General features: G+C 56.4%; 51 protein-coding genes, 1 tRNA gene, 2 rRNA genes and 1 pseudogene (1 of these 55 running past the window's edge). 31 read left to right on the plus strand and 24 right to left on the minus strand.

Annotated features, from left to right (window positions below):
- The first annotated feature begins 5 nt into the window (after nucleotides 1-5).
- The 3 genes from rrf (GT756_RS11670) to rrf (GT756_RS11680) all read left to right on the plus strand — a co-directional run bounded on the left by rrf (GT756_RS11670) (nucleotide 6) and on the right by rrf (GT756_RS11680) (nucleotide 365).
- Nucleotides 6-121 (plus strand): 5S ribosomal RNA (gene rrf, locus GT756_RS11670).
- 14 nt (nucleotides 122-135) lie between these two features.
- Nucleotides 136-211, plus strand: a tRNA-Thr gene (locus tag GT756_RS11675).
- A 38-nt stretch (nucleotides 212-249) separates the two neighbouring features.
- Nucleotides 250-365: ribosomal RNA gene (rrf, locus tag GT756_RS11680) — 5S ribosomal RNA — on the plus strand.
- Nucleotides 366-592: 227 nt separating this feature from the next.
- Here rrf (GT756_RS11680) and GT756_RS11685 read toward each other — a convergent pair.
- From GT756_RS11685 to GT756_RS11695, 3 genes are all read right to left on the minus strand, one after another.
- Entirely contained in the window at nucleotides 593-814 is a 222-nt protein-coding gene (locus GT756_RS11685) for a membrane protein (RefSeq protein ID WP_004206262.1), read from the minus strand.
- A 293-nt stretch (nucleotides 815-1107) separates the two neighbouring features.
- The gene (locus GT756_RS11690) at nucleotides 1108-4218 is read right to left on the minus strand and encodes an efflux RND transporter permease subunit (protein WP_004206260.1); all 3111 of its coding nucleotides are present in this window, start codon (nucleotides 4216-4218) and stop codon (nucleotides 1108-1110) included.
- 12 nt (nucleotides 4219-4230) lie between these two features.
- Nucleotides 4231-5370, minus strand: a complete 1140-nt coding sequence (locus tag GT756_RS11695) for an efflux RND transporter periplasmic adaptor subunit (RefSeq protein WP_049093701.1) — start codon at nucleotides 5368-5370, stop codon at nucleotides 4231-4233.
- A gap of 375 nt (nucleotides 5371-5745) precedes the next feature.
- On the opposite strand from GT756_RS11695, the gene envR reads away from it, so the two are divergent.
- Entirely contained in the window at nucleotides 5746-6399 is a 654-nt protein-coding gene (gene envR, locus GT756_RS11700; protein WP_004206257.1) for an acrEF/envCD operon transcriptional regulator, read from the plus strand.
- Nucleotides 6400-6483: 84 nt separating this feature from the next.
- Here envR and fis read toward each other — a convergent pair whose 3' ends face one another.
- The 10 genes and pseudogenes from fis to msrP all read right to left on the minus strand — a co-directional run bounded on the left by fis (nucleotide 6484) and on the right by msrP (nucleotide 14950).
- Entirely contained in the window at nucleotides 6484-6780 is a 297-nt protein-coding gene (gene fis, locus GT756_RS11705) for a DNA-binding transcriptional regulator Fis (RefSeq protein WP_000462905.1), read from the minus strand.
- A pseudogene (dusB, locus tag GT756_RS11710) lies at nucleotides 6762-7770 on the minus strand (tRNA dihydrouridine synthase DusB). The gene fis and the pseudogene dusB overlap by 19 nt, the downstream one beginning before the upstream one ends.
- Nucleotides 7771-8127: 357 nt before the next feature.
- Nucleotides 8128-9009 carry a 50S ribosomal protein L11 methyltransferase gene (gene prmA, locus GT756_RS11715; RefSeq protein WP_064178170.1) on the minus strand — a complete coding sequence of 294 codons (882 nt, stop codon included), beginning with the start codon at nucleotides 9007-9009 and terminating at the stop codon, nucleotides 8128-8130.
- A gap of 11 nt (nucleotides 9010-9020) precedes the next feature.
- Nucleotides 9021-10472: a sodium/pantothenate symporter gene (gene panF, locus GT756_RS11720; RefSeq protein WP_017899938.1), complete on the minus strand. Its 1452-nt coding sequence runs from the start codon at nucleotides 10470-10472 to the stop codon at nucleotides 9021-9023.
- Nucleotides 10462-10704 carry a DUF997 family protein gene (locus GT756_RS11725; RefSeq protein WP_004206253.1) on the minus strand — a complete coding sequence of 81 codons (243 nt, stop codon included), beginning with the start codon at nucleotides 10702-10704 and terminating at the stop codon, nucleotides 10462-10464. Before GT756_RS11725 ends, panF begins: the two co-directional genes overlap by 11 nt.
- A gap of 110 nt (nucleotides 10705-10814) precedes the next feature.
- Nucleotides 10815-12164 (minus strand): acetyl-CoA carboxylase biotin carboxylase subunit, encoded by a 1350-nt coding sequence (gene accC / locus GT756_RS11730; RefSeq protein WP_004174096.1) that lies wholly within the window; start codon nucleotides 12162-12164, stop codon nucleotides 10815-10817.
- A gap of 10 nt (nucleotides 12165-12174) precedes the next feature.
- A complete protein-coding gene (accB, locus tag GT756_RS11735) occupies nucleotides 12175-12642 on the minus strand; it encodes an acetyl-CoA carboxylase biotin carboxyl carrier protein (protein ID WP_004206250.1) in 468 nt (155 codons plus the stop codon).
- 22 nt (nucleotides 12643-12664) lie between these two features.
- Entirely contained in the window at nucleotides 12665-13117 is a 453-nt protein-coding gene (gene aroQ, locus GT756_RS11740; RefSeq protein ID WP_160124814.1) for a type II 3-dehydroquinate dehydratase, read from the minus strand.
- 232 nt (nucleotides 13118-13349) lie between these two features.
- Nucleotides 13350-13949 (minus strand): protein-methionine-sulfoxide reductase heme-binding subunit MsrQ, encoded by a 600-nt coding sequence (msrQ, locus tag GT756_RS11745; protein ID WP_004206245.1) that lies wholly within the window; start codon nucleotides 13947-13949, stop codon nucleotides 13350-13352.
- Nucleotides 13949-14950 (minus strand): protein-methionine-sulfoxide reductase catalytic subunit MsrP, encoded by a 1002-nt coding sequence (msrP, locus tag GT756_RS11750; protein ID WP_017899937.1) that lies wholly within the window; start codon nucleotides 14948-14950, stop codon nucleotides 13949-13951. The genes msrQ and msrP overlap by 1 nt, the downstream gene beginning before the upstream one ends.
- 231 nt (nucleotides 14951-15181) lie before the next feature.
- Here msrP and GT756_RS11755 point away from each other — a divergent pair, with 231 nt between their 5' ends.
- The 9 genes from GT756_RS11755 to tldD all read left to right on the plus strand — a co-directional run bounded on the left by GT756_RS11755 (nucleotide 15182) and on the right by tldD (nucleotide 27723).
- Entirely contained in the window at nucleotides 15182-15373 is a 192-nt protein-coding gene (locus tag GT756_RS11755) for a hypothetical protein (RefSeq protein WP_032429221.1), read from the plus strand.
- Between the two features lie 79 nt (nucleotides 15374-15452).
- Nucleotides 15453-17393 carry an RNase E specificity factor CsrD gene (gene csrD / locus GT756_RS11760; RefSeq protein WP_004206243.1) on the plus strand — a complete coding sequence of 647 codons (1941 nt, stop codon included), beginning with the start codon at nucleotides 15453-15455 and terminating at the stop codon, nucleotides 17391-17393.
- Nucleotides 17394-17698: 305 nt separating this feature from the next.
- Nucleotides 17699-18742, plus strand: a complete 1044-nt coding sequence (gene mreB, locus GT756_RS11765) for a rod shape-determining protein MreB (RefSeq protein ID WP_002918653.1) — start codon at nucleotides 17699-17701, stop codon at nucleotides 18740-18742.
- Between the two features lie 70 nt (nucleotides 18743-18812).
- On the plus strand, nucleotides 18813-19805 hold the full coding sequence (mreC, locus tag GT756_RS11770) for a rod shape-determining protein MreC (RefSeq protein ID WP_004206242.1): 993 nt from the start codon (nucleotides 18813-18815) through the stop codon (nucleotides 19803-19805).
- Complete coding sequence (gene mreD, locus GT756_RS11775) at nucleotides 19805-20293, plus strand: rod shape-determining protein MreD (RefSeq protein ID WP_002918648.1); 489 nt, start codon at nucleotides 19805-19807, stop codon at nucleotides 20291-20293. Before mreC ends, mreD begins: the two co-directional genes overlap by 1 nt.
- Before the next feature lie 7 nt (nucleotides 20294-20300).
- Nucleotides 20301-20882, plus strand: coding sequence for a nucleoside triphosphate pyrophosphatase (locus tag GT756_RS11780; RefSeq protein ID WP_004206240.1), 582 nt, complete (start codon nucleotides 20301-20303; stop codon nucleotides 20880-20882).
- 2 nt (nucleotides 20883-20884) lie between these two features.
- Complete coding sequence (gene rng, locus GT756_RS11785; RefSeq protein WP_004206239.1) at nucleotides 20885-22354, plus strand: ribonuclease G; 1470 nt, start codon at nucleotides 20885-20887, stop codon at nucleotides 22352-22354.
- Nucleotides 22355-22391: 37 nt separating this feature from the next.
- Nucleotides 22392-26189 carry an AsmA2 domain-containing protein YhdP gene (gene yhdP, locus GT756_RS11790; protein ID WP_064150914.1) on the plus strand — a complete coding sequence of 1266 codons (3798 nt, stop codon included), beginning with the start codon at nucleotides 22392-22394 and terminating at the stop codon, nucleotides 26187-26189.
- Between the two features lie 88 nt (nucleotides 26190-26277).
- Entirely contained in the window at nucleotides 26278-27723 is a 1446-nt protein-coding gene (gene tldD / locus GT756_RS11795) for a metalloprotease TldD (protein ID WP_160124815.1), read from the plus strand.
- Between the two features lie 35 nt (nucleotides 27724-27758).
- On the opposite strand, the gene aaeR is transcribed toward tldD, so the two are convergent.
- Complete coding sequence (gene aaeR, locus GT756_RS11800) at nucleotides 27759-28688, minus strand: HTH-type transcriptional activator AaeR (RefSeq protein ID WP_004206235.1); 930 nt, start codon at nucleotides 28686-28688, stop codon at nucleotides 27759-27761.
- 131 nt (nucleotides 28689-28819) lie between these two features.
- Between aaeR and aaeX the strand changes: the two genes are divergently transcribed.
- The 4 genes from aaeX to GT756_RS11820 all read left to right on the plus strand — a co-directional run bounded on the left by aaeX (nucleotide 28820) and on the right by GT756_RS11820 (nucleotide 32291).
- Nucleotides 28820-29023, plus strand: a complete 204-nt coding sequence (aaeX, locus tag GT756_RS11805) for a p-hydroxybenzoic acid efflux pump operon protein AaeX (protein WP_002918640.1) — start codon at nucleotides 28820-28822, stop codon at nucleotides 29021-29023.
- 7 nt (nucleotides 29024-29030) lie between these two features.
- Entirely contained in the window at nucleotides 29031-29963 is a 933-nt protein-coding gene (gene aaeA / locus GT756_RS11810; protein WP_004206234.1) for a p-hydroxybenzoic acid efflux pump subunit AaeA, read from the plus strand.
- 5 nt (nucleotides 29964-29968) lie between these two features.
- Entirely contained in the window at nucleotides 29969-31936 is a 1968-nt protein-coding gene (aaeB, locus tag GT756_RS11815; RefSeq protein WP_160124816.1) for a p-hydroxybenzoic acid efflux pump subunit AaeB, read from the plus strand.
- Between the two features lie 79 nt (nucleotides 31937-32015).
- Complete coding sequence (locus GT756_RS11820; RefSeq protein WP_002918629.1) at nucleotides 32016-32291, plus strand: barstar family protein; 276 nt, start codon at nucleotides 32016-32018, stop codon at nucleotides 32289-32291.
- Nucleotides 32292-32341: 50 nt separating this feature from the next.
- Here GT756_RS11820 and yhcN-B read toward each other — a convergent pair whose 3' ends face one another.
- From yhcN-B to argR, 3 genes are all read right to left on the minus strand, one after another.
- Nucleotides 32342-32608 (minus strand): DUF1471 family stress response protein YhcN-B, encoded by a 267-nt coding sequence (yhcN-B, locus tag GT756_RS11825; protein ID WP_002918627.1) that lies wholly within the window; start codon nucleotides 32606-32608, stop codon nucleotides 32342-32344.
- Nucleotides 32609-32705: 97 nt separating this feature from the next.
- Entirely contained in the window at nucleotides 32706-32969 is a 264-nt protein-coding gene (gene yhcN / locus GT756_RS11830; protein ID WP_160124817.1) for a peroxide/acid stress response protein YhcN, read from the minus strand.
- A 374-nt stretch (nucleotides 32970-33343) separates the two neighbouring features.
- Nucleotides 33344-33814 carry a transcriptional regulator ArgR gene (gene argR / locus GT756_RS11835; RefSeq protein ID WP_002918625.1) on the minus strand — a complete coding sequence of 157 codons (471 nt, stop codon included), beginning with the start codon at nucleotides 33812-33814 and terminating at the stop codon, nucleotides 33344-33346.
- 414 nt (nucleotides 33815-34228) lie between these two features.
- Here argR and mdh point away from each other — a divergent pair, with 414 nt between their 5' ends.
- Entirely contained in the window at nucleotides 34229-35167 is a 939-nt protein-coding gene (mdh, locus tag GT756_RS11840; RefSeq protein ID WP_049003425.1) for a malate dehydrogenase, read from the plus strand.
- Nucleotides 35168-35301: 134 nt separating this feature from the next.
- Here the strand turns inward: mdh and degS are convergent, their stop codons facing one another.
- From degS to zapG, 3 genes are all read right to left on the minus strand, one after another.
- On the minus strand, nucleotides 35302-36360 hold the full coding sequence (degS, locus tag GT756_RS11845; protein ID WP_002918568.1) for an outer membrane-stress sensor serine endopeptidase DegS: 1059 nt from the start codon (nucleotides 36358-36360) through the stop codon (nucleotides 35302-35304).
- Between the two features lie 87 nt (nucleotides 36361-36447).
- Nucleotides 36448-37815 carry a serine endoprotease DegQ gene (degQ, locus tag GT756_RS11850; RefSeq protein ID WP_017899931.1) on the minus strand — a complete coding sequence of 456 codons (1368 nt, stop codon included), beginning with the start codon at nucleotides 37813-37815 and terminating at the stop codon, nucleotides 36448-36450.
- A gap of 174 nt (nucleotides 37816-37989) precedes the next feature.
- Nucleotides 37990-38388, minus strand: coding sequence for a Z-ring associated protein ZapG (gene zapG / locus GT756_RS11855; RefSeq protein WP_004206227.1), 399 nt, complete (start codon nucleotides 38386-38388; stop codon nucleotides 37990-37992).
- A 190-nt stretch (nucleotides 38389-38578) separates the two neighbouring features.
- Here zapG and zapE point away from each other — a divergent pair, with 190 nt between their 5' ends.
- From zapE to nanQ, 12 genes are all read left to right on the plus strand, one after another.
- Nucleotides 38579-39706, plus strand: a complete 1128-nt coding sequence (zapE, locus tag GT756_RS11860; protein ID WP_004206226.1) for a cell division protein ZapE — start codon at nucleotides 38579-38581, stop codon at nucleotides 39704-39706.
- A 265-nt stretch (nucleotides 39707-39971) separates the two neighbouring features.
- Nucleotides 39972-40400 (plus strand): 50S ribosomal protein L13, encoded by a 429-nt coding sequence (gene rplM, locus GT756_RS11865; protein WP_002918559.1) that lies wholly within the window; start codon nucleotides 39972-39974, stop codon nucleotides 40398-40400.
- A 15-nt stretch (nucleotides 40401-40415) separates the two neighbouring features.
- A complete protein-coding gene (gene rpsI / locus GT756_RS11870) occupies nucleotides 40416-40808 on the plus strand; it encodes a 30S ribosomal protein S9 (RefSeq protein WP_000829818.1) in 393 nt (130 codons plus the stop codon).
- Nucleotides 40809-40865: 57 nt separating this feature from the next.
- Complete coding sequence (locus GT756_RS11875; RefSeq protein ID WP_136023330.1) at nucleotides 40866-41150, plus strand: hypothetical protein; 285 nt, start codon at nucleotides 40866-40868, stop codon at nucleotides 41148-41150.
- Complete coding sequence (gene sspA, locus GT756_RS11880) at nucleotides 41120-41758, plus strand: stringent starvation protein SspA (RefSeq protein ID WP_002918467.1); 639 nt, start codon at nucleotides 41120-41122, stop codon at nucleotides 41756-41758. Before GT756_RS11875 ends, sspA begins: the two co-directional genes overlap by 31 nt.
- A 3-nt stretch (nucleotides 41759-41761) precedes the next feature.
- Nucleotides 41762-42256 carry a ClpXP protease specificity-enhancing factor gene (sspB, locus tag GT756_RS11885; protein ID WP_002918465.1) on the plus strand — a complete coding sequence of 165 codons (495 nt, stop codon included), beginning with the start codon at nucleotides 41762-41764 and terminating at the stop codon, nucleotides 42254-42256.
- Nucleotides 42257-42349: 93 nt separating this feature from the next.
- The gene (gene nanR, locus GT756_RS11890) at nucleotides 42350-43129 is read left to right on the plus strand and encodes a transcriptional regulator NanR (RefSeq protein WP_004206225.1); all 780 of its coding nucleotides are present in this window, start codon (nucleotides 42350-42352) and stop codon (nucleotides 43127-43129) included.
- A 148-nt stretch (nucleotides 43130-43277) separates the two neighbouring features.
- A complete protein-coding gene (gene nanA / locus GT756_RS11895; protein ID WP_004206223.1) occupies nucleotides 43278-44171 on the plus strand; it encodes an N-acetylneuraminate lyase in 894 nt (297 codons plus the stop codon).
- A 104-nt stretch (nucleotides 44172-44275) separates the two neighbouring features.
- Nucleotides 44276-45763 (plus strand): MFS transporter, encoded by a 1488-nt coding sequence (locus tag GT756_RS11900; protein ID WP_048295640.1) that lies wholly within the window; start codon nucleotides 44276-44278, stop codon nucleotides 45761-45763.
- A 49-nt stretch (nucleotides 45764-45812) separates the two neighbouring features.
- A complete protein-coding gene (locus tag GT756_RS11905) occupies nucleotides 45813-46502 on the plus strand; it encodes an N-acetylmannosamine-6-phosphate 2-epimerase (protein WP_065802882.1) in 690 nt (229 codons plus the stop codon).
- Complete coding sequence (locus GT756_RS11910; RefSeq protein ID WP_065696776.1) at nucleotides 46499-47383, plus strand: N-acetylmannosamine kinase; 885 nt, start codon at nucleotides 46499-46501, stop codon at nucleotides 47381-47383. The genes GT756_RS11905 and GT756_RS11910 overlap by 4 nt, the downstream gene beginning before the upstream one ends.
- Nucleotides 47370-47837, plus strand: coding sequence for an N-acetylneuraminate anomerase (nanQ, locus tag GT756_RS11915; protein ID WP_160124818.1), 468 nt, complete (start codon nucleotides 47370-47372; stop codon nucleotides 47835-47837). The genes GT756_RS11910 and nanQ overlap by 14 nt, the downstream gene beginning before the upstream one ends.
- A 71-nt stretch (nucleotides 47838-47908) precedes the next feature.
- Here the strand turns inward: nanQ and gltD are convergent, their stop codons facing one another.
- Nucleotides 47909-49327 (minus strand): glutamate synthase subunit GltD, encoded by a 1419-nt coding sequence (gltD, locus tag GT756_RS11920; protein ID WP_004206218.1) that lies wholly within the window; start codon nucleotides 49325-49327, stop codon nucleotides 47909-47911.
- 9 nt (nucleotides 49328-49336) lie between these two features.
- Nucleotides 49337-53797 (minus strand): glutamate synthase large subunit, encoded by a 4461-nt coding sequence (gltB, locus tag GT756_RS11925; protein ID WP_017899925.1) that lies wholly within the window; start codon nucleotides 53795-53797, stop codon nucleotides 49337-49339.
- Between the two features lie 673 nt (nucleotides 53798-54470).
- Here gltB and GT756_RS11930 point away from each other — a divergent pair.
- A complete protein-coding gene (locus GT756_RS11930) occupies nucleotides 54471-55406 on the plus strand; it encodes a TIGR01212 family radical SAM protein (protein ID WP_160124819.1) in 936 nt (311 codons plus the stop codon).
- 52 nt (nucleotides 55407-55458) lie between these two features.
- On the opposite strand, the gene GT756_RS11935 is transcribed toward GT756_RS11930, so the two are convergent.
- Together GT756_RS11935 and GT756_RS11940 are read right to left on the minus strand one after the other, a co-directional pair.
- Nucleotides 55459-56742: an MFS transporter gene (locus GT756_RS11935; protein WP_004206215.1), complete on the minus strand. Its 1284-nt coding sequence runs from the start codon at nucleotides 56740-56742 to the stop codon at nucleotides 55459-55461.
- 76 nt (nucleotides 56743-56818) lie between these two features.
- Nucleotides 56819-57671 carry the 3' portion of a Zn-dependent oxidoreductase gene (locus tag GT756_RS11940; RefSeq protein WP_053809924.1) on the minus strand. The gene runs 164 nt beyond the window's last position, so only the last 853 of its 1017 coding nucleotides appear in the window; its start codon lies beyond the right edge, outside the window — the gene reads right to left on this strand; the stop codon is at nucleotides 56819-56821.

The following is a 57671-nucleotide window of genomic DNA, read 5'->3' on the forward strand; positions in this document are numbered from 1 at the left end:
ATTTGCCTGGCGGCACTAGCGCGGTGGTCCCACCTGACCCCATGCCGAACTCAGAAGTGAAACGCCGTAGCGCCGATGGTAGTGTGGGGTCTCCCCATGTGAGAGTAGGGAACTGCCAGGCATCAAATTTAGCGTGCTGATATGGCTCAGTTGGTAGAGCGCACCCTTGGTAAGGGTGAGGTCCCCAGTTCGACTCTGGGTATCAGCACCACTTTTTAGGTTAAAGTTCGGCACGTTGTAAAGAATTTGCCTGGCGACAATAGCGCGGCGGTCCCACCTGACCCCATGCCGAACTCAGAAGTGAAACGTCGTAGCGCCGATGGTAGTGTGGGGTCTCCCCATGTGAGAGTAGGGAATCGCCAGGCATCAAATAAAGCAGAAGGCCCAGTCGAAAGACTGGGCCTTCTGCTTTTGTGTTATCTGTTATCTGTTGATAAACAGTCCTGCCACCAGGGGGAAACCCGTCAAAGTCGATTTGCTCGTAATGCAGCAAGGGACAGAGAGTTTATTTGCCCGGTTGTCATGTGGATGATGCGCAGAAGAGCAGATACAGGTTCGACGCTAGCCCCAGTATCTGCTGGTCGGGGGTGAATTAGCGGGTCAGTGCGACGATCCCTAACGTGAGGCCGGCTACCGCGGCGGCTCCCCCGGCGATCGCGCCTGCCGTGTCCCAGTTGTCTTCTGTTGTGCCCTTCATACAGGTATTGGTGTGGACTAAGCGGCCTTGCGAGTCATAAACCGGCACGCAGGGAGAGTCATGGGCACAGCCTGCCAGCAGAGAGGCCAGCAGCGCCACGATTAAATACTTTTTCATGATATTACCTCTGGATAATCCGCAGGGTTGTACTGAAAGCCAGTGCAGAACGGAATGGCTTATTTTATCACCGCGGATTGTCCGGCCCGGATGCCGAAATCATCTCAATATATGAGCCACGTAAATATCGTGAAGATAAGCAGGGGAATATGCAGAAAAGATGGAGAGAAAGATCGTCTCCCCGCGCTGCCGCACGCGATAGAGGTTGTCAGGTAGCGGGAAGCTGAGCGGGTTGCTAATATGCCAGGCGAAAAAAAAGCGCCCGCAGGGGGCGCCTTTAAAACCAGGCCGGGTTATTCTGCGTGCCGGGTAAAACGTCGTCTGACGACCACAAAGAAGACCGGAACAAAGAAGATCGCCAGCAGTGTCGCGGTTAGCATCCCGCCCATGACGCCGGTACCTACCGCATTCTGCGCCCCGCTGCCGGCACCATGGCTAATCACCAGCGGCATGACTCCGAGAATAAAAGCCAGAGAGGTCATCAGAATGGGTCGCAGGCGCATCCGCGATGCCTCCAGGGTTGCTTCAATGATCCCTTTCCCCTCTTTCTCCATCAGATCCTTGGCGAATTCGACGATCAGGATCGCGTTCTTCGCCGACAAACCGATCGTGGTCAGAAGGCCTACCTGAAAGTACACGTCATTATTCAGCCCACGCAGCGTGGCGGCTAACAGCGCGCCGATCACCCCCAGCGGAACCACTAACATGACTGAGAATGGAATCGACCAGCTCTCATACAGCGCCGCCAGGCACAGGAAGACGACAATCAGCGAGATGGCATAAAGCGCGGGAGCCTGGTTGCCGGAAAGGCGTTCCTGGTAAGACATCCCGGTCCAGTCGTAACCAATGCCGCTCGGCAGCTTACTGGCCAGCGCTTCCATCAGCGCCATGGCTTCCCCGGTACTTTTACCCGGCGAGGCTTCACCGAGGATTTCCATGGAGGGTAAACCGTTGTAGCGTTCCAGACGCGGCGAGCCATAAATCCAGCGCGAAGTGACGAAGGCGGAGAACGGGACCATTTCGCCATTGGCGCTACGAACATACATATTGTTAATGTCGCTCGGCAGCATACGGAAATGGGCATCAGCCTGGACGTACACTTTCTTGACGCGACCACGGTCAATAAAGTCATTGACGTAGTACCCGCCCAGCGCGGCTGATATCGTTTCATTGATATCGGAGAGCGATACGCCCAGCGCCTGCGCTTTTTCCTGGTCGACATCCAGTTTGAACTGCGGCGTATCTTCCAGCCCATTAGGCCGTACCCGCACCAGCTGATCCGGATGCTGTTTCACCATGCCCAGCAGTTGATTGCGCGCCTGCGTCAGGGCGGTATGACCTAGCCCGCCCTGGTCGATCAGCTCAAAGTCGAAGCCGGTGGCGGTACCCAGCTCAATAATGGCAGGCATGTTGAACGGGAAAACCATGGCGTCCTTGATCTGGCTGAAGGCCACGGTGGCTCGCTTGATGATGGACTCCACGCTGTTTTCATCACCGCTGCGCGCTTCCCAGGGTTTCAGGCTGACAAACGCCATGCCGGAGTTTTGTCCCTGACCGCTGAAGCTGAAGCCGTTAACGGTAAAGACGCTGTCGACGTTAGCCTTCTCGTTATGCAGATAGTAGTCGGTCACGGTATCCAGCACTTTCTGTGTCCGCTCCTGGGTGGCGCCGGAGGGCAGCTGGATCATGGTCAGGAAGACCCCCTGGTCTTCATCGGGTAGAAAGGATGTCGGGAGACGCATAAACAGCACGGCCATTCCCACGACGATCAGCAGATAGATCACCAGGTAACGGCCGGTTCCACGCAAAATACCGCTGACGCTGTTGGTGTAGTGGTTAACGCTCTGGTCAAAGCGGGCGTTAAACCAGCCGAAGAAGCCTTTTTTCTCATGGTGTTCGACCGAGGACGGCTTTAACAACGTGGCGCAGAGCGCTGGCGTCAGGACCAGGGCAACCAGCACGGAGAGCGCCATGGCGGAAACGATGGTGATCGAAAACTGGCGATAAATCGCGCCGGTGGAACCGCCGAAGAAGGCCATCGGCACGAATACCGCAGAGAGCACCATGGCGATACCCACCAGCGCCCCCTGGATCTGCGACATCGACTTTTCCGTCGCTTCTTTTGGCGAGAGTTTTTCCTCAACCATCACGCGCTCAACGTTTTCCACTACGACGATAGCGTCATCGACCAGCAGACCTATCGCCAGCACCATGCCAAACATCGTCAGGGTGTTGATGGAGTAGCCAAACATCGACAGTACGGCGAAGGTGCCCAACAGCACGACGGGCACGGCAATGGTCGGAATGAGCGTTGCGCGCATGTTCTGCAGGAACAGATACATGACAAGGAAGACGAGAATAATCGCTTCAAATAGCGTTTTGACCACTTCGTGAATAGAGATTTTAACGAAAGGGGTCGTATCGTACGGATAGACCACCTTCATTCCCTGGGGGAAGTAAGGCTGCAGTTCGGCCAGCTTCGCTTTAATCGCCGTGGCGGTATCCAGCGCGTTGGCGCCGGTCGCAAGCTTAATACCCAGACCAGAGGCGGGCTTACCGTTAATTCTGGCGACGACGTTGTAGTTCTCTCCGCCCAGCTCAATGCGGGCGACATCTTTCAGATGGACGACAGAGCCATCGGCATTGACCCGCAGCGTGACCTTGCCAAACTCCTGCGGATCTTTAAGCCGCGTCTGGGCAATGATCGACGCATTGAGCTGCTGGCCTTTTAGCGCTGGCGTACCGCCCAGCTGGCCGGCGGCGATCTGATCGTTCTGAACCTGCAGCGCATTAATGACATCCACTGGCGTCAGGTTGTATTTGTTCAGCAGGTTGCCATCCAGCCAGATGCGCATGGCGTACTGTGCGCCAAACAGCTGGACATCGCCCACACCGTTGAGGCGGCTGATGGGATCTTTAACATTAGAGGCGACATAGTCGGAAATATCGTCCTGGGTAGTGACCGGGTTATCAGAGATAAAGCCGGCCACCAGCAGGAAGCTGCTGCTGGACTTTTCTACGCTAATTCCCTGCTGCTGGACTTCCTGAGGCAGCAGCGGGGTGGCCAGCTGCAGTTTGTTTTGCACCTGCACCTGGGCGATATCCGGATCGGTGCCGGACTTAAAGGTAAGCGTGATGGTTACTGAGCCGGCGGAATCGCTGGTCGACGACATATACATCAGGTTGTCGATACCGTTCATGTTCTGCTCAATAACCTGAGTGACCGTGTCCTGCACGGTCTGGGCATCCGCACCGGGATAGGTAGCGGAGATCGCCACCGCAGGGGGCGCTATCGTCGGATACTGCGCTATCGGCAACTGCAGAATGGCCAGACCTCCGGCAATCATCATGATGATGGCCAGCACCCAGGCAAAGACTGGTCGATGGATAAAAAACTTAGACATGGCTGGGTATCCTTATTGTGCGACCGGTGCCGCATGCTCCGCTTCTGCTTTCACGGTGACGCCTGGACGGACTTTCTGTAAGCCGCTGATAATCACCTTATCGCCCGGCTTCAGCCCGCTGGTGATAAGCCACTTATCGCCCACGGCCTGGGAAGCTACCACCTGACGGGTTTCAACCTGGTTTTTGTCATTCACCAGCATGACGGAGGCATCGCCCCGCGGCGTACGGGTCACCCCCTGCTGCGGCACCAGGATGGCCTGCGGATCGGTGCCTTCATCGATGCGGGCGCGAACGAACATTCCCGGCAGCAGGACATGCTGTGGGTTAGGGAAGATAGCGCGCAGGGTAATTGAGCCTGTACTTTCATCGACAGTCACGTCGGAGAACTGCAGCGAACCCTTAAGCGGATAGGCCTGACCGTTCTCCATCACCAGCTCAACGCTTTTGGTGTCGCCGCCGCGTTGCAGGCTTTCCTGCTTAAGGCGCATGAAGTCATTGCTGGATTCCGTCACGTCGACGTAGATCGGATCGAGCTGCTGGACGGTAGCCAGGGCATCCGACTGACCGTTGGTGACCAACGCTCCCTCGGTGACGCTCGATTTACCGATGCGTCCGCTAATGGGAGAAGTCACTTTGGTGTAGGCCAGGTTGATGCGGGCGCTTTCCACGGAGGCTTTGGTGGCGATGACGTCAGCGTCGGCCTGGCGGGCGGTGGCCACCGCCTGATCGTATTCCTGCTGACTGATATACTTGGTGCCCAGCAGCGGAACGTAGCGTTTCACCGTTAAATGGGCGATGGCGGCTGCGGCTTCGGCTTTAGCCTCATCGCCCTTGGCGCTGTTCCACGCCGCCTGGTAGGTTGCCGGATCAATCTGATAGAGCGACTGGCCTGCTTCGACATCGCTTCCTTCAACAAAGTTACGCTTCAGGATGATACCGCTTACCTGAGGGCGGACTTCCGCCACGCGAAAAGCTGAAGTTCGGCCTGGCAGTTCGGTGGTGACCGACAGCGGCGCGCTGTTCACGACATGGACCGTCACCTGCGGCGCCTGGGCATGGGGTTGCGGGTTGTCCGAATTATCGCAGCCGGTAAGCAATAAGGCCGAGATAATTAAACCGGATAAAAGTGTCACTCTGGCGTGAGTTGTCATGGCGGTTCCTTATAGATTACGTGCCAAATTCGGCGGCGAATCTGTGAAAGAAAGAGGGAATTAAAAAGCAGTTTGCCATCCTACAAATAAACGCCGCTGGATGTAAGGGATACTTATTTTTGAGCAATCAGCAAGGCACGCAAAAACAAAAAAGCGCGCAGGATTTTTTTGCTATTTACCTCAATTGTAAAACTTAATAAATAGACATCAATTCAGTGAATGGGTTATTTATTAATATTATTTTGGGTAATTTATTTGGCGGCAGCTTCAGAATTAACTTGTCTGCATTTTTGCTAAAAAATATTCCATGACAAATGTTAGGTTAAGCGATCTTCAGAAAATCCTGAATAACCTGTCTGACGGGAAGGGGCTTGTATGGCTAGAAAAACGAAAGAAGAGGCGCTACGCACGCGGCAGCTCCTGATTGAGTCCGCGATCCAGCAGTTCGCCCTGCGGGGGGTGACCAACACAACCCTGACGGATATTGCTGATGCAGCGGGAGTGACCCGCGGCGCCGTATACTGGCATTTTGCCAGTAAGACTGAGCTGTTTAATGAAATGTGGCAGCAGCAGCCACCGCTCAGGGATTTGATTCAGCATAGCCTCGTAACAGAGAATGAACAGGAGCCGTTAAATGCATTGCGCGAGCGGTTTATTACCGGGCTCCGCTATATTGCTGCGAATCCTCGCCAGCGCGCGCTGATGCAAATTCTTTATCAGCGCTGCGAGTTTGCCAATGATATGCTTTCGGAAAACGAAATTCGCCAGCGCATTGGTTTTAATTATTCGCTGATTGGCGGCATGCTTCAGCGCTGTGTGCGTAACAATATATTGCCAGCCGAAACAAATATTGAAGTGATATTAATTGTTTTACACAGCGCCTTTTCCGGGCTGATTAAAAACTGGCTGCTCGATCCGCAACGCTTCGATCTTTATCAGCAGGCGCCTGCGCTGGTGGATAATGTTATGGCGGTAGTCTGTGCTGCTCATGTATCGGAGGCGCCGGTACTGCGGGCGGTGAATCAGTGATGTGTCCCGCTGTCGCAGGTAATAAAAAAGGCGCTTCCCCATGCCGAAGAGCGCCTTTTATATCAAGCAAGCAACTGACTAGTATCAGTTCATGCCGTATTTTTTCAGTTTTTTACGCAGCGTACCGCGGTTGATGCCCATCATCAGGGCAGCGCGGGTCTGGTTACCACGGGTGTATTGCATCACCATGTCCAACAGGGGCTGTTCAACTTCAGCCAGTACCAGCTCATACAGGTCATTCACATCCTGACCGTTCAGTTGAGCAAAATAGTTCTTCAGTGCCTGTTTAACCGAGTCACGCAGGGGCTTTTGAGTTACCTGATCCTGAGAGTTAACGGTAGAAACGGTCAGTACGTCAGAATTTACGCGTTGTTCGAACATAGTTCTGTCAGCTCTTTATTTCTATTACGCAAAATTTTCGAAGTATGCCTCCAACGCCTCCAGCTGTTCGCTGGCATCCTCAATGGCGTTGAATGTGCGCCGAAACTGGTCATCTGGAGCATGTTCCTGAAGATACCAGGAGACGTGTTTACGCGCGATTCGGTACCCTTTTGCCTGACCATAAAAGTCATGCAATTCCCGAACGTGCGCACAAAGCAAGCGCTTGACCTCTGCCAGCGGCAGCGGGGGCAGCAGCTCTCCAGTGTCCAGATAATGCTGGATTTCCCGAAAGATCCAGGGTCTTCCCTGAGCTGCACGGCCTATCATCAGGGCATCAGCCCCTGTATAGTCGAGCACAGCTCTGGCTTTAAGCGGGTCAGTAATGTCGCCATTCGCGATAATCGGAATGGAAACTTTCTGCTTAACTGCCCGAATACTGTCGTACTCAGCGTCTCCGTTAAACAAGCAGGCGCGGGTGCGTCCGTGAATAGTCAGAGCCTGAATGCCACACTCTTCGGCCAGTTGGGCAATCTCTACGCAGTTACGGTGTTCCGGTTCCCAACCGGTGCGAATCTTGAGAGTCACAGGAACGTCCACCGCATTCACGACCGCCGTCAGGATCGACTTCACCTGGTCGGGGTACTGCAAGAGGGCTGAACCTGCAAGCTTGCGATTCACCTTTTTCGCCGGGCATCCCATATTGATATCAATAATCTGGGCGCCGCTTTCCACGTTAATCCGCGCGGCGGCAGCCATCTCTTCCGGCACGCTACCGGCGATTTGCACGGTACGAATACCGGGCTCATCAATATGCACCATCCGTAAACGGGACTTGTCGCTCTCCCACACCTGTGGGTTAGAGGACATCATCTCGGAAACGGTTAAACCCGCTCCCATCTCGTAGCACAGCGTCCGGAATGGTCTGTCAGTAATGCCAGCCATGGGCGCTGCGATCAGGCGATTTCTGAGCTGGTGGTGTCCGATGCGCATGAGTTAAGAAATGACCATACTGTGACTGCAAGGCGGCGTATATTACGCATTTTTTGCACGAGATGAAAGGCCAAACTTTGAGCAATCCTCTGTTGCAGATCAATGAATCCGGGACTAACGTAAAAGGGATGAATAAATACTTATATTAATCATTGATTTAATGGCTGATGGATAATTTGTGTCCATTTATAAAATCATAAAACTTCTCGATTTTTCTTAGACAAACTCGCTACCAGGCGATATAAAACGCTGTTTTTATAGTCAAAAAAGTGCTCTGTAGTGCGATCTGCCTCTCATTTCCTGGCATTATTTGGTGGCTACTGGAAACAAAAATGCGGCCCACAGGCCGCATTGCACTTAGTTTTTCCGGCCGGTGATCCGGCACCACTCCTCTTTCTCGACCACCGGGTCAAGTGTGAAGATATCGGCGTAGGCTTCACAGACGCTCTCCGCCTGGCTGGCAAGGATGCCGGAAAGCCCCAGCAAACCGCCTGAAACAGGCAGGACGCTGATTAACGGCGCCAGCTCACGTAACGGGCCAGCCAGGATATTGGCGACCACGACGTCGGCTTTCATCGACTCGGGCTGGTCCTGAGGAAGATAGAGCTCCAGACGCTCAGAGACGCCGTTACGCTGTGCGTTATCGCGGCTGGCCTGAATAGCCTGCGGGTCGATATCAATGCCGATCGCTTTTGCGGCTCCCAGCTTCAGCGCGGCAATCGCCAGGATGCCGGAACCGCAGCCGAAATCAATGACCGTTTTTCCGTTGAGGTCGAGTCCATCGAGCCACTGCAGGCACAGGGATGTCGTCGGGTGCGTGCCGGTACCGAAGGCCAGACCCGGATCGAGCATCACGTTGACGGCATTTTCATCCGGAACGTCGCGCCAGCTCGGGCAGATCCACAGCCGCTCACCGAAGCGCATCGGATGGAAGTTATCCATCCATTCCCGCTCCCAGTCTTTATCTTCCAGCTGCTCGATCTTATGCGCGAATCCGGCGCCCAGCAGCGGGTGCTGCTCCAGTTGGGCAACGACCGCTTTCATATCGGTTTCGGCATCGAACAGGCCGATCACGTCGGTGTCGCCCCACAGCCGGGTTTCCCCGGGTAACGGCTCAAATACCGGCGTATCGTGCGTATCCTGGAAGGTGATCGAGACCGATCCGGCCTCCATCAGCGCATCGCTAAGATCTTCAGCGTTCGCGCCGGTGGTATTTAGTTTCAGTTGGATCCATGGCATAGCAAAACTCTTTATTTATCAGTAGTCAAAATAGGTGGCTGTGGTGCGGGACGGCCGAAACGATTCCCTGCCACAAACGCCAGTAAACTCAGCAGCAGCGCGGGAACGATCGGATGGAAGCCGAGAAACTGCACTTTCAGCGTGGCAAGTACGGCATACAGTACACCACCCACGATCATCGCGCTCAGCGCGCCAGCCGCGTTGGCACGTTCCCAATACAGGCCCAGCACCAGCGGCCACAGAAAGACGGCTTCCAGGCCGCCGAAGGCCAGCAGGTTCAGCCAGATAATCATCTCTGGCGGTCGCCAGGCCGCGAGCAGCAGCAGGACACCCAACAGGAGCGTAATGCCGGCGGACATGCGTTTTAGCCGCTTTTCGTTAGTCGCCTGATCCGGACGCCAGTTCAGATACAGATCCTTGATGATCGTAGCGGAACTTTGCAGAAGTTGGGCATTGATCGTCGACATAATCGCCGCCATCGGCGCGGCCAGAAAGATCCCTGCCGCAAAGGGCGGGAGCACTTTGACCATCAGCGTCGGGATCACCAGATCCGGTACGGTGAGGTCAGGGATCACCGCCCGACCTAACGCGCCGGCCAGGTGCATGCCAAACATCAGGATCGCCACCACGATGGTGCCGATAATGATGCCGCGATGCACGGCTTTGCTGTCTTTGTAGGAGATACAGCGCACGGCGGTATGCGGGAGGCCTATCACGCCGAAGCAGACCAGCACCCAAAACGAGGCCATAAAGGTTGGTGAGAGGATATCTTCCGCCCCCTGAGGGGACACCAGCTTGACATCGATCGACTGCAGGGTCTCTACCGCATGGCCAATCCCGCCGGCGGCGTGGATCACCCCCACCAGCAGCACGATCGTGCCGATCAGCATCACCATGCCCTGCATGGTGTCGTTGAGCACGCTGGCGCGAAAGCCGCCATAAGCGGTATACAGCGCGATGCTGATGCCGAAGATCAGCAGACCGGTATCGTAGGGAATACCCGCAGCCGTCTCCAGCAGGCGGGCACCGCCGATAAACTGGACGGTCATGGCGCCAACGAAGGCTACCAGCAGACTCAGGCTGGCCAGCCAGACCAGCAGACGACTCTGGTAGCGCGCAAACAGCATGTCATTGAGGGTGACGGCGTTGTAACGGCGCGCAAGAATGGCGAATTTTTTTCCCAGTACGCCCAGCGACAGCCAGATGGCGGGAAGCTGGATCATTGCCAGCAGCACCCAGCCCAGGCCGTATTTATAGGCGGCGCCGGGTCCGCCGATAAATGAGCTGGCGCTGATATAGGTGGCGGTTAGCGTCATGGCCAGCACGAAGCCGCCCATCGAGCGGCTGCCGAGAAAGTACTCATTCAGAAAGTTTCCTGAGGCTCGTTTTCGCATGGCGTAAAGGGATAAGCCGAACACCACCACCAGATAGGCGATCAGGGGAATAATGACCTCAAACTGCATCATCGTCCTCCAGAGGAATGTCGCGAAAAACCAGTTTGACCATCGCCCAGCACAGCAGAATAAACAGCAGCGGAACCAGCAGGCAGGCCATTTCAAACCAGTGGGGCAGGCCGGTAAAACCGATAGCCACCCCCGGCAGATAGGCGGCGGCCAGCCAGGCGGCAAGATAGAGAAGGGTCAGCCACAGCGCCCAGCGCGCTTCTTTGTGGGCCTGAACAAAGCGTTTGTCCATTTTTTGTCCCTTGAGGATGAAGAAAGCGGGGATTGTACCGCATGGTATAGATGAGGAGAGAGAAAAAGAAAAAAGGCCGGAAAATCCGGCCTTTTGCTGAGAATGCAGAATTATTTTTCCTGCAAGCCGAGTTTTTTCTCCAGATAGTGGATGTTGGTGCCACCATGCTGGAAGTTCTCGTCGCTCATAATGCGCATCTGCAGATCGACGTTGGTCTTGATGCCATCGATGATCAGCTCCTGCAGCGCATTCTTCATGCGGGCAATCGCCACGTCACGGCTTTCGCCGTAGCAGATCAGTTTGCCGATCATGGAGTCATAGTACGGCGGTACGGTGTAACCGGCGTAAATATGGGACTCCCAGCGCACGCCAAAGCCGCCCGGCGCGTGGAAACGGGTAATTTTACCCGGGCTCGGCAGGAAGGTGTTCGGGTCTTCGGCGTTGATACGGCATTCCACCGCATGGCCGCGAACCACCACTTCATCCTGCTTGATGGACAGCGGCTGACCGGCTGCGATACGCAGCTGCTCTTTGATCAGGTCAACGCCGGTGATCATTTCAGTTACCGGATGCTCTACCTGGATACGGGTGTTCATTTCAATGAAGTAGAACTCGCCGTTTTCGAACAGGAACTCAAAGGTACCCGCCCCGCGGTAGCCGATATCGACACAGGCTTTCGCGCAACGCTCGCCGATGTAGCGACGCAGTTCCGGGGTGATGCCCGGCGCCGGCGCTTCTTCGACCACTTTCTGGTGACGGCGCTGCATGGAGCAATCACGTTCAGCCAGATAGATAGCGTTACCCTGACCGTCCGCCAGCACCTGAATTTCGATGTGACGCGGGTTTTCCAGGTATTTCTCCATGTAGACCATGTCGTTGTTGAAAGCCGCTTTGGCTTCCGCTTTGGTCATGGAGATGGACTGGGCCAGTTCAGCATCGCTGCGCACAACGCGCATACCGCGACCGCCGCCGCCGCCGGAGGCCTTGATGATCACCGGATAGCCGATGCGTTTGGCATGGGCGCGGTTAGCGTCCATGTCGTCGGTCAGCGGGCCGTCAGAACCGGGTACGGTCGGGACGCCGGCTTTTTTCATGGCGGTGATCGCGGACACTTTGTCGCCCATCAGGCGGATGGTGTCGGCTTTCGGGCCGATGAAGATAAAGCCGGAGCGCTCAACCTGCTCAGCAAAGTTGGCGTTCTCAGAGAGGAAGCCATACCCCGGGTGAATTGCTACCGCGCCGGTGATCTCAGCGGCGCTGATGATAGCCGGGATGTTCAGATAGCTTTTTACGGACGGAGCCGGACCGATGCAGACCGTCTCATCCGCTAACAATACGTGTTTTAGATCGCGATCCGCGGTGGAATGCACAGCAACGGTCTTGATGCCCAGTTCTTTACAGGCACGCAGGATGCGCAGTGCGATCTCGCCACGGTTAGCGATGACAATTTTATCCAGCATGTTCGCCTCGTTACTCGATAACTACCAGCGGCTCGTCGAATTCTACCGGTTGGCCGCTTTCGATCAGAATGGCTTTCACCACGCCGGCTTTGTCGGCTTCGATCTGGTTCATCATTTTCATCGCTTCGACGATGCACAGGGTGTCGCCCACGTTAACTTTCTGGCCAACTTCCACAAACGCTTTCGCGTCCGGGCTTGGCGTACGATAGAAAGTACCAACCATCGGGGAACGTACGATGTGACCACTGATTTCCGCTTTTGCCGGCGCTTCTGCTGCTGCAGCTGGCGCGGCAGCCGCGGCGGCAGGTGCCTGAGGCTGCATCATCGGCGCAGCATAAGCCTGCTGCATAACCGGATAGCTTGCGGCCGGTGCAGAGCGGCTGATGCGAACAGACTCTTCGCCTTCAGAAATTTCCAGTTCGGAGATACCTGATTCTTCAACCAGCTCGATCAGTTTTTTAATCTTACGAATATCCATGAGTGGGTTCCGTACTCTTTGTTTAGTGTGATTGTGACAGGCGTTTTACCGCCGTCTGTAAAGCGTATGAATAGCCGTCCGCCCCCAGTCCGCAGATAACGCCAGCGGCGATATCTGACAGATACGAATGCTGGCGGAAGGGTTCGCGTGCATGCACATTGCTCAGGTGAATCTCGATAAACGGGATGTTCACGGCAAGCAACGCGTCACGGATTGCTACGCTGGTATGCGTGAACGCGGCCGGATTAATCAGGATATAGTCCACGTTGTCTTTAGCCTGATGAATTCGGTCGATTAACACATGCTCCGCGTTGGACTGCAGGTGATCCAGGCTCACATTCAGCGCCGCTGCTTCAGATGTTAAATGGTTAACAATCTCAGCCAGCGTGAGAGATCCATACTTCTCTGGCTCGCGGGTACCGAGCATGTTAATGTTTGGACCATTCAAAAGCAAAATGTGAAACTTGTCTGCCATCGTGTGGCGATCTCCTGCCATTTTCGGGTAAAAAACAACATATACCTTCAATGCGCCCTTGTCACCTTTTCAGGGTCAGAAAACCCTGTCAGGAAAGCCAAAGTCGCACATTATAACGATTTCGTAGCAATTGGCAGCTAAATACTGGTCTTATCAGGGAAGATTATCAACCGCTATCTTAAAAAGAGTCGCGGTTGATAAAGGATCTGCGGGAAACTGCACATTACCGGATTCAGCGCCACCACTGGCGAAACTTCTTGTAACGCCATGCCAGGAGCGCGACTGCCAGCAGGGCATAAATGATGGGCTGCGGTGAGAGGATCTTCACTGACCACAGGTAGTGAATCGGCGCGAGGATCGCCACCAGATAGACGAAGTTGTGTAAAAGTTGCCAACGGCGGCCCAGTTTTCGCTGCATCGCCTGCGTCGACGTCGCCGCCAGCGCCAGCAGGATCGCCCAACTGACCATGCCTAACGTCAGATAGGGGCGGTTGATAATCTCCGAGCCCAGCAGCGCCAGATTGTTAATGCCCAGCTCCAGCAGGGTATAGCTGGTCAGGTGCAGGGTCGCCCAGGCGAAACACCATAAACCTAACAGGCGGCGAACGCGAATCAATAATGGCTGTTTCGCGTAGCGCGCCAGCGGGGAGACCAGCAGCGTCGCCAGCAGAAACTTCAGCGCCATCCTGCCGGTAAAATGCTGGATATCCTTGGCCGGATCGGCGCTAAAGTAGCCCTGGTGCCCGGCCCAGAATAACCAGACCAGCGGCAAAAACCCCGCCAGATGAAGTAAAACCTTCAACCAGGCGATCTGTTTGACGGTGAAACGCACTAGAAGTTCTCCCGCAGATTCATGCCGCGATACAGCGACGCCACCTCGTCGGCATAGCCGTTAAACAGCAGCGTCGGTTGACGTTTCACATCGAGCACGCCGCCGGCACCGATAAACCGCTCGCTAGCCTGTGACCAGCGGGGGTGATCGACGTGCGGATTGACGTTGGCGAAGAAGCCGTATTCGTCCGGCGCCGCGAGGTTCCAGGTGGTCGGTGGCCGCTCGCGGGTCAGTTCAATGCTGACGATGGATTTAATGCCTTTGAAACCGTACTTCCACGGCACGGTAAGGCGGACCGGCGCGCCGTTTTGCGGCGGCAGCGCTTTGCCATACACCCCGACGGTGAGCAGCGTCAGCGGGTGCAGCGCTTCATCCAGCCGCAACCCCTCCACGTAAGGGTAAGCGAGCCCGCCGCCGATAAACCGATCTTTCTGCCCGGGCATTTGATCCGGGGCATAGAGGGTTTTGAAGGCCACATAGCGCGCGTTGCTGGTGGGCTCCACCAGCGCCAACAGCTTATGCAGCGGGAAGCCGACCCAGGGGACCACCATCGACCAGGCTTCCACGCAGCGCATACGGTAAATACGCTCTTCCAGCGGGAAGCGTTTGGTCAGATCGTCATGGTCAAGGGTCAGCGGCTTCGCCACCTCACCGCCGATGGTCAACGTCCAGGGATCGGTGCGCAGACTACCCGCGTTCGCCGCCGGATCGGCTTTATCGAGGCCGAATTCATAAAAGTTATTGTAGCCGGAGACTTTATCTTCCGGAGTAAGCGTCAGGTTAGCCTGCCATTCAGCGGGTTTAGCAAAGTCCAGGGCCTTGCCCGCCGGGGCTGGCGGACGGTCGTGGCCTTTAAACCAGTCCAGCAGGTCGGCCTGTGCGGCGGCGGGAAGCGAAAGGGCGGTCGCGCTGATGCCCAGCATTTTCAGCACCTGGCGCCGCTGGAGCATAAAAACGGATTCGGCCGTGACGTCGGCTTCCGTCAGTTTTTTTCTTTTCATGGTGTCCTCCGTCATGCGTTTCCCTAAGCATGACGGAGGCGGCGATGAATCGCGAATATGTCACGAAAAATTGCACATTAGGCGCATTCGCCACCGCCGAAGCTGGGGCGCGGTCGTCCAGGAATCATCGGAAAGTGGCGCAAGACGTTTCCTTTAACGCGCCTGACCCGGCATCTTTAGCAGGGGAAAAAAGGGGGCGGGAGGCTGGCAGGATGGAAAATTAGCAATAATGTGCGCCGCTGGCGCGGGTTTGCCATCCAGCGTCTAAAATTAAAGCGCTTCTGGCGCAGGCCGCAGGCGGGCGGCGATTGGCAAATTTTTTCTGCCGACTATACTCGCTATCGGCATACTTTCGCCGATAATACGCATTCCATTGCCAGACTCGCCATCTTTGATAGTATGCGTCGCGCTTTAAAAGGTTAATGCTAGCGTCAAGGCGCGCGCCGGCACGGGAGCCTGATGGTTCATCGGGCAGTCATTCACTCGCGGAGTTAACACAGGGATGCGATTAACGACGAAGTTCTCAGCCTTTATCACGCTGCTAACTAGCCTGACCATCTTTGTCACGCTGATTGGCGCTTCGCTGAGTTTTTACAACGGCATTGAGAACAAGGTCGAAAACCGGGTTCAGGCGGTGGCGACCATGCTGGATAACCGGCTCATCACCACCTCTTTTGATAAGCTTGAGCCGCAGCTGGATGAGCTGATGACGCCGATAGAGATCGTGCATATCGATTTCATGCTTAACGGTAAACCGCTCTACAGCCACTCCCGAACCGACAGCTACCGCCCGCTGGGCAGTCATGAGCAATTCCGTGAGATCACGGTCCCGTCGTTGAAACATCCCGGTATCACCCTGCATCTGGTCTACGTTGACCCGATGGTGAACTATTTCCGTTCGCTGTCAATCACCGCCCCGCTGTCGATCTCCATCGGCTTCATGGTGGTGATTATTTTCTTCGCCGTCCGCTGGATACGCCGCCAGCTGGCAGGTCAGGAACTGCTTGAGCTTCGTTCCACGCGCATCCTGAGCGGCGAGCGCGGGCCGCAGGTGCGCGGGTCAGTCTATGAATGGCCTGCCAGCACCAGTAGCGCGCTGGATATGCTGCTGTCGGAGCTGCAATTCGCCAGCGATCAGCGCAGCCGGATGGATACGCTGATTCGCTCCTATGCGGCACAGGATTCCAAAACCGGGCTGAACAATCGCCTGTTTTTTGACAATCAGTTGGCCACGCTGCTGGAAGATCAGGAGAAGGTGGGGGCGTACGGCATCGTGATGATGATCCGTCTGCCGGAGTTTGATCTGCTGCGGGACAACTGGGGACGAGCGGCGGCCGAAGAACATTACTTCACGCTAATCAACCTGCTCTCTACCTTTATTATGCGTTACCCTGGCGCGCTGCTGGCCCGCTATCACCGTAGCGACTTCGCCGTGCTGCTGCCGCACCGCACGTTAAAAGAGGCGGATAGCATCGCTGGACTGTTGCTGAAGGCCATGGACGCGCTGCCTCCGACGCGCATTCTCGATCGTGACGATATGATGCATATCGGCATCTGTTCTTTCCGCAGTGGACAATCGGCGGCGCAAGTGATGGAACATGCTGAAGCAGCAACGCGCAACGCGGTGCTGCAGGGCAGCAACAGCTGGTCGGTCTATGACGATACCCTTCCGGAGAAAGGCCGCGGCAACGTTCGCTGGCGGACGCTGATCGAACAGATGCTGAGCCGCGGCGGGCCGCGGTTGTATCAGAAACCCGCCGTCACTCGCGATGGCCGGGTGCATCACCGTGAACTGATGTCGCGGATGTACGACGGTAAGGAAGAGGTGATCGCCGCCGAGTATATGCCGATGGTGCTGCAGTTTGGCCTGGCGGAGGAGTATGACCGCCTGCAGGTGACGCGCCTGCTGCCATTTTTAGGCTTCTGGCCCGAGGAGAATCTGGCGCTCCAGCTGTCGGTGGAGTCGCTGATCCGTCCGCGATTCCAGCGCTGGCTGCGTGATGCTCTGATGCAGTGCGAAAAATCGCAGCGTCAGCGGATTATTTTTGAACTTGCTGAGGCAGATGTTTGTCAATATATCGGCCGTCTACAGCCGGTTATGCGGTTGGTTAACGCGCTTGGCGTTCGGGTGGCGGTGGTTCAGGCAGGGTTAACCCTGGTGGGAACTAGCTGGATCAAGCAGCTGGATGCGGAGCTGATCAAACTGCATCCGGGGCTGGCGCGCAACATCGAAAAGCGCAGCGAGAACCAGCTGCTGGTGCAAAGCCTGGTGGAAGCCTGTAAAGGCATGCCTATGCAAGTTTTTGCGACGGGCGTACGCAGCCGCAGCGAGTGGCTGGTACTGTCCCAATGCGGTGTCACGGGCGGGCAGGGGGAATTTTTTGCCGCCTCACAGCCACTTGACACAAATGTGAAAAAATATTCGCAAAGATACTCGGTTTGATCTGCCGTTTAGCGTGATTTCACGTAGAATAACGCGCGCCATCGTGAAGGGGGTGTGCTTGTCTACCTGCCGGATCATCGCAATGTAAATGCCAGTGACCCTCCTTTGACAGGTTACAAATTCAGGCGTGGAGCGCTGCTGAAGATTTCAGCAATGAACGGAGTCGGAAAAATTTGTAACAAAGGAAATGAACTGCACTAATTTTCACCGCAGCAGGTGATTTTTGCGCCTTGTCGCTGCTGCGTGTGGTTGGTAAAGTAAGCGGATTTTGTTTTCCGCCCCAGCTTTCAGGATTATCCCTTAGTATGTTAAAAAAATTTCGTGGCATGTTTTCCAATGACCTGTCCATTGACCTGGGTACTGCGAATACCCTTATTTACGTAAAAGGACAAGGCATCGTATTGAATGAGCCTTCCGTGGTGGCCATTCGTCAGGATCGTGCCGGATCGCCGAAAAGCGTCGCCGCCGTGGGTCATGAAGCGAAGCAGATGCTCGGCCGTACCCCGGGTAATATCGCGGCGATTCGCCCGATGAAGGACGGCGTTATCGCTGACTTCTTCGTGACGGAAAAGATGCTGCAGCACTTTATAAAACAAGTGCACAGCAACAGCTTTATGCGCCCGAGCCCGCGCGTACTGGTCTGCGTGCCGGTTGGCGCCACCCAGGTTGAGCGTCGTGCTATCCGTGAATCCGCGCAGGGCGCAGGCGCTCGCGAAGTGTTCCTGATTGAAGAACCGATGGCGGCCGCGATCGGCGCTGGCCTGCCGGTTTCTGAAGCGACCGGTTCCATGGTGGTGGATATCGGCGGCGGTACCACCGAGGTGGCGGTTATCTCCCTGAACGGCGTGGTTTACTCTTCTTCCGTGCGTATCGGCGGCGACCGTTTCGACGAAGCCGTCATCAATTACGTGCGTCGTAACTACGGCTCCCTGATCGGTGAAGCGACCGCTGAGCGTATCAAACATGAAATCGGTTCGGCTTATCCGGGCGATGAAGTGCGTGAAATTGAAGTGCGCGGCCGTAACCTGGCGGAAGGCGTGCCACGCGGTTTCACCCTGAACTCAAACGAAATTCTTGAAGCGCTGCAGGAGCCGCTGACCGGCATCGTGAGCGCGGTCATGGTTGCCCTTGAGCAGTGCCCGCCGGAACTGGCGTCTGATATCTCCGAGCGCGGGATGGTTCTCACCGGCGGTGGTGCGCTGCTGCGCAACCTGGACCGTCTGTTAATGGAAGAAACCGGTATTCCAGTCGTGGTTGCTGAAGATCCGCTGACCTGCGTAGCGCGTGGCGGCGGCAAGGCGCTGGAAATGATCGACATGCACGGCGGCGACCTGTTTAGCGAAGAGTAGTCAGCCTGAAGGTCCGGGGTGGCTTACGCGCTGCCCCAGGTCTTTACTGACACGAGAATACGCATAGCCTATGAAGCCAATTTTTAGCCGTGGCCCCTCGCTACAGATTCGCCTTATTCTGGCGGTGCTGGTGGCGCTTGGCGTGATTATCGCCGACAGCCGCCTGGGTACGTTCAGTCAAATCAGAACGTACATGGATACAGCCGTCAGCCCTTTCTACTTTGTCTCTAATGGTCCCCGGGAACTGCTCGACAGCGTATCGCAGACGCTGGCTACCCGTGACCAGCTCGAACTGGAAAACCGCGCGCTGCGTCAGGAGCTGTTGTTGAAAAACAGCGATCTGCTGATGCTGGGCCAGTACAAGCAGGAGAACGCACGCCTGCGTGAACTGCTTGGCTCGCCGCTGCGCCAGGACGAGCAAAAAATGGTGACCCAGGTCATCTCAACGGTCAACGACCCCTACAGCGATCAGGTGGTTATCGATAAGGGCAGCGTCAACGGCGTCTACGAAGGCCAGCCGGTTATCAGCGATAAAGGCGTGGTGGGGCAGGTCGTGGCGGTAGCGAAAATGACCAGCCGGGTACTGCTGATCTGTGATGCCACCCATGCGTTGCCGATCCAGGTCCTGCGTAACGACATTCGCGTCATTGCCGCCGGTAACGGCTGCACCGACGACCTCCAGCTTGAGCATCTGCCGGCCAATACCGATATTCGCGTCGGCGATGTGCTGGTGACCTCCGGTCTTGGCGGCCGTTTCCCGGAAGGGTACCCGGTTGGGGTTGTCTCTTCAGTGAAACTGGACACCCAGCGCGCCTACACGGTGATCCAGGCGCGTCCGACGGCCGGTCTGCAGCGTTTGCGCTATCTGTTGCTGCTGTGGGGCGCCGATCGCAATGGCGCTAACCCGATGACTCCGGAAGAGGTTCATCGCGTGGCTAACGAACGCCTGATGCAGATGATGCCGCAGGTGTTGCCTGCGCCGGATGCGATGGGGCCGCAGATGCCGGCGCCCGCCACCGGGCTGACGCCGTCTCAGCCGTCGCAGCCTGCAGGGGGGCAATAGTGGCAAGTTACCGTAGCCAGGGACGCTGGGTTATCTGGCTCTCGTTTCTTATCGCGCTATTGCTGCAAATTATGCCCTGGCCGGCGGACATCAGCGTTTTCCGGCCCAACTGGGTATTATTGATCCTGCTGTACTGGATCCTCGCGCTGCCGCACCGGGTGAACGTGGGGACGGGCTTCGTGATGGGGGCTATTCTTGATCTCATCAGCGGCTCGACGCTGGGCGTTCGCGCGCTGTCCTTAAGCATCGTCGCCTATCTGGTGGCGCTGAAGTATCAGCTGTTCCGTAACCTGGCGCTGTGGCAACAGGCGCTGGTGGTCATGCTGTTATCCCTCGCCGTGGATATCATTGTTTTCTGGGCAGAGTTTTTAGTGATCAACGTCTCTTTCCGTCCGGAAGTATTCTGGAGTAGTGTAGTAAACGGTATCCTCTGGCCATGGCTCTTCCTGCTGATGCGTAAAGTGCGTCAGCAATTTGCAGTGCAATAAGGTTGATATGACAACTCTGTATCTTGCTTCTGGTTCCCCGCGTCGGCAGGAACTGCTGACTCAGCTTGGTCTCGCGTTCGAGCGTCTGGTTCCTGGTATCGAGGAGCAGCGCCAGCCGCAGGAGAGCGCACAGCACTATGTCGTCCGTCTGGCGCGTGAAAAGGCGCAGGCCGGAGTGGCGCTGGCATCGCGGGATTTGCCGGTGTTGGGAGCGGATACGATTGTTATTTTGAACGGCGAAGTGCTGGAAAAACCGCGCGACGCCGAACACGCTGCAGCGATGCTGCGCCTGCTTTCCGGCCAAACCCATCAGGTCATGACCGCGGTGGCGCTGGCGGATAAGCAGCAGACGTTGGATTGTCTGGTGGTCACGGAAGTGACCTTCCGAACGCTCAGCGAGCAGGATATCGCCGATTATGTGGCCAGCGGCGAGCCTTTAGATAAAGCAGGTGCATACGGTATTCAAGGGTTGGGTGGCTGCTTCGTCAGGAAGATTAATGGCAGCTATCACGCCGTAGTCGGCTTACCGCTGGTGGAAACGTATGAGTTGCTCAGTAACTTTAACTCACTGCGTAAAGAAAAGGGATAAAGATGACGGCTGAATTATTAGTGAACGTAACGCCATCCGAAACGCGCGTTGCGTATATTGATGGCGGTATTCTGCAGGAAATCCATATTGAGCGTGAAGCGCGACGCGGAATAGTAGGCAATATCTACAAAGGTCGTGTTAGCCGAGTGCTGCCGGGAATGCAGGCGGCTTTTGTAGATATTGGTCTGGATAAGGCGGCGTTCCTCCACGCCTCCGATATCATGCCGCATACCGAATGCGTTGCCGGTGAGGAGCAAAAGCAGTTTACCGTGCGCGATATTTCGGAGCTGGTGCGTCAGGGCCAGGACCTGATGGTTCAGGTGGTTAAAGATCCGCTCGGTACCAAAGGCGCGCGTCTGACCACCGATATTACCCTGCCTTCCCGCTATCTGGTTTTTATGCCAGGCGCCTCCCATGTGGGGGTCTCTCAGCGGATTGAAAGCGAAGCCGAGCGCGAGCGGCTGAAAAAGGTCGTGGCAGAGTACTGCGACGAGCAGGGCGGGTTTATCATTCGCACCGCCGCGGAAGGGGTCCACGAGCAGGAGATGGCCGCCGATGCCGCCTATCTTAAGCGCGTATGGACCAAAGTGATGGAGCGCAAAAAGCGCAACCAGACCCGCTATCAGCTGTACGGCGAGCTGGCCCTGGCTCAGCGCGTGTTGCGGGATTTTGCCGATGCGCATCTCGATCGTATTCGCGTCGACTCGCGGCTGACCTATGAGGCGCTGCTGGAATTTACCGCCGAATATATCCCGGAAATGACCAGCAAGCTGGAACACTACAGCGGCCGTCAGCCGATATTCGATCTCTTTGACGTTGAGAACGAAATTCAGCGCGCGCTGGAGCGTAAAGTCGAGCTCAAGTCCGGGGGCTATCTGATCATCGACCAGACCGAGGCGATGACCACCATCGATATCAACACCGGAGCGTTTGTTGGGCACCGCAATCTTGACGATACTATCTTCAATACCAATATCGAAGCCACCCAGGCGATAGCCCGCCAGCTGCGTTTGCGTAACCTCGGCGGCATTATCATCATTGATTTCATCGACATGAACAATGAAGACCATCGCCGGCGGGTGTTGCACTCCCTGGAGCAGGCCCTCAGCAAAGACCGGGTGAAGACCAGCATCAACGGTTTCTCCCAGCTGGGTCTGGTGGAGATGACGCGGAAACGCACCCGCGAAAGCGTGGAGCATGTGCTGTGCAACGAATGCCCGACCTGCCACGGACGCGGAACGGTAAAGTCCGTGGAAACGGTATGCTATGAGATTATGCGTGAGATCGTTCGCGTGCATCATGCTTATGATTCCGATCGCTTCCTGGTCTATGCTTCCCCTGCGGTGGCGGAAACTCTGAAAGGGGAAGAGTCGCATGCGCTGGCGGAAGTGGAGATCTTTGTCGGCAAGCAGGTGAAGGTACAAATTGAGCCGCTCTATAATCAAGAGCAGTTCGATGTGGTTATGATGTAATACACCGCGTCATTGTGCGGCTGACAAGGAGAGAGGCGTGAGGCGACTGCCCGGGATTTTATTGCTCACCGTGGCAACATTGATTGTTATCGTCGCGCTGCTGGTGAGTGGCTTGCGTCTCGTGTTGCCGCAGCTCGACGCCTGGCGTCCGCAGCTGCTGGAGAAAATCTCCGCCCTCACCGGCACGCCGGTGGATGCCTCGCAGATCGCCGCCAGCTGGCAAACTTTTGGCCCAACATTAGATGTCCGCGATATTCATGTTGGGCTGAAGGATGGCGGGACAATGGCGGTCAAGCGCGTGACCCTGGCGCTGGACGTCTGGCAAAGTCTGCTGCATATGCGCTGGCAGTTTCGCGATCTCACCTTCTGGCAGCTGCAGGTCCATACCAATACCCCGATTCAGACCAATGACGGCGGCGAAAGTCTGAAAACCGACCGCATCAGCGATCTCTTTTTACGTCAGTTCGACCACTTTACTCTGCGCGACAGCCATCTGAGCTTCCTGACCATTTCTGGTCAGCGGGCGGAGCTGGCGGTCCCGCAGCTGACCTGGCTTAACGGCAGGAACCGTCACCGCGCCGAGGGGCAGCTCAGCCTTTCCAGTCTCACCGGCCAGCATGGCGTCATGCAGGTGCGGATGGATCTCCGCGATGAGGATGGCCTGCTGAATAAAGGCCGGGTCTGGCTGCAGGCTGACGATATTGACGTCAAACCCTGGCTGGGCCGCTGGATGCAGGACAATATCGCGCTGAAAAGCGCCCGCTTCAGCCTCGAAGGCTGGATGACTATTGAAAAAGGCGATGTAGCCAGCGGCGACGTATGGCTGAAAAAAGGGGGCGCCAGCTGGCAAGGGGATAGCGAGGTTCATCATCTGTCAGTGGATAACCTGACGGCGCATCTCTCTCACGACAAGCAGAGCTGGGGCTTCTATATTCCCGATACGCGGATCGCGATCGACGATAAACCGTGGCCAAGCGGCGCGCTGGCGATGGCGTGGATCCCGGGGCAGGATGTCGGTGGCGACGGTCATCAGCGTAGCGATGAATTACGTATTCGCGCCAGCAATTTAGCGCTCAGTGGCCTGAGCGGATTGCAGCCGTTTGCCGATAAGCTGGCGCCTTCTTTGGGCGAACTCTGGCGCACCACGCAGCCCAGCGGCAAAATCAATCTGCTGGCTCTCGATATTCCCCTGCAGGCGACGGAGAAAACGCGCTTTCAGGCGCAGTGGAGCGATCTGGCGTGGAAGCAGTGGAAACTCCTGCCGGGAGCGGAACACTTTTCCGGCAGCCTGAATGGCAGCGTGGAGCACGGGGAACTGCGCGCCCGCATGACGAAGGCGCAAATGCCGTATGCCGGAGTTTTCCGGGCCCCGCTGGAGATCGCCGCTGGCGAAGCCACCCTCAGCTGGGTGAAAAATGACAAAGGCTTTATGCTTGATGGCCGCGATATTGACGTGCAGGCGACGGGGGTACGCGCCCGCGGCGGCTTCCGCTATCTGCAACCGCAGGGGGACGATCCGTGGCTGGGCATTCTGGCGGGGATCAGCACCAACGATGGCGGCCAGGCGTGGCGTTACTTCCCGGAAAACCTGATGGGCAAAGCGCTGGTGGACTATCTCAGCGGCGCGATTAAAGCCGGGCAGGCCCGCGATGCGACGCTGGTGTATGGCGGTAACCCACATCTGTTCCCGTATCCGCACAATGAAGGCCAGTTCCAGGTTTACGTCCCGCTGAAGAATGCCACTTTCGCTTTTCAACCGGACTGGCCGGCGCTGACCGGGCTGAATATCGACCTCAATTTTATCAACAGCGGCCTGTGGATGCGGGCGGATAAAGCGATGCTCGGCAATGTGACCGCCAGCAATCTCGATGCCGTGATCCCGGATTATGCGCAGGAAAAACTGCTGATTGATGCTGACATCAAAGGCCCGGGCAAAGAGGTGGGCCCTTATTTCAACACCACGCCATTGAAAGCGTCGCTCGGGGCAGCGCTGGATTCCCTGCAGCTGGATGGGGATGTGAGCGCTCGCTTACATCTGAATATCCCCCTCGATGGCGAGATGACCACCGCGAAAGGCGATGTACGGCTGCAGAATAATACCTTGTTTATCAAACCATTAGATACTACGCTGCAGAACCTGAGCGGTAATTTCAGCTTTGTGAATGGCGATCTCAATAGTCAAACGTTGAGCGCGACCTGGTTTAATCAGCCGCTGAACCTCAATTTTACCACCCGCGAAGGTGAAAAAGCGTTTCTGGTGGATGTCGGGATGAATGCCACCTGGCAGCCGTCGCGCACCGGACTGCTGCCGAAAGCGGTTAATGAGACGCTGAGCGGTAGCGTTCCGTGGGATGGCAAGGTCGCTATCGAACTGCCGTACCATGGCAATGCCAGCTATAAGGTTGATATCAATGGCGATCTGAAGAATGTGAGCAGTCACTTACCTTCACCGGTCAACAAGTCCGCTGGCGAACCCCTGCCGGTCAAAATTAACGTCGCCGGCGGTCTGAGCAGCTTCGACCTGACCGGATCCGTTGGCGCGAAGAATCATATCAACAGCCGCTGGTTGCTGAACCGTAAGCTGACGCTGGACAGAGCGATCCTCACGACGGATAGCAAAGGCCTCTCTCCGCTGCCCGACCAGCCCGGCGTTGAACTCAATCTGCCGCCGATGGATGGCGCGCAATGGCTGGCGCTGTTCCAGAAGGGCGCGGCGAATGAAGTCAGCAGCAGTGTCCTCTTTCCACCGCGCATTGTGCTGCGTACGCCGTCGCTGGCGCTGGCCGGCCAGCAATGGAACAACGTCAGTCTGATGTCGCAGCCGGTCGCCGGCGGCTCGCAGGTTGAGGCGCAGGGGCGTGAGATCAACGCCACCCTGACGATGCGCGACAATGCCCCGTGGCTGGCAAATGTGCGTTATCTCTATTTCAACCCGGCCAGCGCCAGCGGCAAGGGCGGAACGGAGAACGTGACTTCTCAGGCGGAGACGCGGCTGGATTTCCACGGCTGGCCCGATCTGCAACTGCGCTGCGCGGAATGCTGGCTGTGGGGGCAAAAATATGGCCGCATCGACGGCGATGTGACGATCAAGGGCGATACCTTAACGCTCTCCAACGGCCTGGTGGATACCGGGTTTGGCCGGCTGACGACCGACGGCGTGTGGGTTAACGCCCCTTCCGGGGTGCGCACCTCGCTGAAAGGCAGACTGCATGGCAATAAAACGGATGAATTTGCGGATTTCTTTGGCGTTTCCACACCGGTGAAGGATTCGCCGTTTGATATCGACTACGATCTCCACTGGCGCGCGCCGCCCTGGTCACCCGATGTCGCCTCGCTCAATGGGATCATTAAAAGCCACCTCGGCAAGGGGCAGTTTACCGACCTGAGTACCGGACATGCAGGCCAGCTGCTGCGTTTGCTGAGCGTCGATGCCCTACTGCGCAAACTGCGCTTCGACTTCAGCGATACCTTCAGCGAAGGTTTTTACTTTGACTCGATTAACAGTACGGCATGGATTAAGGATGGCGTACTGCATACCGATGATACGCTGGTGGATGGTCTGGAGGCGGACATTGCCATGAAAGGGTCGGTCGATCTGGTGCGTCGCCAGCTGGATCTGCAGGCGGTGGTCGCGCCGGAGATCTCCGCGACCGTCGGCGTGGCGGCGGCTTTTGCTGTCAACCCGATTGTCGGCGCGGCGGTGTTTGCCGCCAGCAAGGTGCTGGGGCCGCTGTGGAATAAAGTCTCGATACTGCGCTATCGCATCACCGGCCCGATTGACCAGCCGCAGATCAATGAAGTGCTGCGCCAGGCGCGCAGCAACAAAAAGCAATGATTTGACGATTGCCGGGAATTGCCGCAATCTCAATAGATAGCCTTCTGTATTTCCGCCTGTCAGGCGGCAACAAACGAGTAGCATAACGATGAGTCTGAACCTGGTAAGTGAACAATTACTGTCGGCAAATGGCCTGAATCATCAGGACCTGTTTGCCATTCTTGGTCAACTGACCGAGCGCCGCCTCGATTACGGCGATCTTTATTTTCAGTCGAGCTATCACGAATCCTGGGTTCTGGAAGACAGCATCATTAAAGATGGGTCGTACAATATCGACCAGGGCGTAGGCGTGCGCGCCGTCAGCGGCGAAAAAACAGGCTTTGCCTACGCTGACCAGATCAGCAAGCTGGCGCTGGAGCAGAGCGCCCAGGCGGCGCGGACCATTGTGCGCGAGACCGGCAATGGCAAAGTACAGACCCTCGGCGCCGTAGAGCACAGCGCCCTCTATACCACCATCGACCCGCTGCAGAGTATGAGCCGGGAAGAGAAGCTGGATATTCTCCGCCGGGTCGACAAAGTCGCTCGCGCGGCGGATCAGCGTGTGCAGGAGGTTTCGGCCAGCCTGAGCGGCGTCTATGAACTGATTCTGGTGGCCGCCACCGACGGCACTCTGGCCGCGGACGTTCGTCCGCTGGTGCGCCTCTCGGTCAGCGTACTGGTGGAAGAGGAGGGCAAACGCGAGCGCGGCAGCAGCGGCGGCGGCGGGCGTTTTGGCTATGACTATTTCCTCGCCTCTCAGGAGGGCGAAGTGCGGGCCGACGCCTGGGCGAAAGAAGCGGTGCGCATGGCGCTGGTTAACCTCTCGGCGGTCGCCGCCCCGGCGGGAATGCTGCCGGTGGTGCTCGGCGCCGGCTGGCCTGGCGTCCTGCTGCACGAAGCGGTCGGTCATGGCCTGGAAGGCGATTTCAACCGTCGCGGCACCTCGGTCTTTAGCGGCCATATGGGGGAATTAGTCGCCTCTGAGCTGTGCACCGTTGTGGACGACGGCACCATCGTCGACCGTCGTGGCTCGGTGGCTATCGATGATGAAGGCACGCCGGGTCAATACAATGTGCTGATCGAAAACGGCATCCTGAAAGGCTACATGCAGGATAAACTCAATGCGCGTCTGATGGGCGTCGCGCCGACCGGCAACGGCCGCCGTGAATCCTATGCCCATCTGCCGATGCCGCGTATGACCAACACCTATATGCTGGCGGGCCAGTCCACGCCGCAGGAGATTATCGAGTCGGTGGACTATGGTATCTTCGCGCCTAACTTCGGCGGCGGGCAGGTGGATATCACCTCCGGTAAGTTTGTCTTCTCCACCTCCGAGGCCTATCTGATCGAAAAAGGCAAGGTCACGAAGGCGGTGAAAGGGGCTACCCTGATCGGCTCCGGGATTGAGACCATGCAGCAGATTTCGATGGTGGGTAACGATCTGCGTCTGGATAACGGCGTCGGCGTCTGTGGCAAAGAGGGCCAGAGCGTGCCGGTGGGCGTTGGCCAGCCGACCCTGAAGGTCGATAATCTTACCGTCGGCGGCACCGCCTGATCCTGACCGGGTTCCCGGCGTCGCCGGGAACCGCTTCAGCGGGCGATCCCTCTCCCGTGCATCCCCTGATAGATCTTCGCCACGTCGACAAAATATTCCGTCAGATAGTTGATACAGACCTGCACTTTCAGCGGCAGTTTATCCTTTTCGGTGTACAGGGCGTAAACCGGCCGCGGATCGGACTGGTAGCTCGGCAGCAGGATCTCAAGCTCACCACGATTGATCTCTTCGATCGCCCACATCAACGGCACATAGGCGATACCCACCCCGGCGGTCAGCCAGCGCACCAGCGTCATGGGGTCGTTGGTCACAAAGCGCCCCTGTGGGGTCAGGCGGGTTGAGATCCCTTCCGGCGCGATAATGACAAACTCATTGTCCGGCCGCACGCTATATTCCAGCCAGGCATGCCCGGTAAGATCGGCCGGTTTCTCCGGATTGCCAGCCTGCGCCAGATAGCTTTTCGCGGCGCATAATACCATCGGCATTGATCCCAGGCGGCGGGAAAAAAGGCTGGAATCCTGCAGGGCACCCACGCGGATCACCACGTCAAGACCGTCGGCGATCAGGTCCGGCGCAGGTATGCCGGTGACCAGATTGACGGAGAGCCCGGGGTATTCTTTCAGCATTTTCGCCGTTATGCGCGCCAGAACATTCTGTGCCATAGTTGAAGAGCAGCCGATACGCAGCGTCCCGATGGGGGTGTTGTTAAATGCGTATAATTGCTCATGGACATCCTGCGCTTCAAACAGCATCCTACGGCAGCCCTGATAGTAAATTTTACCCGCTTCCGTTAAGCCAAGGCTGCGGGTGCTGCGGTTGAGCAGCTTCACCTGCAGTTCATCTTCCAGTTTGGCGACGGTCTGACTGATTGAGGAAACGCTCATCTGAAGCTGGCGGGCCGCTGCGGTGAAGGAACCTAATTCGACCACTTTGGCGAAAACGGACATGCGCTTTAATCGTTCCATTATTCACTCTGGCTTAAAAGTGATTTAGATCACACATTGTAGATAATGCGGCAATCGTTACGTTAATATATTGTTAGCTACATAATAAACGCATCTGCTCACTACCTGTACGCTTCTTATTCAAGGTCATCATGAGTCTGTTTCCTGTCATCGTGATTTTCGGCTTATCGTTTCCGCCGATCTTCTTCGAGTTGCTGTTGTCGCTGGCCATCTTCTGGCTGGTGCACCGATTGCTGGTTCCGACCGGCATTTACGATTTTGTCTGGCACCCTGCACTGTTTAATACGGCGCTATATTGCTGCCTTTTTTATTTGATATCGCGCTTGTTCGTTTGAGGTTGATGTGAAAACACTAACAAGAAATATCCTCCGTACTGCTATTACCGTGATACTGGTCATTTTGGCCTTCGTAGCGATTTTCCGCGCCTGGGTTTACTACACCGCCTCGCCGTGGACGCGGGATGCGCGCTTTAGCGCCGACATTGTGGCCATTGCCCCCGACGTCTCCGGGCTGATCTCCCAGGTAAACGTCAAGGATAACCAACTGGTTAAGAAAGACCAGGTATTGTTCGTTATTGACCAGCCTCGTTACCAAAAAGCGCTGGCGCAGGCGGAAGCCGATGTTGCCTACTACCAGACGTTAGCCCAGGAAAAACGTGTCGAAGCCGGTCGGCGTAATAAGCTTGGCGTCCAGGCGATGTCGCGGGAAGAGATTGACCAGGCGAACAATGTGCTGCAGACGGTTGAGCATCAGCTGGCGAAAGCGGTGGCCAGCCGCGACCTGGCCAGACTGGACCTGGAGCGCACGGAGATTCGCGCCCCTGCGGATGGTTGGGTAACCAACCTTAACGTCTATACCGGGGAATTTATCACCCGCGGCTCCACGGCGGTGGCGCTGGTGAAAGAGAATACATTTTACGTCATGGCCTATCTGGAAGAGACCAAACTGGAAGGCGTCCGTCCTGGCTACCGGGCGGAAATTACCCCGCTTGGCAGCAGCAAAACCATTAAAGGCACGGTGGACAGTATCGCTGCGGGGGTAACCAACGCCAGCAGCAGCAGCGACTCGAAAGGGATGGCCTCGGTGGATTCCAACCTTGAATGGGTGCGTCTGGCGCAGCGTGTGCCGGTACGTATTCGTCTTGACCACCAGCAGGGGAATCTGTGGCCATCGGGCACCACGGCGACGGTGGTGATCACCGGTAAAGAAGACCGTGATACCAGCCAGGCCAACTTCTTCCAGAAACTGGCTATGCGCCTGCGCGAATTCGGTTAATCGCTATGGGGACATATACTATTGCTCCCCAGCATCTCCGCTTTGCCATTAAGCTTGCATGCGCGGTGGTGCTGGCGCTGTTCGTCGGCTTCCATTTTCAGCTCGAAACGCCGCGCTGGGCGGTGCTGACCGCGGCAATCGTCGCCGCTGGCCCGGCCTTTGCCGCCGGGGGAGAGCCATACTCCGGCGCGATCCGCTATCGCGGCATGTTGCGTATTGCCGGGACCTTTATCGGCTGTATTGCGGCGCTGGTTATCATCATCCTGATGATCCGCGCCCCTCTGCTGATGATGCTGGTATGCTGCCTGTGGGCCGGGTTTTGTACCTGGGTTTCGTCGCTGGTCAAGGTCGAAAACTCCTATGCCTGGGGACTGGCCGGCTACACCGCGCTGATTATCATTATTACCATCCACACCGATCCGATGCTGGCGCCGCAGTTTGCCGTTGAGCGCTGCAGCGAAATTGTCATCGGGATTGTCAGCGCCATCGTCGCCGATCTGCTTTTCTCCCCGCGTTCGATTAAAAAAGAGATCGACCTTGAGCTGGATAACCTGCTGATTGCCCAGTATAAGCTGATGCAGTTATGCGTTGCGCACGGCGAAAAAGAGGAAGTGGATCAGGCCTGGGGAGCGCTGGTGCGTCGTACCACGGCGCTGGAAGGCATGCGCAGTAACCTGATTATGGAATCCTCTCGCTGGGCTAAGGCGAATCAACGCCTGAAGGCGATCAATACCCTCTCGCTAACGCTTATCACCCAGGCTTGCGAAACCTACCTGATTCAGAACTCGCGACCGGAAATGGTGACGGACGACTACCGCGCGCTGTTTGCTGAGCCGGTTGAGACAGTGCAGGATGTTCACCAGCAGCTGAAGCGTATGCGTCGCTTCCTGACCTGGAAAGGCGAGCATAATACGCCGGTCACCATCTACAGCTGGGTAGGCGCAGCCACCCGTTACCTGCTGCTTAAGCGTGGCGTGGTGGGCAATACCAAAATCAGCCGCATCGAAGACGGTGTATTGCGCGGCGAAACGGTGGTTAAAGTGGAGTCCGCCGAGCGTCACCACGCGATGGTGAACTTCTGGCGCACCTCCGTCTCCTGTATCCTCGGGACGCTGTTCTGGCTGTGGACGGGCTGGACCTCAGGCAGCGGGGCGATGGTAATGATTGCCGTGGTTACCGCGCTGGCGATGCGTCTACCTAACCCGAGAATGGTGGCGATAGACTTCCTCTACGGTACTCTGGCGGCGTTACCGCTGGGTACCCTGTACTTTCTGGTGATCATGCCGGCGACGCAGCAGAGTATGCTGCTGCTCTGTATCAGCCTGGCGGCGATGGCGTTTTTTATCGGTATCGAAGTGCAGAAAAGGCGCCTCGGATCGCTGGGAGCGCTGGCGAGCACCATCAACATTCTGGTGCTGGATAACCCGATGCAGTTCCAGTTCAGCCAGTTCCTCGATAGCGCGCTGGGGCAGATCGTCGGCTGTTTCCTCGCTCTGATGGTTATTCTGATTGTCAGGGATAACTCCCGGGCCAGAACCGGTCGGGTGCTGCTGAACCAGTTTGTCTCCGCGGCGGTCTCTTCGCTGACCACCAACTCGGCGCGTCGCAAAGAGAATCATCTGCCCGCGCTCTATCAGCAGCTGTTTTTGTTGCTCAACAAATTTCCCGGCGATGTCGCCCGTTTCCGTCTGGCATTGACGTTAATCATTGCCCACCAGCGCCTGCGCGATGCGCCCGTGCCGGTGAACGAGGATTTGTCGGCGTTCCATCGCCAGCTGCGACGTACTGCGGATCATGTGATCTCCGCCGGGAGCGATGATAAGCGTCGGCGCTACTTTACCCGGCTGCTGGCGGAGCTTGATGTTTATCAGGAGAAGCTGCGGGTCTGGGAGGCTTCGCCGCAGGTGACCGAGCCGGTACGGCGACTGGTTGAGATGTTGCACAAGTACCAGCATGTGCTGACCAGCAGTTAACCCATAAACCGACGCCCAGGCGTCGGTTTTTTTATCGCTATACTTAACGGCGACAGGAAGAGAAGCGGGAGGGGCTGTCATGACCACCTATACGTTTGATTTTGACGAAATCGCCGAGCAACAGGATTTCTACCGGGAGTTCTCCCGGACCTTCGAGCTGGCTCAGGATAAGGTCAACAACCTTGATTCGCTATGGGACGCGGTGACCGGTGGGCTACTGCCGCTGCCGCTGGACATTGAGTTCATCCATTTAAATGACAAGCAGCGTCGGCGCTTTGGGGCATTAATTTTATTATTTGATGAAGCAGAGGAAGAGCTGGAGGGGGAGTTACGTTTTAACGCCCGTCAGGCATAAAAAAGCCCCCGGCAGGCGGGGGCAAGTCGTCGAAATAAGACGACGAGGGTTTATTTGTACAGCTCAGCGGTGGCGTGCCAGCTATCGCCGGTACGTGCTTCAATAATACGGTAGCTGCTGGCGCCTTCTTTCTCGGCTTTAGCGGCTAGTTCCTGACGCATGTCCATTGGCGCACTACCTACCTGGGAAACCGAGATGGTGCCCATGGACTGCAGGTTTTGTGCTTGTTCCGCGTTCACTTGTTGAACGGCCGCACTTGCGCCGAAAGAGAGAAGGGAAGCCAGGCCAAGGGATGCGATGATCATTGCGCGTTTCATAATCTTTACTCCAGTCTTTGTTTCGCCGCGGCGGGCGATGAATGGGGCCGGGCCGCGGTAGAGAATTTTTGTCGGTTAATCGTTGACGATCTAAAACTTATTTATACAGCTCAGCAGTGGCATGCCAGTGGTCGCCAGTGCGGGCTTCGATAATGCGGTAAGAAGAAGCTCCTTCTTCCTGCGCTTTTTTGTTCAGCATTTCATGCATATCCATCGGGGATGATGCTACCGCGCCGACGGATACTGTGCCGATGGCCTCGCGGCCCTGGGCCTGCTCGCTGTTGATAACGTTAGCGGCGAAAGCGCCAAACGACATGACGGACAGGATGCTGAGAGCTGCTACAGTGGTTTTGATTTTCATGATGTTCACCTCGTCGAATCTTTTTGTTGAGGGTCTTTGTTTCGTGACCCTCATCACAAAAACAAGTATACACTAATCACCAAAAATATTAATACCATGCTAATTGTTTTGTGCGTTAATAGTTACAATGGATTGCGCTTTTTATAACCGATAAGAATTAAAAATGACAAGTCGTAGACGGAGATAAGTTTTATTTCTAATAAAATCATAAAGGTATACGATTTTGATCTTTTGTGCGTTTTAGGCGTTTGCCTTACGTAAAAGAACGTATAGACAGGCTAAATCACACAAAATGTTAAATTTTTGTTGAGTTGAAAGGGGGGGAGAGAGAAGAGGGAGTAATCCACCCTCTGACGGTTGCCAGAGGGGAATGCTCAGAGTTCCTGTTCGAACAGTACCAGGATAGCGTCGTGCAGATCTTTCACTGTGAAACCACGCGCTGGCGTGGTGAAGATGGTGTCATCCCCGGCGATGCTGCCAAGAATACCTTCCGCCTTGCCCAGCGAGTCGAGAAGACGGGCGATCAGTTGCGCTGCCCCGGGGCTGGTATGGATCACCACGACGGCATCGTTATAGTCGATATCCAGCACCAGATTTTTCAGCGGGCTGGAGGTGGTCGGCACGCCAAGCTCGGCAGGCAGGCAATAGACCATTTCCATTTTGGCGTTACGGGTACGAACCGCGCCAAATTTGGTGAGCATGCGGGAAACCTTCGATTGGTTGATATTCTCGAAGCCCTCTTCCTGCAGCGCCTGAACGATCTCTCCCTGCGAGCTGAATTTCTCTTCTTTAAGCAGCGCTTTAAACGCTTTAACCAGTTCTTCTTGTTTTGCCGAACTTCGCATAAGTCACCCAGATTATGGTGGTAAAATCAACATCATTATGCATAACCGTGAATTTTTATGCAAATAATCCGCGAAGGGATAGGTCAATAATGTTATGAAGGGGGCATATTTTAGCAAAAAAACCGTATAAGGAACATGTTCTCATCACAACGCTTAAAGCCATGTAAAAGTAAATGAAATGTTATTGAGTTGGTGTTGTTTTGCGCAACTGGCTGGGTGTATTGTAACCAATAGTCGATCCGGTACTTCGCTTTGCTGGATGGTCAGTCAGGAAGCATAACGTGCGCCGCTGTTCTATTGCTACGCACAATCATGCATTCTTCAGCCATAATCATTGTAATTGTTCATCTTGTGAATTAAGGTCCAGGCGACGGAATAACGAAAGACTAAATTAACCATAATAAGGAGTTTAGGATGAAAGTTGCAGTCCTTGGCGCTGCCGGTGGTATCGGCCAGGCGCTTGCCCTACTACTTAAGACCCAACTGCCTTCAGGTTCAGAGCTCTCGTTGTACGACATCGCTCCGGTTACGCCGGGCGTGGCGGTAGATCTAAGTCATATCCCCACAGATGTAAAAATTAAAGGATTTTCCGGTGAAGATGCTACCCCGGCGCTGGAAGGCGCTGATGTGGTGCTGATCTCCGCGGGCGTAGCGCGTAAGCCCGGCATGGATCGTTCAGACCTGTTTAATGTGAATGCGGGTATCGTTAAGAACCTCGTGCAGCAGATTGCCAAAACCTGCCCGCAGGCCTGCATCGGCATTATCACCAACCCGGTGAATACCACCGTGGCTATCGCCGCCGAAGTGCTGAAAAAAGCTGGCGTGTACGATAAAAACAAACTGTTCGGCGTGACTACGCTGGACATCATCCGCTCCAATACCTTTGTGGCGGAGCTGAAAGGTAAATCGGCAACCGAGGTGGAAGTCCCGGTTATTGGCGGTCACTCCGGGGTCACCATTCTGCCTTTACTGTCGCAGATCCCGGGCGTCAACTTTAGCGATCAGGAAGTGGCCGATCTGACTAAACGCATTCAAAACGCCGGTACCGAGGTCGTGGAAGCGAAAGCGGGCGGTGGGTCGGCGACTTTGTCGATGGGTCAGGCGGCTGCGCGCTTTGGTCTCTCTCTGGTTCGCGCCATGCAGGGAGAAAAAGGTGTAGTGGAGTGTGCCTACGTGGAAGGCGACGGCGAGTATGCGCGTTTCTTCTCCCAGCCGCTGCTGCTGGGGAAAAACGGCGTGGAAGAGCGTCAGTCTATCGGCAAACTCAGCGCCTTTGAGCAACAGGCGCTGGAAGGCATGCTGGACACCCTGAAGAAAGATATCGCGCTCGGCGAAGACTTCGTTAACAAGTAACCTCGCACGTGCAAAAAAGCCGGAACCGTTGTTCCGGCTTTTTATTGCCTTGCATTCATGGTGACCGGGTTTCTGGTCAGATTCCCGGCCGATCCGGTATCTAGCGAATAACGTAGCCCCAGCCGGAGAGCCGCTTAGTTGGTGGCCGGGTATTCCTGGACGGCGATATGGAGCGTGATTTTCTTATCATCACGCATGATGACCACCGGAATTTCCGATCCCGGACGGATCTCGGCCACCTGATCCATCGTTTCCAGTGCAGAGACCGCAGGTTTGTCATTCACGGAGATGATCACGTCGTTGGCGCGGATCCCCGCCTGTGCGGCCGGTCCGTCCGGCGCGACATCGTTAACCACGATCCCCTGGATCTGATCGATCCCGCCGCCCTGCGCGTGTAGCGGGGCGATCTCCCGGCCGCTAATGCCGATATAGCCGCGGATCACCCGGCCATCGCGGATCAGCTTATCCATAATTTTGGTCGCTAACTGGAACGGGATCGCAAAACCAATGCCTTCTGGCGTTTCGCCGTCGTTGCTCTTATCAAAGGAGAGGGTGTTAATGCCCATCAGCTCGCCTAGGGAGTTCACCAGCGCCCCGCCGGAGTTACCGTGGTTGATCGACGCGTCAGTCTGCAGGAAATTCTGGCGCCCGGTGGGGTTGAGGCCAATGCGCCCTGTGGCGCTGATGATCCCCTGGGTGATGGTCTGTCCCAGGTTATAGGGGTTGCCAATCGCCAGCACCACATCGCCAATATGCGGGGTGCGTTTCGGGTTGATCGGGATCACCGGCAGCCCGCCGGTGGCGTTGATCTTCAGCACCGCGAGGTCGGTCAGGGAATCGGAGCCTACCAGCAGCGCTTCGAAGACCCGGCCGTCCTGCAGCGCGACGATAATCTGGTCGGCATCGTTAATCACATGCTTGTTGGTCAGGATATAGCCGCGCTGGTCCATGATCACCCCGGAGCCAAGCGTCAGCTGATTATGGCTGGTGCTGTTCAGGGCGCGGTTATAGACGTTCACTACGGCGGGCGCCGCGCGGCGTACGGCGGCGTTATAGCTCGCAGGGGAGTCGTCTGCCGTATCGTTCTGAGTGGTCGGCGCCAGCTGCCACTGGCGCAGCGAAGGCATCAAGGCCAACAGCAGGCCCCCGACAAGCAAACCGATGAGTACTGAACGTAATAACTTTCCAGGCATGATGCAGATATCGTTAATGAATGGTCAGGCGCAGCATAGCATGAGTTGTCCGGACATCGCACATGGCGGCGATGTCCGGGGAGACAATCAGCGCAGCAGCAGATAGATGCTTTCGTTGCCGCGGATCACGTTCAGGGCGATGACCGGCGGTTTGCCTTCGAGCACTTTGCGTAGTTCGGCAATCGAATGAATACGCTCCCGGTTAAGGCCAATGATAATGTCATCCTTATGCAGGCCGACCTGGGCGGCGGCGCTGCCTTTATCGACATTATCGATCACCACCCCTTTGGTACCATCTTTCATCTGACCGTCACTAAACGAGGCACCCTGCAGAGCCGGGATAATCAGCTCAGCGCTGGCGGTGGAGGAGGTGCTCTTATCCAGCGTCACTTCGACATCGACCGGTTTTCCGTCGCGCAGCAGGCCCAGTTTGACTTTGGTCCCCGGCTCGGTAGTGGCAATGCGCGAGCGCAGCTCGGCAAAACTGTTCAGCGGTTTGCCGTTCAGGCTAACGATGACGTCGCCGGATTTGATCCCCGCTTTGGCGGAGCCGGAGTTTGGCAGCACTTCACTGACGAAGGCGCCGCGCTGAACGTTGAGGTTCATCGCCTTGGCGATATCGGCGCTCATTTCCATGCCTTTAATGCCCAGCAGGCCGCGCTTGATTTCGCCAAACTGAATGAGCTGGTCGGCGAGGGTTTTCGCCATGTTGCTCGGGATGGCGAAGCCGATGCCGATGCTGCCGCCGCCCGGCGCCAGGATCGCGGTGTTGATCCCGATAAGCTCGCCGTTGAGGTTCAACAGCGCGCCGCCGGAGTTGCCGCGGTTGATGGAGGCATCGGTCTGGATGAAATTCTCCAGCCCTTCAAGGTTCAGGCCGCTACGGCCAAGGGCAGAGATAATGCCGGAGGTGGCGGTCTGGCCAAGGCCGAACGGGTTGCCGACGGCGACGGCGAAGTCGCCGACGCGCAGTTTATCGGAGTCAGCAATGGCGATTTGCGTCAGGTTTGACGGCTTAATCAGCTGCAACAGAGCAATGTCGCTCTGTTCATCGCTGCCGACCAGTTTGGCATCAAATTCACGGCCATCGTTCAGCTGGACGCTGATCTTCTGCGCCTGATTGATGACGTGATTATTGGTCAGCACATAGCCTTTCGCTGCGTCGATGATGACGCCGGACCCGAGCCCTTCGAACGGCTGCGCTTGTTCTTGCGGGGCGTTATCGCCAAAATATTTCTTCAGCTCTTCCGGCATATTGAGCGTCGGCGAGGCAGTGCCTTCCACCTGCACGCTGACTACCGCCGGCAGGACCTTTTCCAGCATCGGCGCCAGGCTTGGTAACGCGCCCTGGCCGGGCACCTGAGTCGGTAAGGATGCTGCTGCCGGAGGCAGAACCGACAACGATAACCCAATGCTTAACGCTAACGCACTCAACAGCAAAGTCTGTTTCTTCATTAGATGCTGGCTCTCGTAACCTGAGGTGTATGGAAAAATGTCCTGAATAACCTGATGTTATTGAATTTTTGCGCAGGTAACAATGTGGGGACTGGTTTAAATTGTAGCCGGGAAGTGGGGGAAGGAGCGGGCGCGATGGGCGCGCCCGGAGAATATTTTAGCAGAGGCGATCGATTAATCGCGTTTTGCGCCACCGCGCAGTAAACCGGATGCGCCTTCGGAGTAGTCGCGCGGCATCTGGACCGGCGCCTGATCGTTGCTGGCTTCAGACTCTGCCAGGCGGTTGCGGAACGGGTTGGCGTCTGCCATGGAATCCGGCAGCAGGTTGTTAGAGCTTTTCGCCATATGCTGATACAGCTGACGGTAGTCGTGCGCCATGTTATCCAGCAGCTCGGCGCTGCGCGCAAAATGGCTGACCAGCTCTTCACGGTACTCTTCAAGCTCGGCTTTATTCTTTTCCAGTTCGAACTGCAGCGCCTGCTGCTGGCGCAGTTTGCGGTTGCCGAAACGCATGGCGACGGCACCAATGATGATACCGACGACTAACCCAATTAGCGCGTATTCCCAGGTCATGAACATCTCCCGTTGTATTGTGGTTCCGTAGGGTGGCTCTTAGGCTCTCCGCCTGCGCCCGATAGTGCCACTATAACCGCTAATTCCACAGAAGTGGAATCCTGGCGTATCATCGCGTAGTGTAGAACGGCCTTTTTTTCGTCAATCGTGAGCTTCGACATCACGGTTTTCAAGGAATAACAATTAGATCATGCAAAGCCTGTCTCCAACATCGCGTTACCTTTCAGCCCTGAAAGAGGGCAGCCATCAACCCGACGACGTCCAACAAGAAGCGGTGAGCCGCCTTGATACCATTTACCAGGAGCTGCAGACTCAGCCCGCGCCCGTCGCGTCAGGCGGCGGTTTGCGCGCGAAATTCGGCAAACTGCTGGGTAAGCGCGAACCAGCAGCCGAGGCGACGCCTGTCCGCGGCCTGTATATGTGGGGCGGCGTGGGGCGAGGGAAAACCTGGCTGATGGACCTGTTTTACCAGAGCCTGCCGGGCGAGCGTAAGCAGCGCCTGCATTTCCATCGCTTTATGCTGCGGGTGCATGAAGAGCTGACCACCCTGCAGGGCCATAGCGACCCGCTGGAGATTGTCGCCGACCGCTTTAAAGCGGAAACCGACGTGCTCTGTTTCGACGAGTTTTTTGTCTCCGATATTACTGACGCCATGCTGTTGGGCGGTCTGATGAAAGCCCTGTTCGCCCGCGGCATCACGCTGGTGGCGACCTCCAATATTCCGCCGGATGAGCTCTATCGCAATGGTCTACAGCGCGCCCGTTTTCTGCCCGCTATCGACGCCATCAAGCAGCATTGCGATATTATGAACGTTGATGCCGGCATCGATTATCGCTTGCGTACCCTGACCCAAGCGCACCTGTGGTTGTCGCCGCTGAATAACGACACCCGCGAACAGATGGATAAACTGTGGCTGGCGCTGGCCGGCGCGCCGCGCGCTGCCGGGCCGACGCTGGAGATCAACCATCGCGAGCTGCCGACCCTCGGCGTGGAAAACCAGACGCTGGCGGCGTCGTTCGCCACGCTGTGCGTGGATGCCCGCAGCCAGCATGACTATATTGCGCTCTCCCGCCTGTTCCACACCGTGATGCTGTTCGACGTGCCGGTGATGACCGCGCAGCTGGAGAGCGAAGCCCGGCGCTTTATCGCCCTGGTGGATGAGTTCTATGAGCGCCACGTGAAGCTGGTGGTCAGCGCGGCGGTGCCGCTGTACGACATTTATCAGGGAGAGCGGCTGAAGTTTGAGTTCCAGCGCTGTCTGTCGCGCCTGCAGGAGATGCAGAGCGAAGAGTACCTCAAGCGCCCGCATATGCCCTGACAGGACACTTTTCCCGGCGAATTCAGGGCCGCAGGGCCGCCCCGGGAGCTGCCTGAAAAATCTCATAAAGGGGTCGATCTTTGACCCCGACTTCTCTATAATCTTGCGACCCCACGTTACGAGAAGGTTTTTTTCCCGAAACTTTCTATGTGCCGGCATAGGCTATTCGAAGGGGTAGGTTTGCTGGACAATGTCGTGTGAACCTCAACTGACTAAACGTTTGGGTGTTCACCAACGTGTAACTTATTATTTGGGTAAGCTTTTAATGAAAACTTTTACAGCTAAACCAGAAACCGTAAAACGCGACTGGTATGTTGTTGACGCGACCGGTAAAACTCTGGGCCGTCTGGCTACTGAACTGGCTCGTCGCCTGCGCGGTAAGCACAAAGCGGAATACACTCCGCACGTTGATACCGGTGATTACATCATCGTTCTGAACGCAGAAAAAGTTGCTGTTACCGGCAACAAGCGCGAAGACAAAATGTACTACCACCACACCGGCCACATCGGTGGTATCAAAGAAGCGACCTTTGAAGAGATGATTGCCCGCCGTCCTGAGCGTGTGATTGAAATCGCGGTTAAAGGCATGCTGCCAAAAGGCCCGCTGGGTCGTGCTATGTACCGTAAACTGAAAGTTTACGCGGGTAACGAGCACAACCACGCGGCACAGCAACCGCAAGTTCTTGACATCTAATCGGGATTATAGGCAATGGCTGAAAATCAATACTACGGCACTGGTCGCCGCAAAAGTTCCGCAGCTCGCGTTTTCATCAAACCGGGCAACGGCAAAATCGTTATCAACCAGCGTTCTCTGGAACAGTACTTCGGTCGTGAAACTGCCCGCATGGTAGTTCGTCAGCCGCTGGAACTGGTCGACATGGTTGAGAAACTGGATCTGTACATCACTGTTAAAGGTGGTGGTATCTCTGGTCAGGCTGGTGCGATCCGTCACGGTATCACCCGCGCTCTGATGGAGTACGACGAGTCCCTGCGTTCTGAACTGCGTAAAGCTGGCTTCGTCACTCGTGACGCACGTCAGGTTGAACGTAAGAAAGTCGGTCTGCGTAAAGCACGTCGTCGTCCGCAGTTCTCCAAACGTTAATTGTTTTCTGCTCACGCAGAACAATTTGCGAAAAAACCCGCTTCGGCGGGTTTTTTTATGGATAAAACGACTGTTATCCACAAGCTTACCGCCGGTTCTCGCCACTTTTTCAGCATTTCCAGAATCCCCTCACCACAACGTCTTCAAAATCTGGTAAACTATCATCCAATTTTCTGCCCAAATGCTGGTGATTGTTCATTTTTTGTTTTATTCGTGAACGAAGGTGACATCGCGCTAATGGGGTTTTTACATCTGGCTGGCCATGAGTGGCTGGCAGCAGTACAAAATTCTGAATATACCTGGAGGTTTTCATGGCTGTCGCTGCCAACAAACGTTCGGTAATGACGCTGTTTTCTGGTCCTACTGACATCTATAGCCATCAGGTCCGCATTGTGCTGGCCGAGAAGGGTGTCAGTTTTGAGATAGAGCACGTGGAGAAGGACAACCCGCCTCAGGATCTGATTGACCTCAACCCGAATCAAAGCGTACCGACGCTGGTGGATCGTGAGCTCACTCTGTGGGAATCCCGCATCATTATGGAATACCTGGATGAGCGTTTCCCGCACCCGCCGTTAATGCCGGTTTATCCGGTGGCGCGTGGCGAAAGCCGTCTGTATATGCAACGTATCGAGAAGGACTGGTATTCGCTGATGAACACCATCCAGAGCGGTACCGCAGCGCAAGCTGATGCTGCGCGTAAGCAGCTGCGTGAAGAACTGCTGGCCATCGCGCCGGTCTTCACCCAGAAACCTTACTTCCTGAGCGATGAGTTCAGCCTGGTGGATTGCTACCTGGCGCCGCTGCTGTGGCGTTTGCCGGTTCTCGGTGTGGAGCTGGTTGGCGCAGGCGCGAAAGAGCTGAAAGGCTATATGACTCGCGTATTTGAGCGTGATTCCTTCCTCGCTTCTTTAACTGAAGCCGAGCGTGAAATGCGCCTCGGTCGGGGCTAAATAATGGATGTATCACAGCTGACGCCGCGTCGCCCGTATCTGCTGCGGGCGTTTTATGACTGGCTGCTGGATAACCAGCTGACGCCGCACCTGGTGGTGGATGTCACACTGCCGGGCGTGCTCGTGCCGATGGAGTACGCGCGCGACGGGCAAATCGTTCTCAATATTGCTCCGCGTGCGGTAGGTAATCTTGAGCTGGCGAACGACGAAGTGCGCTTCAACGCGCGCTTTGGCGGCGTGCCGCGCAACGTGTCTGTCCCGCTGGCTGCGGTACTCGCCATCTATGCCCGTGAGAACGGCGCTGGCACGATGTTTGAACCGGAAGCGGCCTATGACGAAGACGTCAGCAGCCTCAACGATGATGACGTCGCGCCTGAGAGTGAAAGCGAAACGGTGATGTCGGTGATTGATGGCGATAAACCGGACAATCACGACGACGATCCTGACGACACGCCGCCGCCGCGCGGTGGCCGCCCGGCGCTGCGCGTCGTGAAATAATCCTTACCAGGCCCTTCGGGGCCTGTTTTATGCTCTCTGCAAAATTCTTGTGTTAAGATGGAACAGCCGTCACATGCTGTCACAAATCACGCAATGGTCCCTATGAGCGCATTTGATCCACAAGCCGAAGATACCCCGTCCTCCATTGGCAACAGCCTTGGCCGCCGTCCTCTGGCGCGCAAAAAACTGTCTGAAATGGTGGAAGAAGAGCTGGAGCAGATGATCCGGCGCCGGGAGTTTGCGGAGGGTGAACAGCTGCCGTCCGAACGTGAGCTGATGACCTTTTTTAACGTTGGACGTCCTTCGGTTCGTGAAGCGCTGGCGGCGCTGAAGCGTAAGGGACTGGTGCAGATCAGCAACGGCGAACGCGCTCGCGTTTCCCGGCCTTCAGCGGACACCATCATTGGCGAGCTTTCCGGCATGGCGAAAGACTTTTTGTCTCACCCTGGCGGTATCGCGCATTTTGAACAGCTGCGTCTGTTTTTTGAGTCCAGTCTGGTTCGCTATGCCGCAGAACACGCCAGCAATGAGCAGTTGGAAAAGCTGACGCAAGCGCTAAAGATCAACAGTCAATCGCTGGATGACAATGCGCTGTTTATCCGCTCTGACGTTGAATTTCACCGCGTGCTTGCGGAGATCCCCGGTAATCCAATCTTTATGGCTATCCATGTGGCCCTGCTGGACTGGCTAATCGCCGCCCGGCCAACGGTGCCCGAGCGCGAACTGCACGAACATAACAGCGTCAGCTATCAACAGCATATCGCTATTGTTGATGCTATTCGTCGTCGCGATCCTGACGAAGCCGATCGCGCCCTCCAGACCCACCTCAATAGCGTATCCGCCACCTGGCACGCCTTAGGTCAGAAAGCCTGATCTCGTAGTTTATCCTCACGATCCTGAGGATCGTTTAGTGAAGTAGATCGCATTATAAGCGTTCTCTATTACTCTGCTGCTTATTTGATCTGGTATAACAGGTATAAAGGTACATAGTTAATCATTAAGAATTCACAAAGAGGTAGATATGGCGGTCAATTTACGTGGGGTTATGGCGGCGTTGCTTACGCCGTTCGATGGGCAGCAAAAACTGGATAAAGAGAGCCTGCGTCGACTGGTGCGATTTAATCTGCGCCAGGGTGTTGATGGACTATATGTTGGAGGATCTACCGGTGAAGCCTTTGTCCAGAGCGGCACAGAGCGTCAGGAAGTGCTGGAGATCGTAGCGGAAGAGGCGAAAGGCAAAATGACTCTTATCGCCCATGTCGGCTGCGTGAGTACCCTCGAAAGCCAGCAACTGGCAAGGGCTGCGGTAGGTTATGGCTACGATGCTGTCTCCGCCGTCACGCCGTTCTATTATCCGTTTAGTTTCGAAGAACACTGCGCGCATTATCAGGCCATTATTGAGTCGGCTGATGGCTTGCCGATGGTGGTGTACAACATCCCGGCGCTAAGCGGCGTGAAGCTGACCCTCGATCAAATCAATACCCTGGTGACGCTGCCTGGCGTCGGTGCGCTAAAGCAGACTTCAGGCGATCTATTCCAGATGGAACAGATCCGACGGGCTCATCCGGATCTGGTGTTGTACAACGGTTACGATGAGATATTTGCCTCAGGCCTGTTGGCAGGAGCTGATGGCGGTATTGGGAGTACTTACAACATCATGGGCTGGCGTTACCAGGGAATGGTCGCGGCGCTGAAAGTGGGTGATGTTGCCAAAGCACAGCAGCTGCAATGTGAGTGCAACAAGGTAATCGACCTGTTGATTAAAACCGGCGTATTCCGTGGTTTGAAAACCGTATTGCACTATATGGATGTGGTCTCTGTGCCGCTGTGCCGTAAGCCGTTTGCACCGGTAGACGAAAAATTCTTGCCGGAGCTGAAAGCGCTGGCGCAGCAGCTAATGCAGGAACACGGCTGATCGGTAGCCGGGTGGCGACAGTGCTTTCCGGCCTGCGGTTGCTCTTTCCTGGCCGGGCAAGCGAAGCCCCCTGGCGCGACAACAAACATCGTCGGGAGAGTAAAATGAGTACACTGCCCCAGAACATCCCGTGGTACCGCCATCTTAGCCGTCCCCAGTGGCGGGCTTTTTCCGCCGCCTGGCTCGGGTATTTGCTTGATGGTTTTGATTTTGTATTAATCGCCCTGGTGCTCACCGAAGTGCAGGGGGATTTTGGCCTGACGACCGTTCAGGCTGCAAGTCTCATCTCAGCGGCTTTCATTTCTCGCTGGTTTGGCGGTCTGATGCTTGGCGCGATGGGCGATCGCTATGGTCGACGCCTGGCGATGGTGACCAGCATTATTCTGTTCTCTCTCGGTACTCTGGCCTGCGGTTTTGCGCCGGGTTACACAACAATGTTTATCGCGCGTCTGGTTATCGGTATGGGAATGGCTGGAGAGTACGGCTCCAGCGCCACTTACGTTATCGAAAGCTGGCCGAGGCATCTACGCAATAAGGCCAGCGGTTTTCTGATTTCCGGGTTTTCCGTTGGCGCAGTTATCGCCGCACAGGTTTATAGCCTGGTGGTACCCGTCTGGGGCTGGCGCGCGCTTTTTTTCATCGGCATTGTTCCCATCGTATTTGCCCTCTGGCTGCGGAAAAATATTCCGGAAGCCGAAGACTGGAAAGAGAATCATGAAGGCAAAGAACCGGTACAGACTATGGTCGATCTGCTTTATCGCGGCAAGCATCGGGTGATTAACATCCTGATGACCATCGTGGCGGCGACTGCCCTATGGTTCTGTTTTGCCGGTGGCTTGCAAAATGCAGGTATCGTTCTGCTGCTGGGCGTAATGTGCGCGGTGATATTTATCAGCTTTATGGTGCAGAGCAGCGGTAAACGCTGGCCTACGGGCGTGATGCTGATGGTGGTGGTACTTTTCGCCTTCCTTTATTCATGGCCAATTCAGGCGCTGCTGCCGACTTATCTGAAAACCGAGCTGGCCTATGACCCGACGACGGTGGCAAAAATTTTGTTTTTCAGCGGGTTTGGCGCGGCGGTTGGCTGCTGTGTGGGCGGATTTCTCGGGGACTGGCTGGGAACCCGCAAGGCCTATGTTTACAGCCTGCTGGCTTCACAGTTGTTGATTATTCCGGTCTTTGCAATTGGCGGCACACACATCTGGGTTCTTGGCCTGCTTCTGTTTTTCCAGCAGATGTTAGGGCAGGGGATCTCCGGGATCTTGCCAAAACTGATTGGCGGCTATTTCGATACCGATCAGCGGGCGGCTGGACTTGGTTTTACCTACAACGTGGGGGCGCTGGGAGGCGCGATTGCGCCGGTGCTGGGTGCCTTAATTGCCCAGCGTTTGGATTTGGGTACCGCGTTGGGATCGCTCTCTTTTGGTCTGACCTTCGTTGTAATCCTGCTGATTGGGCTGGATATGCCGTCCCGCGTACAGCGCTGGATTCGGCCGGAAGCGATACGAACTCATGATGCGATCGATGGTAAACCTCTAATCGGAGCGGTGCCTTTTGGTGGTAACAAAAGCGGCTTAGTTAAGACCAGATAACAACAGCCCGGCTGCGGTGCCGGGTATTCATATTTATCAGGGAGCGAGTATGTCTTTGCTTAAAGAATTGGATTTACGCATTAGCGCTAACGGCGGTCTTATTGTTTCCTGTCAACCGGTACCCGGCAGCCCATTGGATAAGCCGGAGATCGTTGCCGCGATGGCGCTGGCGGCGGAGCAGGCCGGGGCGGTCGCGTTGCGCATTGAAGGCGTAGAGAATCTGCGCGCGGTACGCGCGCAGGTAAAGGTGCCGATTATCGGCATTATTAAACGCGATCTGGATGATTCGCCGGTAAGGATCACGCCCTATCTGGAAGATATCGATGCGTTGATGCAGGCTGGCGCCGATATCATCGCCGTTGATGGCACAGAGCGAGCGCGCCCTGTTCCAGTGGCAACGCTACTGGCGCGTATCCACCAGCACAAGCTGGTGGCAATGGCCGACTGCTCCTCTCTTGAGGATGGCCTGACCTGTCAGGCTCTTGGCGCGGAAATCATCGGCACTACGCTGTCGGGCTATACCATGGCGTATACCCCGGATGAACCAGATCTGGAGCTGGTGAAAGCGCTGGCGGAGGCCGGCTGCAGGGTGAATGCGGAAGGGCGCTACAACACACCGGCTCAGGCAGCGGAAGCCATACGCCACGGTGCGTGGGCGGTGACAGTTGGTTCTGCGATTACCCGCCTGGAACATATTTGCCAGTGGTATAACACGGCGTTAAAAGAGACGAAGTCATGACGACGCTGGCGATAGATATTGGCGGTACGAAGCTTGCTGCGGCGCTGGTAACGGATGACCTGCTGCTCTGCGATCGTCGCGAGCTACCCACTCCTGCCAGCAAAACAGCGGATGCTCTGAACACGGCGCTGGAGGCGCTTGTCAGGCCTCTGTGCATGCGGGCAAAGCGCGTCGCGATAGCCTCGACCGGGATTATTCGTGAAGGAAACCTGATTGCAATTAATCCACAGAATCTTGGCGGACTCATGCACTTCCCGCTGGTAAAAACGTTACGAGAAATAACCGGTCTGCCAACGCTGGCGATAAATGATGCTCAGGCGGCAGCCTGGGCGGAATACCAGGCGATGGCTGATAAGGTCAGCGATATGGCGTTTATTACCGTTTCTACCGGGGTTGGCGGCGGCGTGGTGAGCAACGGTACTTTACTTACCGGGGCCGGAGGCCTGGCCGGACACCTGGGGCACTCGTTAGCCGATCCTGACGGACCGCTTTGCGGCTGCGGTCGCGTCGGCTGCGTAGAGGCTATTGCTTCCGGACGGGGAATCGCCGCGGCGGCAACTGACGATCTCTGCGGACTGGATGCGAAATCTATTTTTACTTTTGCGGCGCAAGGCCACCCGCAGGCGCGTTTACTCATTCAGCGCTCGGCACAAACTTTGGCGCGGATGATTGCCGATCTTAAAGCGTTGACCGATTGCCAGTGCGTGGTCGTTGGCGGCAGTATTGGCCTGGCGGATGGGTACTTACCGTTGGTGAGGGACTATCTGGCGCAAGAACCGGCTATTTACCAGGTTCCATTATGCGCAGCACACTATCGCCATGATGCTGGCCTGCTGGGAGCGGCGCTATGGGGCAAGGAGAGAAGCCATGATAATCGGTGATGTAAACAATCCATTGTTGGCTGGCGTGTCGTCGGGGCTACAAAAGGCGATATCCCTCGCCCTGGATCATGATTTATTGAGTCTTTCTCCCGGAAGCGTTGAACTTCAAGGGGATAATGTCTTTATGAATGTGATGCAGTTTATGACGGAGTTTCCGGCAGATAAAAAGGCTGAACTACATACGAAGTTTATCGATATCCAGATATTACTGGCGGGCGAAGAGCAGATTTTTTTCGGCATAGCCGGCTCCGCAATGCAGTGCGAGGAGATGCACGTTGAGGAGGATTATCAGCTGTGCAACGCGATTGATGGCGAACAGTCGGTCATTCTGACGCCAGGTATGTTCGCGATCTTTATGCCGGGTGAACCGCATAAGCCAGGATGCGTAATAACCGAGCCCGCAGAGATAAAAAAAGTGGTGATTAAAGTCAGCGCAAATTTGTTAAGCGCATAAATAAGCCCGATGGGATTAACCATCGGGCCTGAGTCCCATACCCGGATAAAACCGCTATCCGGGTATTCGCATTACACTTCCAGGTAGTTCAGGATCCCGTCCGCCGCTTTACGTCCTTCGGCAATCGCGGTGACCACCAGGTCGGAACCGCGCACGATATCGCCACCGGCGAAGATTTTCGGGTTGCTGGTCTGGAAGGCGTTCTCGCTGCCTTCCGGGGCAATGATGCGGCCCTGGGAGTCCAGCTCGACGCTGTGCTTCGCCAGCCACTCCATGCTGTGGGGACGGAAGCCAAACGCCATGACGACGGCGTCTGCCGGCACCACGTGCTCAGAGCCGGGAACGATCTCCGCGCGACGGCGGCCTTTTGCATCCGGCTGGCCCATCTCGGTGCGCGCCATCTTCACGCCGCACACTTTGCCGTTGGCATTCACTTCCACACCCAGCGGCTGGACGTTGAACTGGAACTCCACGCCTTCTTCACGCGCGTTTTTCACTTCGCGTTTTGAACCCGGCATGTTCTCTTCGTCACGACGATAGGCGCAGATCACGTGAGCCGCATTCTGACGGACGGAGGTGCGTACGCAGTCCATCGCGGTGTCGCCACCGCCGAGAACCACCACGCGTTTGCCTTCCATGCTGACGTAGGGCTCATCGGCGGTTTCGCCAAAGCCCATGATCTGCTTGGTATTGGCGATCAGGAACGGCAGCGCGTCGTAGACGCCCTGGGCGTCTTCGTTGTCCAGCCCGCCGCGCATTGACTGATAGGTGCCAACGCCGAGGAACACCGCATCGTACTCTTTCAGCAGGTCGTCAAGCTGCACGTCACGGCCCACTTCGGTATTGAGTTTGAACTCAATGCCCATGCCAGTGAAGATCTCCCGGCGGCGGGTCATCACCTCTTTTTCCAGCTTGAACGCCGGGATACCGAAGGTCAGCAGGCCGCCGATTTCCGGATGGCGGTCAAACACCACCGCCTTGACGCCGTTACGGGTCAGGACGTCGGCACAGGCGAGGCCCGCCGGGCCAGCGCCGATGATAGCGACGGTTTTACCGGTCGGTTTCACGCCGGAGAGATCCGGACGCCAGCCCATCTCGAATGCTTTATCGTTGATATAGCGTTCGATGTTGCCGATGGTCACCGCGCCGAACTCATCGTTCAGCGTACAGGAGCCTTCACACAGGCGGTCCTGCGGGCAAACGCGCCCGCAGACTTCCGGCAGGGTGTTGGTCTGGTGCGACAGCTCAGCCGCCTCAAAAATACGTCCCTCGTTGGCCAGCTTCAGCCAGTTCGGGATGTAGTTATGCACCGGGCACTTCCATTCGCAGTACGGGTTGCCGCAGGACAGGCAGCGATCTGCCTGCGCCTTGGCCTGGCCTTCTGAAAACGGCTCGTAAATTTCCACAAATTCAATTTTACGGATCTTCAGCGGTTTCTTTGGCGGATCAACGCGCTGCAGGTCGATAAATTGATAAACGTTCTGACTCATCTTAACCCCTTACTGCGCCTGCACCCGCAGCTCAGCTGCGGAACGACTACGGTGACCCAACAGTGCTTTAACATCGCTGGACTTCGGTTTAACCAGCGCAAACTTCGCGGAGAAGGCCGGCCAGTTGGCGAGGATCTCTTCGCCGCGTTGCGAACCGGTAAGCTGTACGTGCTCGGTGATTAAACCGCGCAGGTGCTCTTCATGGATGGCCAGAGAGTCAACGTCCAGCACTTCCACCAGCTCCGGATTCACGCGCTTGCGGAAGTCGCCATCTTCATCCAGGACATAGGCAAAGCCGCCGGTCATCCCTGCGCCAAAGTTGACGCCGGTTTTACCGAGCACGCAGACGATGCCGCCGGTCATATATTCACAGCCGTTGTCGCCGATGCCTTCCACCACGGTAATGGCGCCGGAGTTACGCACCGCGAAACGCTCACCTGCGCGGCCTGCGGCGTACAGACGACCACCGGTCGCGCCGTACAGGCAGGTGTTGCCGATAATGCTGGCTTCGTGACTGCGGAAAGCGGAGCCCACCGGAGGACGAATGGCCAGCAGACCGCCCGCCATGCCTTTGCCGACATAGTCGTTGGCGTCGCCCGTCAGATGCAGTTCCACGCCGCCGGCGTTCCACACGCCGAAGCTCTGGCCCGCGGTGCCGCTAAAGTGAGCGACGATCGGGTCGCCCGCCAGTCCCTGGTCGCCATGGGTCTGGGCGATATACCCGGACAGCGAGGCCCCCACGGAGCGGTCGGTATTGCGGATATCGAACCAGAACGTTTTGCTCTGCTTTTCATCCACGTACGGTTTCGCCTGCTGCAGCAGCTGGGCGTTGAGCACGCCGTTATCGAACGGCGGGTTATTTTCGGTGCAGTACAGCGCTTTGCCAGGATGCGGCTCTGCGGTCTCCAGCAGTTTACCCAGATCCAGTTTCTGCTGCTTGGCGGTGAACCCATCCAGCTCTTTGAGCAGATCGGTGCGGCCAATCAGATCCACCAGTCGCTTGACGCCCAGCTGGGCCATCAGCTCGCGGGTTTCACGGGCGATAAATTCAAAGTAGTTGGTCACTTTGAACGGCAGACCGTGATAGTGGTTCTTACGCAGTTTGTCATCCTGGGTCGCCACGCCGGTCGCGCAGTTGTTCAGGTGACAAATACGCAGGTATTTACAGCCCAGCGCCACCATCGGGCCGGTGCCGAAGCCGAAGCTTTCCGCGCCAAGGATCGCCGCTTTGATGATATCGAGGCCGGTTTTCAGGCCGCCATCCACCTGCAGACGGATCTTGTGACGCAGACCGTTAGCGACCAGCGCCTGCTGGGTTTCCACCAGACCAAGCTCCCACGGACAGCCGGCATATTTCACTGAAGTGAGCGGGCTTGCCCCGGTGCCGCCGTCGTAGCCGGCGATGGTGATCAGATCGGCATAAGCCTTGGCTACGCCGGTGGCGATGGTGCCCACGCCCGGTTCCGAAACCAGCTTGACCGAGATCATCGCTTTCGGGTTAACCTGCTTGAGGTCGAAAATCAGCTGCGCCAGATCCTCGATAGAGTAGATATCGTGGTGTGGCGGCGGGGAGATCAGCGTCACGCCCGGTACCGAATAGCGTAGTTTAGCGATGTACGGGGTGACTTTATCACCCGGCAGCTGACCGCCTTCACCCGGCTTCGCGCCCTGGGCGACTTTGATCTGGATAACGTCGGCATTGACCAGATAGGCTGGGGTGACGCCGAAGCGGCCGGATGCCACCTGCTTGATGCGCGACACTTTGTTGGTGCCGTAGCGCGCCGGGTCTTCACCGCCTTCACCGGAGTTGGAGAAGCCGCCGATGCTGTTCATCGCTTCCGCCAGCGATTCGTGCGCTTCCGGACTCAGGGCGCCGATCGACATCGCTGCGGTATCGAAGCGTTTGAACAGCTCCTTCGCCGGCTCCACGTCGTCGATGCTGATGGCATCTTCGCCCGGGTTGAGCGCCAGCAGATCGCGCAGCGTGGCCGCCGGGCGTTCGTTAACCAGCTTCGCGTATTGTTGATAATCGCTGTACTCGCCGCTCTGCACAGCCTGCTGCAGGGTACGCACCACGTCCGGGTTGTAGGCGTGATATTCGCCGCCGTGAACGTACTTCAGCAGACCGCCCTGAGCCAGCGGCTTGCGCGCCAGCCAGGCGCGTTTCGACAGATTCAGCAGATCCTGCTGGAAATCGTCGAAGCCAGCGCCGCCGATGCGGCTGACCACGCCCTGGAAGCAGAGATCGGAGACATCGCGATGCAGACCGACCGCTTCGAACAGCTTCGAGCAGCGGTAGGAGGCGATGGTCGAGATCCCCATCTTGGACATGATCTTATACAGACCTTTGTTGATACCGTTGCGATAGTTCAGCATCACCGCACGGTACGGTTTATCGATGGCTTTGCTGTCGACCAGCTTCGCCAGCGTTTCATAGGCGAGGTACGGATAGATAGCTGTCGCACCGAAGCCCAGCAGCACGGCGAAGTGGTGCGGATCGCGGGCGCTGGCGGTTTCAACGATGATGTTGGCATCGCAGCGCAGACTTTTATCGACCAGACGGGTCTGGATCGCGCCAACGGCCATCGGCGCCGGCACCGGCAGGCGGTCTTTGGCGATGTTACGGTCGGAGAGGACCAGCAGCACGGTACCATCGCGTACCATCTGCTCCGCTTTGTCGCACAGGGCCTTCACCGTCTCGCTGAGGGAAGCCTCTGCCGGGTTGAAGGTGATGTCGAGGACGTCGGCACGATAGTGCTCTTCTTCCATCGTCGTCAGCTGTTTGAAATCGGAATACAGCAGGATCGGCGATTTGAAGCTCAGACGATGCGCCTGGCCTTCCGCTTCGCAGAAGACGTTCATTTCGCGACCGATACTGGTGGCCAGCGACATGACGTGCGCTTCACGCAGCGGATCGATAGGCGGGTTCGTCACCTGGGCGAACTGCTGACGGAAGTAATCGTAGATAATGCGCGGCTGGCTGGAAAGGACGGCAAACGGCGTGTCATCGCCCATAGAGCCGACCGCCTCCTGGCCATTTTCGCCGAGCACGCGCAGAACCGAGTCCAGCTCTTCCGCGCTGTAGTTAAACTGTTTCTGGTAGCTGGCCAGCAGATCGTCGTCCAGCTGGCGGCTGCCAACCTCTTCGTCCGGCAGATCTTCAAACGGCACCAGGCGACGAACGTTTTTCTCCATCCACTCTTTATACGGATGGCGGCTCTTCAGATCGTCATCGGTTTCCGCCGAGTGCAGAATGCGTCCGGCACGGGTATCGATAACCATCAGCTCGCCCGGGCCCACGCGGCCTTTTTCAACCACTTCGTCCGGCTGGTAGTCCCAGATGCCGACTTCAGAGGCGCAGGTGATGAGCTTATCTTTGGTAATGACGTAGCGCGCCGGGCGCAGGCCATTACGGTCGAGGTTACAGGCCGCGTAGCGACCGTCGGACATGACGATGCCCGCCGGGCCGTCCCATGGCTCCATATGCATGGAGTTAAAGTCGAAGAATGAACGCAGCTCCGGATCCATATCCGGGTTGTTCTGCCAGGCTGGCGGCACCAACAGACGCATGGCGCGCACAATGTCCATCCCGCCGGCCAGCAGCAGCTCCAGCATGTTGTCCATTGAACTGGAGTCGGAGCCGGTTTCGTTAACGAACGGCGCGGCGTCGTGCAGGTCCGGGATCAGCGGGGTCTGGAACTTATAGGTACGGGCGCGAGCCCACTGGCGGTTGCCGGTGATGGTGTTGATTTCACCGTTGTGCGCCAGGTAGCGGAACGGCTGTGCCAGCGGCCAGCGTGGTACGGTGTTGGTGGAGAAGCGCTGGTGGAACAGGCAGATAGCCGACTCCAGGCGCAGGTCTGCGAGGTCCAGGTAGAAGCGCGGCAAATCCGCCGGCATACACAGACCTTTATAGATGTTGACCAGGTTGGACAAGCTACAAACGTAGAAATCTTTGTCTTCCTGCAGGCGTTTTTCAATGCGACGACGCGCAATAAACAGACGGCGCTCCATATCGCGCGGGCGCCAGCCGGCCGGGGCGTTAACAAAGATTTGCTCAATACGGGGCAGCGAGGAGAGGGCGATTTCACCGAGCACGCCTTCGTTGGTCGGCACATCGCGCCAGCCGACGATCGACAGGGTCTCAAGCTGAAGTTCTTCTTCAACGATGCGGCGCGCCGCTTTCGCCAGTTCAGGATCTTTATTCAGGAACAGCATCCCAACGGCGTAGTTTTTGGCTAAACGCCAGCCGCGCTCTTCGGCAACGATGCGGAAGAAACGATCGGGTTTTTGCAGCAGCAGACCGCAACCGTCGCCGGTTTTACCATCGGCAAGGATTGCGCCACGGTGCTGCATGCGGGCCAGTGCGTGTATCGCGGTTCGCACTACCTTGTGGCTAGGTTCGCCTTCTATGTGGGCGATCAGGCCGAAACCACAGTTATCCCTCTCAAGGGATTTGTCGTACAACATATCAGTGAACCTCCCCAGGCTCTACGGACCCCCTCCGATACCGATTGCGCACAGGCACAGAAAGAGCATGGCGACGGGGTTTGCACCTCGCATTCGCCCTCTTTAAATCCTTTTCGCATCGGTACACAAGTTTGAGGACTTGCTGTTAAGAGGGAATCTCAATTACTGCATAAATATGATGAGCAGAGTGCTCATCCAGAAAGCTTCCAGCGGATTCCCAACTTATCGGGAATCCACACTTACGTCAAATGGCAATCTTATTAATACAAAAATGTGCTATGCAGGTATTAAGTTGTTGTTTTTAAAATAAATAATGCTATTTTTTATGCTTTGGATACGCCTGCAGAGGGTAAGGCTAGTGTGATCTGTCTCACTGTGCGCGCGGCTTTGCATTACCGATCTACGCTGAAATATATTTCATTATTAGCACATTTGACTGCTATAAATGTGTGTGATGGATATTAATACTGTTTTTTACCATAAAGCAGATTAGGGCCGCGCGATGATGAAATATAAGGAAAACTCATTACCCTGTGGGTGAATGAAATTGCAGTAATCATGATTGTTTATGCAATGGGATGATTCGCCGCGCTGACGATTGATCCAGGTCATCGCCGTCGGTGACGAAAAGTGGCAGGCTTGGCCCCCTTTGTTGAGGCCGGTCTATCAGATTATGCAGTTACAGAAATTAGTCAATATGTTTGGTGGGGATCTTCTGCGCCGCTATGGTGAAAAGGTCCATAAGCTAACGCTGCACGGCGGTTTTAGCTGCCCGAACCGCGACGGTACGCTGGGCCGTGGCGGTTGCACATTCTGTAACGTGGCCTCATTTGCGGATGAAGCGCAGCAGCATCGATCCATCGCCGAACAGCTCGCCCATCAGGCGCAGCTTGTTAACCGGGCAAAGCGTTATCTGGCCTACTTTCAGGCCTATACCAGCACCTTTGCTGAAGTGCAGGTGCTCCGCTCGATGTATCGTCAGGCCGTCAGCGAGGCGAATATCGTTGGCCTCTGCGTTGGCACCCGCCCGGACTGCGTGCCGGAGGCGGTTCTCGACCTGCTCAGTGAATACCACCAGCAGGGGTATGAGGTTTGGCTGGAGCTGGGGCTGCAGACCGCCCATGATAAGACCCTGCATCGCATTAACCGCGGGCATGATTTCGCCTGTTACCAGCGCACTGCGCGTCTGGCGCGTGAGCGCGGACTGAAGGTATGCGCGCATCTGATCGTCGGCCTGCCCGGGGAGAGCCAGGAGCATGGCCTCGAGACGGTGGAGCGGGTCGTGACCACCGGCGTGGATGGCATAAAGCTGCATCCGCTGCATATTGTGAAAGGCAGCATTATGGCAAAAGCATGGCAGACCGGTCGTCTCGATGGCATCGAACTGGAGGCGTATACCGTCACCGCCGGGGAGATGATCCGCCATACCCCGCCGGAGGTGATCTACCATCGCATATCGGCCAGCGCCCGTCGGCCGACGCTGCTCGCGCCGCTGTGGTGCGAAAATCGCTGGACCGGAATGGTTGAACTGGATCGCTATCTGAATGAGCAGGGCGCTCAGGGTTCGGCGCTGGGCCGCAGCTGGGTCGCGCCCCAGTCGGCGAAATAGTCTAAGAGGATGCCCGGCGTGATGGCTGCGCCGGGCATGGCTTTCCTGTCAACTAAGCCTGACTGGCTTTCATCGTCACACGCGGCGTTTTGATCACGAACAGCACCAGCAGGGCGCCGAGCGCGGCGATAGTGCCGGCGAGGACAAAGGCGCTGTCGAATTTACCGGTAGACTGTACGATATAGCCGGTGACAATCGGTCCCACGATGCCGGAGACGCTGCCGATAAGGTGGATAAAGCCGCTGGTGCCGCCAACGCGGGATTTATGCACCACGTCCTGGATAATCGCCCAGTAGATCGCTCCGGTGACATAGAGGAAAAAGATGGAGACCGACATCAGCAGAACGGCAGGAACGACGCTGCTGACGGTACCGGCAAGCCCCACACAGATGGCGGCCATCAGCAGACATACCACCAGCACAATTTTGCGTGACAGCAGCAGGCGTCCGGTGAGTTTAAAAATTTTATCGGAAATATAGCCCCCCAGCGCCAGACCGACAAAGCCGACTATCCATGGGATCATGGTGGTGAGGCTCATCTGTTTAATATCGAGATGGTGCTGCTGAACCAGATAGGACGGAAACCAGCTGAGAAAGAAAAACAGAATATAGTTGTAGCAAAAGAAGGCAAAGGCCGTCACCAGTATAATAGGTTGTTTGAGATAATAACCCAGCGAGTGGGCGGTTTGATTTTCAGTTGATTCCAGCGCAGACTCCTCTTGCTTCATATTATTAATGAGCATGAGCTCTTCCCGGCTGACATGTTTATGTTTTTCCGGCGAGTTAGCGGCAATAAAAAACCACACTATCATCCACACAATGCCGATGGCGAAAATAATCATAAACGCCGGGCGCCAGCCGAATGCCAGGGCCAGATAACCGACGATGGGGCCGGCAACCGCGCCGCCCAGCGGAGAGCCGGCGCTGAGCAGCCCCACGGCGGTGGCCGCTTGCTTCTTGGGAAACCAGCCGTTGATCATCTTGTTCGCCGACGCGCAAATCGGGCCCTCAGCCATCCCGAAGAGGACTCGCAGCATCAGCATGGAATAAAAGCCGGTGGCAAAGGCAGTTAAGCCGCAAAACAGCGACCACATCCCCACCGCCAGCCCCAGGACTAGCGTTGCGCCAAACTTATCTACGGCCAGACCGCCAATAAAATTAAATACCGCATAGCCGAAGAAAAAACTGCCGAAAATAATACCAAATTGTTCAGCGTTTAGCGCCAGATCCTTTTCAATCATTGGTACCGTAATGGATAACGCCACCCGGTCCAGATAATTAATCATATATACTAAAAATAATAACAGGACGATAATCCAGCGGATATTTTTTCCCATGATGACACCATGATGATTATATTATTGAGCTCTGGCGCGACGGATATCAATATTCACGTCGCCCGTTATTTAGCATTTAACCCAGCTGCAGCAATACCTTGCAGCAAGTTTTCCGATCGTTGGCGAAAATCTCCATCGCCTCTTTTACCTGCTCCAGCGGCATGCAGTGGGTGATTAACGCCTCAGGCTGGATAAGGCCTTTCTCCATCCAGTCGATAACCAGCGGAAAACGCCCGCTGTTTAGCCGGGAGGAGAAAATGGAGATCTCTTTACTGGTGATGCTTTGCTGGGTCAGGGTGGACGGCTCGCCGGAGAAGCCGAGTATGCCGATGCGTGCGGCGGGAGAGGCGAGGAGAATGGCCTCCTGAAGGATCGCCGGATGGCAGGCGGCATCGATGATCAGCGTGGGGGCTATCTGCCGCTGCGCCAGCTGTTCCGCCAGCGGCTGGTGAGTGTTATCCAGCGTCAAATCGGCGCCGTTGTCCCGCGCCATCTGCAGACGTTCGGCAATGCGGTCCACTACGATCACCTGCTTAACGCCATACACCCCCTTCAGCGCCTGGATCACCGTCAGACCCATCGGACCTGCGCCGTAGATCAGGGCGATATCCTGCGCCGTGGGCTGCAGCTGGGCGGTAATGTTTGCCGCAATGGTAAAAGGCTCAACCATCGTCGCCTGACGATCGCTGATGGCCTCCGGAATGCGCCAGGCGTTTTTCGCCGGCACGCAGGCGTAGTCGCTGAATCCGCCGTCGCGGTGAACCCCGATGACCTGGAGCTGCGCACAGACATTCGGCCGCCCCACCGAGCAGGGATAACAATGGCCGCAGCTGACGACAGGGTCGACCGCGACGCGCTCGCCGATGCGTGCCGAAGAGACCTGCTCGCCGACGGCATCAATGATGCCGAAGAATTCATGGCCGATAACG

The sequence above is a fragment of the Klebsiella sp. Q2 genome (genome assembly GCF_009900705.1).
GTDB classification, from domain to species: Bacteria; Pseudomonadota; Gammaproteobacteria; order Enterobacterales; family Enterobacteriaceae; genus Klebsiella; species Klebsiella quasipneumoniae.

Excerpts from the sequence above, each read along its gene's own strand:
- msrP (WP_017899937.1), bottom strand. The coding sequence starts at position 14,950 with ATGAAAAGAAAAAAACTGACGGAAGCCGACGTCACGGCCGAATCCGTT.
- prmA (WP_064178170.1), bottom strand. The coding sequence starts at position 9,009 with ATGCCATGGATCCAACTGAAACTAAATACCACCGGCGCGAACGCTGAA.
- GT756_RS11695 (WP_049093701.1), bottom strand. The coding sequence starts at position 5,370 with ATGACAACTCACGCCAGAGTGACACTTTTATCCGGTTTAATTATCTCG.
- rng (WP_004206239.1), top strand. The coding sequence starts at position 20,885 with ATGACGGCTGAATTATTAGTGAACGTAACGCCATCCGAAACGCGCGTT.
- mdh (WP_049003425.1), top strand. The coding sequence starts at position 34,229 with ATGAAAGTTGCAGTCCTTGGCGCTGCCGGTGGTATCGGCCAGGCGCTT.
- aaeR (WP_004206235.1), bottom strand. The coding sequence starts at position 28,688 with ATGGAACGATTAAAGCGCATGTCCGTTTTCGCCAAAGTGGTCGAATTA.
- sspA (WP_002918467.1), top strand. The coding sequence starts at position 41,120 with ATGGCTGTCGCTGCCAACAAACGTTCGGTAATGACGCTGTTTTCTGGT.
- mreC (WP_004206242.1), top strand. The coding sequence starts at position 18,813 with ATGAAGCCAATTTTTAGCCGTGGCCCCTCGCTACAGATTCGCCTTATT.
- GT756_RS11820 (WP_002918629.1), top strand. The coding sequence starts at position 32,016 with ATGACCACCTATACGTTTGATTTTGACGAAATCGCCGAGCAACAGGAT.
- degQ (WP_017899931.1), bottom strand. The coding sequence starts at position 37,815 with ATGAAGAAACAGACTTTGCTGTTGAGTGCGTTAGCGTTAAGCATTGGG.
- zapG (WP_004206227.1), bottom strand. The coding sequence starts at position 38,388 with ATGACCTGGGAATACGCGCTAATTGGGTTAGTCGTCGGTATCATCATT.
- panF (WP_017899938.1), bottom strand. The coding sequence starts at position 10,472 with ATGCAGTTTGAGGTCATTATTCCCCTGATCGCCTATCTGGTGGTGGTG.
- fis (WP_000462905.1), bottom strand. The coding sequence starts at position 6,780 with ATGTTCGAACAACGCGTAAATTCTGACGTACTGACCGTTTCTACCGTT.
- GT756_RS11725 (WP_004206253.1), bottom strand. The coding sequence starts at position 10,704 with ATGGACAAACGCTTTGTTCAGGCCCACAAAGAAGCGCGCTGGGCGCTG.
- yhcN-B (WP_002918627.1), bottom strand. The coding sequence starts at position 32,608 with ATGAAACGCGCAATGATCATCGCATCCCTTGGCCTGGCTTCCCTTCTC.
- GT756_RS11905 (WP_065802882.1), top strand. The coding sequence starts at position 45,813 with ATGTCTTTGCTTAAAGAATTGGATTTACGCATTAGCGCTAACGGCGGT.
- nanR (WP_004206225.1), top strand. The coding sequence starts at position 42,350 with ATGGTCCCTATGAGCGCATTTGATCCACAAGCCGAAGATACCCCGTCC.
- nanQ (WP_160124818.1), top strand. The coding sequence starts at position 47,370 with ATGATAATCGGTGATGTAAACAATCCATTGTTGGCTGGCGTGTCGTCG.
- GT756_RS11910 (WP_065696776.1), top strand. The coding sequence starts at position 46,499 with ATGACGACGCTGGCGATAGATATTGGCGGTACGAAGCTTGCTGCGGCG.
- aroQ (WP_160124814.1), bottom strand. The coding sequence starts at position 13,117 with ATGGCAGACAAGTTTCACATTTTGCTTTTGAATGGTCCAAACATTAAC.
- degS (WP_002918568.1), bottom strand. The coding sequence starts at position 36,360 with ATGCCTGGAAAGTTATTACGTTCAGTACTCATCGGTTTGCTTGTCGGG.
- GT756_RS11690 (WP_004206260.1), bottom strand. The coding sequence starts at position 4,218 with ATGTCTAAGTTTTTTATCCATCGACCAGTCTTTGCCTGGGTGCTGGCC.
- GT756_RS11780 (WP_004206240.1), top strand. The coding sequence starts at position 20,301 with ATGACAACTCTGTATCTTGCTTCTGGTTCCCCGCGTCGGCAGGAACTG.
- gltB (WP_017899925.1), bottom strand. The coding sequence starts at position 53,797 with ATGTTGTACGACAAATCCCTTGAGAGGGATAACTGTGGTTTCGGCCTG.
- mreB (WP_002918653.1), top strand. The coding sequence starts at position 17,699 with ATGTTAAAAAAATTTCGTGGCATGTTTTCCAATGACCTGTCCATTGAC.
- rplM (WP_002918559.1), top strand. The coding sequence starts at position 39,972 with ATGAAAACTTTTACAGCTAAACCAGAAACCGTAAAACGCGACTGGTAT.
- argR (WP_002918625.1), bottom strand. The coding sequence starts at position 33,814 with ATGCGAAGTTCGGCAAAACAAGAAGAACTGGTTAAAGCGTTTAAAGCG.
- tldD (WP_160124815.1), top strand. The coding sequence starts at position 26,278 with ATGAGTCTGAACCTGGTAAGTGAACAATTACTGTCGGCAAATGGCCTG.
- nanA (WP_004206223.1), top strand. The coding sequence starts at position 43,278 with ATGGCGGTCAATTTACGTGGGGTTATGGCGGCGTTGCTTACGCCGTTC.
- gltD (WP_004206218.1), bottom strand. The coding sequence starts at position 49,327 with ATGAGTCAGAACGTTTATCAATTTATCGACCTGCAGCGCGTTGATCCG.
- rpsI (WP_000829818.1), top strand. The coding sequence starts at position 40,416 with ATGGCTGAAAATCAATACTACGGCACTGGTCGCCGCAAAAGTTCCGCA.
- sspB (WP_002918465.1), top strand. The coding sequence starts at position 41,762 with ATGGATGTATCACAGCTGACGCCGCGTCGCCCGTATCTGCTGCGGGCG.
- accB (WP_004206250.1), bottom strand. The coding sequence starts at position 12,642 with ATGGATATTCGTAAGATTAAAAAACTGATCGAGCTGGTTGAAGAATCA.
- accC (WP_004174096.1), bottom strand. The coding sequence starts at position 12,164 with ATGCTGGATAAAATTGTCATCGCTAACCGTGGCGAGATCGCACTGCGC.
- GT756_RS11685 (WP_004206262.1), bottom strand. The coding sequence starts at position 814 with ATGAAAAAGTATTTAATCGTGGCGCTGCTGGCCTCTCTGCTGGCAGGC.
- csrD (WP_004206243.1), top strand. The coding sequence starts at position 15,453 with ATGCGATTAACGACGAAGTTCTCAGCCTTTATCACGCTGCTAACTAGC.
- GT756_RS11900 (WP_048295640.1), top strand. The coding sequence starts at position 44,276 with ATGAGTACACTGCCCCAGAACATCCCGTGGTACCGCCATCTTAGCCGT.
- envR (WP_004206257.1), top strand. The coding sequence starts at position 5,746 with ATGGCTAGAAAAACGAAAGAAGAGGCGCTACGCACGCGGCAGCTCCTG.
- aaeB (WP_160124816.1), top strand. The coding sequence starts at position 29,969 with ATGGGGACATATACTATTGCTCCCCAGCATCTCCGCTTTGCCATTAAG.
- aaeX (WP_002918640.1), top strand. The coding sequence starts at position 28,820 with ATGAGTCTGTTTCCTGTCATCGTGATTTTCGGCTTATCGTTTCCGCCG.
- GT756_RS11875 (WP_136023330.1), top strand. The coding sequence starts at position 40,866 with ATGGATAAAACGACTGTTATCCACAAGCTTACCGCCGGTTCTCGCCAC.
- GT756_RS11930 (WP_160124819.1), top strand. The coding sequence starts at position 54,471 with ATGCAGTTACAGAAATTAGTCAATATGTTTGGTGGGGATCTTCTGCGC.
- yhcN (WP_160124817.1), bottom strand. The coding sequence starts at position 32,969 with ATGAAAATCAAAACCACTGTAGCAGCTCTCAGCATCCTGTCCGTCATG.
- GT756_RS11935 (WP_004206215.1), bottom strand. The coding sequence starts at position 56,742 with ATGGGAAAAAATATCCGCTGGATTATCGTCCTGTTATTATTTTTAGTA.
- zapE (WP_004206226.1), top strand. The coding sequence starts at position 38,579 with ATGCAAAGCCTGTCTCCAACATCGCGTTACCTTTCAGCCCTGAAAGAG.